Consider the following 57671-nt stretch of genomic DNA (forward strand, 5'->3'; position numbering starts at 1 on the left):
GTTCAACTGGTATGAGCACAGGTCCTCATTTGCATTTTGGAGTATACTTAAATAATAGAGCTATAAATCCTGCATCTGTTGTAAAAATCGCCAAATCAGAACTTAGTGGAAAAGCGAAAGAGAATTTTAAACATATCATAGCTGGATACGAGCAGGTTGTTAAAGAAGCCCTAGCTTCAAATCAACCTAATCCTCCAAAAGAAGAAGATTTTGAAAACTATATAGAATTTTAATTACTCAACAACGCTTTATCTTTTGCATTGATTAAAGAATTTAGAAGAGTTGCAAGCTCTTCTTTTTCTTTTTCATTAATTTCACAAAAATCTGCATTAATCAATTGTTTCACCAAAGCTTCATTTAACAAATCCCCATCGCCAAATTCTCTAGCTTTTTGAATGATTTTTAACACTCTTAAATCTTTTCTTTCGTACATTTTAATCCTTTAAATAAACCACACTCACAAAACGCTTAGTCGTTTTATCTCGACGATAAGAAAAAAAACTCTCATCATCAAAGCTACAAATTCCACAATCTTTAATATTTTCAATGCCTAAATTTTGCGCTTGAAATTTTACTAAAGCTTTTAAATCAAGTTTATCGTCTTGAACAAATTCTTTAAATTCTTTTTTAGCAAATTCTAAAATTTCTCCATCTATTTCATAATTTTTAGCACAAATTCCAGGCAGGATAAAAAGATGAAATTTATTTTTATCTAAATGTGAATTTTGCATAGCAATTTGATCAACGCATTCTTTTAGGATATTTTCAAAGCTTCCTTTTCTACCTGAATGCAAAGCTGCTATAATGCCACTTTCATGATATAAAATTAAAGGCAAACAATCCGCACTTAAAACACAAAGAGCAGTATTTTTTTCCTTGCTTATAAGCCCATCACAACTGAGATTTTTTAAATTTTTATCATAAATAATAACTTTATGAGAGTGAATTTGATCCATAAAAACACATTTTTCAATGTCTTTAAAACCTAAATGAGAAAATAAATTCTCATTATGAATTTTAGCCCTAAAAACATTATAATCCTTATCAAAAGCACAAAAAATACCGACTTTATCATTTTCTAATAAAGATAAGAAATTCTTTCCACTTCTTCCCATGATAATCCTTTGTTTCTACCTTGTAATTGTGCATAAATATAACGAGCAAGCAAATCACTTTCTATGTTGATTTTTCTACCTACTTGATAGTCTTTAAAAAGCGTTTCTTTAAAGGTAATAGGAATAATAGTAAGTCTAATACCATTTTTTAAAATTTCATTGATAGTAAGACTTACCCCATCAACGCCTATACTCCCTTTTGCTGCCATAAATTTCATAGCTTCTTTGGGTAAAGATATATGAAAATCTACTCCATTTTCATCTTTTTGAATCTTTTCAAGCGTGCCGATAAAATCAATATGTCCTTGCATAAGATGTCCATCGATTCTATCACCATACCTTAAAGCAGGTTCTATATGAACTTTATCTTTTAAATTTTCTATAGCTATGTGAGTGCGACTTTCACGAGAAAGTTCCACTTCAAAACTCCCTTCATAAAGTTTTGTCACACTCAAACAAGCTCCATTTATGGCTATACTATCGCCAAGATTTGGGCGATATTTTGCTTTTAAGCTTAAAGTATTGTTTTGATAAGATTGAACTTTAGCAATTTCTCTTATGAGTCCATTAAACATTTTTTACCTTAAAAAATCTTATTTAATAATTTATTCACCGCTTTATCTACTTTATCACCTGTACTTTTAGCACCATCACTCACACCGCCACCTACTACATTTTTAATAGAATTTAATACACTTCCTGCATTTAAATTTACTTTAGGATTTTCCGTAGTTCCTGTAATACTTCCTTTAAAATTGGCTCTATCGAGTTTAATATCAAAAGGCAAATTTAAAGCCCCGCTTTTAGAATTTAAAGCTCCTGATTGTACTAAAATATAAGAACGATCTGCTTGCATATTAAGATCAAGTTTGATATTTTCTTTTTTAATCAAAGCTTTAGCATTAACAGTGCGATAAACATCATTTGTAATGTCTTTTAGCGTTAAAATTTTTAAAGCATTGGTAATAAGATTTGGTTTTAATTTACCCTCTTTCATATCCAAATCAACCTCGCCTTCTTCGCTTAAAAGATTGTAATTTGCCTTCACATCTGCCTTGCCTTGATAAACATCCATAAAGTCCAAACCTTGAGCTAGACTACTTAAATCCACTCCATTTAAATCAGCAAGCAAAAGGTTATCTTTAAGTGTGCTTTGAAGCTTCCCTTCAAATAAATTTGGGCTATTTACAACAAAATTTAAACTCTTATCAAAACCTACTTTTCCATTAAATTCTGCCTTACCTTTAAGTTTTCTATCCAACAAAAAGCCTAGTTTTGAAAAATCATTTATCTTTAGATTAAAATCCGAATTTAAAAGCATTTTGCTTATATCAAAACTTCCTTGTAGTTTTGTAAGATCAGCTAAAGATGAATTTAAAACAGAATCAAATTGAGCAATATTGTTTTTAAAATTAATTTTGGTATTTAAATCATAACTTGTATTGTTTGGAAAATTTTTATTTAAAATTTTACTTAAAGTTGCAGCATTTAAAATACCTTTAGCTTCTAAATTTGCTTTACCATTAAGGTTGTTAAAATCGATATTATCTAAATTAACTTTTGCATTAACAATCCCACTGGCATAATTTGGCATACCCGCTATAACAAAAAGTTTAGATAAATCAAGTTTATCAATGTTTAAATCGAGTTTTTTACCATTTGAGTCAGCCTTGATTACACCATCTGCCAAATTTGCATTTGCATTTAAATTTTGTATTTGAGTGCCTATAATATGAGCTTTTGCAGTAAGATCTGCCTTACCTTGTAATTTTTGTCCTGCTATAGCACTAAACTGAGACAAGTCATCAATAAAAGCGTTTAAATCTGTATTTAATTCACTATTTTTTAAATTATAAGTTCCTTGAAGTTTTTTAATATTAAGCAAATTTGAAGCAAGTAAAGCATTATAAGAAATATTGCTATTTTTTGCATTTGCTTTAGCATCAAGACTAAAAATTGTATTTGGAAGTTCTATTTTGGCTATTTTTTTAAGCTCATTGGTGTTAATCTTTGCATTGTTTATTTTTGCTTCAAGATCGAAATTAGAAAAATCTAAATCCGCATTTAGAAGTTTAGCATTTAAATTTCCAGAAACCAAAGCTCCATATCCTGCAAGAGCTAATAATTTTTCCAAACTTGCTTCATTAATATCTGCAAAAATTTTATTATTTTTCAAGCTTGCCTTTACCTCTCCACCAAATCCGATAACTTGAGCATTTAAACTTGATAAGGCATTGTTTACAACACTTGTTTGACCTATCACATCCAAACTACCATTTAGTCTAGTTTTTGTAAGTTTTTCAAGCTTTGCAAGAGAAGGAATACTTAAATTAAAATCAGTACTTAAAGCATTCTTGCTAATATCATAAAGAGTTTTTTGGGTTTGTAAGTTAAGATAATCATTGTAAATTTTACTTACAGCATAAATCTTATCTTCTTTAACATTGGCCAAAATTTCTGCTTTAGGATTAGAATTTAAAGGTAAGTCTAAAGAAAAATCTTTTTTTATCGCCTCATAGTTTATATAACTTGTATCAAGTTTTATGATAATATTTCCATCAGGTTTTAAATTCTGTGCTGAAATTTTTGCTTGAGCATTTAAAAAACCTTTAGCGTAACTAGGGTAAGATAAAAGATGAAGTATTTCTTCTACCTTAAGATTTTGCGCATCTAAATTTAAAGCAATAGGATTGTAATTATACATTCTTGCGTTTAAAAGTACATTTGAACCTAATAAATAACCTTTTCCATCTAAAGTAAAATCACTTGCTTTACCTTGAATCTTACCGCCAAAAGAAAGGTTTTGATTTAAATTTAAACCTAAATTTTTAGCATAATTTTGATTTAAAGAAATAAGATAGTCAAAATCAAATCCAAACTTAAAAGGACTCAAAGCTCCCTTGAGATTGAAATCTGCCATATTTGCGATATTTGCTTGCAGTTCAAGACTTGAAAAACGCAAAGTAAAATGCGTGATATTTACATCTAATCCCGCACCTTCTTTGATCTTTTTTTGCGCTATATTTACCACTATATTATTACCAAAACTTGTGAAAAGTATGGTATAAATAGCAATTAAAAGCACAACAACAAAAGCTATAACTCCATAAAAAATCTTTTTCATTTTTATCCTTTTAGTTTATTTTATAAAATAACTTTAGTCAATTTAACTAAAGTTTTATAAATATTTTTACTTAAAGTATTGACAAAATTCATTTTTTATAGTATGATTTTATCACTCTAAATAAAAGAGTGCTAAAATCAATATTTTTAAGGATGGACAAAAATGAATTTTCAACCTTTAGGAAAGCGTGTTCTAGTTAAACGCGTTGAAGAAACCAAAACAACAGCTTCTGGCATAATTATACCAGATAATGCTAAAGAAAAGCCTTTAATGGGTGAAGTAGTGGCAGTAAGTAAAGAAATCACTGATATTGTAAATGGTGATAAAATCGTGTTTGCTAAATACGGTGGAACAGAAATTAAACTTGATAATAATGAATATTTGGTTTTAAATTTAGATGATATCTTAGGAATTTTAAAATAATTTATAAAAAAGGATAAAAAATGGCAAAAGAAATTATTTTTTCAGATGAAGCAAGAAATAAACTTTATGAGGGCGTTAAAAAACTTAATGACACGGTAAAAGTAACTATGGGACCAAGAGGACGTAATGTTTTAATCCAAAAAAGCTTTGGCGCTCCAAGCATTACTAAAGATGGCGTAAGTGTTGCTAAAGAAGTAGAACTTAAAGACAGTCTTGAAAATATGGGTGCTTCACTTGTAAGAGAAGTAGCAAGCAAAACAGCTGATCAAGCAGGGGATGGAACAACTACTGCAACGGTTTTAGCTCATGCAATTTTCAAAGAAGGTTTAAGAAATATCACAGCAGGTGCAAATCCTATTGAAGTAAAACGCGGTATGGATAAGGCTTGCGAAGCTATAGTAGGTGAACTTAAAAAACTTTCTCGCGAAGTAAAAGATAAAAAAGAAATTGCACAAGTTGCTACAATCTCAGCCAACTCTGATGAAAAAATCGGAAATTTAATCGCTGATGCTATGGAAAAAGTAGGCAAAGATGGTGTTATCACTGTTGAAGAGGCAAAATCAATCAATGATGAATTAAATGTAGTTGAAGGTATGCAATTTGACAGAGGTTATTTAAGCCCTTATTTTATCACTAATGCAGAAAAAATGACCGTAGAGCTTTCAAGCCCTTATATCCTGCTTTTTGATAAAAAAATTGCAAATTTAAAAGATTTATTACCGGTTTTAGAACAAATTCAAAAAACAGGCAAACCACTTTTAATTATCGCTGAAGATATTGAAGGTGAAGCGCTTGCAACTTTAGTTGTAAATAAACTTCGCGGTGTTCTTAATATTTCAGCCGTAAAAGCTCCAGGTTTTGGCGATAGAAGAAAAGCTATGCTTGAAGATATAGCAATTTTAACAGGCGGAGAAGTGATTTCTGAAGAACTTGGAAGAACTCTTGAAAGTGCGACCATACAAGATCTTGGACAAGCTTCTAGCGTAATCATCGATAAAGACAATACAACCATAGTAAATGGCGCAGGTGAAAAAGCAAATATCGATGCAAGAGTAAATCAAATCAAAGCACAAATTGCTGAAACAACTTCAGATTATGACAGAGAAAAATTGCAAGAAAGACTTGCAAAATTAAGTGGCGGTGTTGCAGTTATTAAAGTAGGTGCAGCAACTGAAACTGAAATGAAAGAGAAAAAAGATCGTGTTGATGATGCTTTAAGTGCTACTAAAGCAGCAGTGGAAGAAGGTATAGTAATCGGTGGTGGTGCAGCACTTATCAAAGCAAAAGCTAAAATCAAACTTGATCTACAAGGTGATGAAGCAATCGGCGCAGCTATCGTTGAAAGAGCTTTAAGAGCACCTTTAAGACAAATTGCTGAAAATGCAGGCTTTGATGCAGGTGTGGTTGTAAATAGCGTAGAAAATGCTAAAGATGAAAACACAGGATTTGATGCTGCAAAAGGTGAATATGTTAATATGCTTGAAAGTGGAATTATTGACCCTGTTAAAGTAGAAAGAGTAGCTTTACTCAATGCAGTTTCTGTAGCTAGTATGCTTTTAACTACTGAAGCAACAATTAGTGAAATTAAAGAAGATAAACCTGCTATGCCAGATATGAGCGGTATGGGAGGAATGGGTGGCATGGGCGGAATGATGTAATGTCCTACCCACCTCTTATCAGCAAGGAAAATCCTTGCTGATTACCAATTTAATTTAAAAACACTCCCTTGATTTTCTACAGATTCACAAATAATTTTAATATCATTATCATCACAAACTTTTTTTACTAAAGAAAGTCCTATACCAAATCCTCCTTGATCGGTATTAAATCTTGTATATCTATCAAAAATTTGATTTAAATTGGACTTTGAAATTCCACAACCTGTATCCGCAATACTTAAAAAATTGGCTTTCAAAATTATAGAAATTACTCCACCTTTTTTATTGTATTTAATAGCATTGCTTATAAGATTATCAATCAATTTAGAAATTTGATTTTTAGGGGCAAAAATATTTGCTTGATTTAAATCAAGCTTTAGTGTAATTTTTTTTTGCTCAAAAAATACTTTAAAATATTCCAATCTTTCTTCAAGTAGCATTCTTAAATCAAATTTTTGTTTTTCTGTTTCTAAGGTATTAGGAAAATTATAAAAAACAAGATCAGAATACACTTGAGACAAACTTTTTGCAGCAAGCTTAATCCTTGTAAATTTAGCATTATCTCCTAAATTTTGATGATCAAGTTGTTCTATACTCATCAAAATAATACTTAATGGGGTATTGAGTTCATGAGTTGAATCTTTAATAAAACGATTTAGTGTGCTGATTTTATCCTCTAAAGGCTTTAGAGCAATTTTTACTAGAATATAAGATATTAAGCCCAATATGAAAAAAGCCATAATAGCAAAACCAAAAACTTTCGTTCTAATCCAAAAAAGATCTTTACCAACATCTTCACCCTGTATTAAAATTTGCAAACCATCGTTAGTATTTACTTCTTCATTGCTAGCATGTCTTAAAAAATAATGATCTGCACTCATAGGAGCAAGAAAAAAAACCTTATTATCACAAATACCTCTACCTTTAAGCTCTATCTTTGCCTTTCTTAAATCAAAATCTATATTACTAAAAACAATCTTTTTAGCATCAAATATAGCAAATTTTAATGCTGTGCTTTGAGCAATATTTTTTGCACTTATATCTATAGGGGTAAAACGAGAATTTAAGATGCTTATAACAATATTTCTATGATTTTCTCTCAAAGTGGCACCCTTTAAAACAACCAATTCTTCATATAATTTTTGATACCATAATGCAAAAAAAATAGTTAAAAAAATACCTGTAGTTGTTAGATAGATTAATAAAATTTGCCTAATGACTTTTTTAGCCATAGCAATATCCCCTGCCTCTTTGATTTATAATTTTTTCTTTTCCTAAAATTTTACGTAAATTTTTCACATAAGCCCTTAAACTTAGCTCACTAGGCTCTTCATCATAATCCCAGAGTTCTTCAAAAATTCTCTCTGTGCTTAAAAAGTTGTTTTTATTTTTAAGCAATAAAGACAAAAGCTTAATTTCTTTACTCGGTAAAGTCAAGGCTTTATTATTATAGTAAAGAATTTGTGTAGTAAATTCAAATCTAAATCCATCCCCTAAATCTTCAAAATCTTCATTTTTATGTGAAAAAGCTCTTTTAAGCAAAGCTTTAACCCTAATAGATAGCTCAGCAAGTTCAAAAGGTTTTTTTATATAATCGTCACAACCTGCATCAAAACCTTGTTTTAAATCGTTTGTTGTGTTTAAAGAAGTCATGAAAATTGCTGGGGTTTGCTTTCCGCTTTTTCTTAATTCTTTAAGCAATGAAAATCCATCTCCTAAAGGAACTTTTACATCTAAAATCCAAAGATCAAAATATCTTTCATAAGCTATATCTAAAGCTTCTTGCGCATTATTGCATAAAAATACTTCATATCCTTCATCATTTAAAAACTCTTCAATGATCTCACTCAAACTCAAATCATCTTCTAAAAGTAAAATTTTAACAGCCATAATTTAAATCTTTCTAACTTCAAATCTCTTAAAATATATATCATTGTATCAAAATTCTTATCAATTATTTAATAAAATTTCATTTTTATTTAATTTATTTTTATCTATAATCCTTTTATATAAATAAATTTTTCCTTAAGGAGTTAAAATGCTTCCAAAATGGGATAATAGCTATAGTGTGCACAATGCTAAAATTGACGAGCAACATAAAAAGCTTTTTGAACTTGCTGCAAAAGTTGAAGTTGTATCAGATAGATCTGTAAGTAAAAATGAAGTCAAAGAACTTTTGGCTGAATTTTTTAATTATATGAAAGATCACTTTAATGATGAAGAAAAATACATGCAGCTAATAGGCTATCCAAATTTAGAAGAACATCGAAAAATACATAAAGAAATCATCCAAACCATGATTAATTTAATCAAAGATATCAAATCAACCAATGATCTTAAAGAAAAACTTTATATAGTGGCTAAAAAGTGGCTTTTAGAACACATACTATACGAAGACATGAAAGTTGAAAAATGGAGAAGTTCTTCTTTGTCTACAGATGATGGCAGTGATATTAGCTTTGAAGCAGCAGAAGATGAAGATAATGAGCATCCACAATTTTATCTTTATACCTGTAATTGTCCTGGTAAAATTCACGATGTTCCTTATAATATTCATCAAAAAATAGAACTACAAGGTCACAAATTTACCTGCAAAACTTGTAAGCAAATTATAAAATTTTACAAAAAACATTCTTAAGGAGGATAAAATGAAACACAATGTAAAAACTTATTCTTTTAGAATGCCTTTAGAGCTTAAGGAGCGTTTGGATAATTTAAGTAAAAATCTTTCTAAGCCAAAATCAGCTATAGTAAAAGAAGCTATAGAAGCTTATCTTAATGAAGTTGAAGATTTTTCTTTTGCTGTTAATGCCCTAGAAGAACTTAAAGATGGGGATTATCAAAAGGCAAGTAAAAAAATAGATAAAATTGTCAAAAATCTTCAAGAAGATTCTAATGATAACGAACTTGGTGATTTTGATTTTGCTATTGAAGCTTTAGAAGAACTTAAAGATGGGGATTATCAAAAGGCAAGTAAAAAAATAGATAAAATTGTCAAAAATCTTAAACAAACAAAATAAAAACTTTATCACAATTTTTTGTGATAAAGACTTATTAATTTTTTATGTTAAAATACATTTACGAATATTAAAAATGGAGTTAAAAAGTGGCTCCGGATGTAGGATTCGAACCTACGACCAATCGGTTAACAGCCGACTACTCTACCGCTGAGCTAATCCGGAATATTTAAAAGTAAAATGTAATTATAGTGAAATTAAAAAACTTTGTCAAGGGTTTTTACACAAAAATGCATTTTTTATACAAAAAATTAATTTACTCCTTAACAATAACACTTTTTAAATTTCTAAAATAAAACAAATTTACCCCATCTTCATATAAATAATCAAGCTTCATTCCATGTGTTTCTAAAATAGTATTTACAATATAAAGCCCTAATCCAAAACTTGATTTTTGTTTTGATCCTTGAGTAAAAGCTTGAGTATAATATTCTAAAGTATTGTTAAGCTCAGGACCACGATTTTTAAAACAAATATAATCGTCTATAATATCAATTTGCACAAACCCATCTTCAGAATGTTTAATACCATTATCTATCATATTTTTAATCGCTGTAGTAAAAAGTTTAAAATCCACATTTACAAAAAAACTTTCTTCCATAAAAATACGTATATTGCTATCATCTCGCATTGCAATTTCTTTGGCTTCATCTAAAACATCTAAAATATTGTATTTTTTTCTATTTATAAAAGCAGCCCCTGAAGTAATTTGCTCAATAGCAGCGAATTCATTAATTAAAATTTCAAGTCTAGTAAAAACCCCATTTAAGCGCTCTTTATATTTATTATCTTCTATCATTTCTAACGTTAAGAGCCCTTTAGTAATAGGAGTTTTGAGTTCATGCATAATATTTCTTAAAAAAAACTGACGAGATTGGTTTAGCTTTCGAATTTGAACAATGGCTTGATAAAAAGCTTCACTTACTTGTGAAATTTCATCCACCCCAGTGCTTACATCTTCTATATCACTAAGCTTTCCTTGGGCAAATTTATCAATTTGTTTTTTAAGTCTTTTGAGTGGTTTTAATTTTTTAAATATATAAATATAAAGCAATACAAGAATACAAATCATAGCTACAGCTATAGCTTTGATAATAAAATACCTATAGGTTTGATAATCTTGATCTTTATAAAGATAAACCTTTCCATCATAAATAATATTTAAATACACCTGTCTATTATAAGAAATAATCTCGATTAAGCCATTATTAACCTCAACCCTAGCTAAAACATCACCTCTAAAAAGAATTTTACGGATCTGCTTTGCTTCTGTTATCTCATCCATTTTATTATAATTTTTTGTCTGCTCTTCAAATTCTTTTTCGCTGATAACTCCTGCAAAATTTAAGAGTCTTGCATTAGCTATTAAAGAATATTTTGTATTTAATTCTCTAGTATAATTTTGCTGATCGTATTCTATAAGCCACAAAAAGCCTAGTATAACACTAACCCCAGCAAAAATAAAAATAAAAGTTATAGTATAAAAAATCGAAGATTTATTCATTGAGTAAGCTTATAACCTATTCCACGTATAGAGTGAATATATTTTGGAGTTTTTGGATCATCTCCCATCTTTTGACGAATTCTACTAATAATAACGTCTATACTTTTATTGCTAGAATCCTCACTAATAGAAGAACAATTATAAACAAGCTCTTCACGACTTACCACTCCACCCTCTTTTTTAATCAAATAGCTTAAAATATCAAATTCAGCATTAGTTAAAGTAAGCTCTTGTCCTTTCATGGTAATAATATGCTTATATTGATCATAAACAAGATCTTTTACACTTTTTGCTATGGCGCTTTTTGTATTTGAAATACGTCTTAAATGACTTTTAATACGTGCTTGTAATTCTTTTGGATTATAAGGTTTTGGTAGGTAATCATCTGCTCCAAGCTCTAAAGCATTAACCTTATCTGTAATATCATGTCTTGCACTTGAAATAATAATAGGCGTATCATACTTTTTACGAATTTCTTCACACACTTCAAGCCCATCAAGCCCTGGCAAAGAAAGGTCTAAAATGATAAGCTGATACTCTTTTAATGCGAGCTTAGAAAGACCTATATAAGGCTCATGAGCTATATCAACTTTCATATCAAATTTTTCCAAATATTCAGCTGTAATTTCTGCTAATTCTAAATCGTCTTCTATCATAAGAATATTTGTCATAGTTTTCCTTTATTTTAAACTTAATTTTAATTTTAAACTAAAATTTATAACGAAAGGAAAATCCTTCCTTTATTTTTATTTAAGCACAAGCAAAGTCGCAAAACCATTGCGGTATACCCAAACTTTAGTAAATTCTTTTTTACTAACTTGTTTTAAGGCTTGTTCTAAATCTTTTAAATTTTTAATTTCACTTTGTCCAACACCTATGATAATATCACCCTCTTGGAAACCAGAATTTTTTCCTTTGCTCTTTTCTTTAACACTATCAACCAAAACACCATTAACATCTTTTGGAATTTGCAAACGATCCTTAAGTCTTGGATCTAAATTTCTCAAACTCAAACCATCAATCAAATCGCTTTGTACGCCTTTAGGATTTTCTTTTTCACCTTTAAGAGTAAAACTTGCTTGCTTATTTTCTCCATCTCTTTCGTAACTTAATGAAATTTTTTGACCAATCTCTAAAGTTCCTATATAATTTTTAAGATCAATAGGACTTTTTATAACCTTATCATTAACTTTAGTAACTAAATCTCCACGCTTAAGCCCTGCTTCATCAGCACTTGAACCTTTTTGAACATCAGTAATTAAAGCTCCTTCTTGATTTTTGTAAGCTTTTTTAGTATCACCTTGCAAAGCTGAAATAGTCACACCTAAAAATCCTCTATCAATCTTGCCTTTTTCAATAAGTTTTTTAGCTATATCTTTAACCATATTTGAAGGTATAGCAAAACCTATGCCGTTGTTTCCACCTCCGCGAGAAAGAATAGCTGAATTAATACCTACTAAATATCCACGACTATCCACCAAAGCTCCACCTGAATTTCCTGGATTGATAGAAGCATCTGTTTGTATAAAATTTTCATATTGATTTAAACCTATATTGTCTTTATTTAAAGCAGATATTATCCCACTTGTAACACTAAAACCGACTCCAAAAGGATTTCCAAGTGCAAAAACAACATCTCCTTCCATTAAATCATCAGAATTTGTGAAAGTAATAGCTGAAAGATTATTAGCCTCTATTTTTATAACAGCCAAATCTGTTTTTGGATCTTTACCTATAAGTTTTGCTTTATATTCTGTATCACTTCCTGGTAAATTTACTGTAATCGTATCAGCATCATCTACAACGTGATTATTTGTTACTATATAGCCATCTTTTGAAATAATCACCCCTGATCCCAAAGAACTCACTACTTCTTTATCATTTTTTCCTTTTCTTTGAGGAAAATCAAAATCAAAAAATTGTTTAAAATAAGGATCATTAAAAAAATCATCCAAAGGACTTGGACGATTCGCTCTTGTAATAGTTTTTGAGGTAGAAATATTAACCACTGATTTTTTTGCATCTTTAATAGAATCATGATAAGAAAGCACTACATTTCCAGCAGCAGGATTTACACGATTAGCCGTTGTAGTTGATTCGTTAAAATTAATACTTGCGGCAAATAAAGCACTCGCTAAACTTAATGATAAAAAAATCTTTTTCATTTCATTTCCTTTTGTTCTTAAAGATAAATTATCTCGTAAAATATTTTACTGTCTTCATAGTATAAAACCGAAAATTTACAAAATTGTAAATAAAACCTTGAGTGATAAAAATTTATAAAACTTGATTGACTTAGGCTAAAGTTTATGTTATAATTTAATCCTTTATATAATCAAGTAAAAATTTTTAAGGAAATATAACATGAATAGTTTATACGAAACTCTTGGAGTTAGCAAAAACGCTAGTGCAGATGAAATAAAAAAAGCTTACCGTCGCCTAGCTAGAAAATACCATCCTGATATCAACAAAGAAAAAGGTGCGGAAGAAAAATTTAAAGAAATTAATGCTGCTTATGAAATTTTAAGTGACGAAAAAAAACGAGCTCAGTATGACCAATACGGCGATTCTATGTTTGGTGGACAAAGTTTTCATGATTTTTCAAGAAATACTGGTGGGGTAAATTTAGACGATATTTTAAAAGATCTCTTTGGAGGAGGCTTTGGTGGACGCTCAAGAGGGGGTTTTAACGGCTTTTCTTCAAAAGGCTTTAACAGTGGTTTTGGAGGATTTGGAGGTTTTGAAGAAGAAAATTTAGACAGCAATCTAGAGCTTCACATTCCTTTTGAAAAAGCTGTTAAAGGCGGGGAGCATAGTTTTAATTTTCAAGGCGAAACCATTAAATTTAAAATTCCACACGGTATAAAAGAAGGCGAGAAACTAAGAATTCGCTCTAAAGGAAAACAAAGCAGAAATGGAACTAGAGGCGATTTAATCATTATTGTAAAAATAGAAGAAAGTCCTATTTACACAAGAGAAGACGATGATTTATATCAAAAAGTTGATATTTCTTTAAAAACTGCACTTTTTGGTGGAAAAATAAATATAAAAACACTCAAAGAAGGCAAGGAAGAAGCGACAATTAACATAACGCCTAATTCAAAAAATAACCAAAAAATTCGTTTAAAAGGTTATGGAGTGCAAAATAGAAAAAGTGATATTTATGGGGATATGTATTTGATTTTAAATGTTGTTTTGCCAAATTTAGATACTCTTGATGAAAAATTTATAGAACTCTTAAAAGAAAAATTACCTTAAAGAAAGGAATAAAATATGGAACACCATTATGATGAACCTGTATATTTAATCAGTGTTGTGGCTAAAGTTTTAAGCATACATCCACAAACCTTAAGGCAATACGAAAGAGAAGGATTGATAGAACCAAGTAGAACCGATGGCAAAATAAGACTTTATTCTCAAAGAGATATTGACCGTATTAAACTTATATTGCGTTTAACAAGAGACATGGGAATCAATCTTGCTGGGGTAGATGTTATCTTAAAATTGAAAAACCAACTTCACGAATTTGAAAATTTAATTGATGAACTACGCTTAGAATTAAGTAAACAACAAGATAAAGAAGCGGCTAGCAAAGCCGTTGTCAAGCATAAAAATAGCTTTGATTTGATTTTTTATGAGAAAAAATAAAAAATAATGGATAATTTTTTAGAAATTTTTTTAATCACCGTTGCTATAGCTATAGTTTTAAATGTCATATTTAAAAAATTTGAAATTCCAACTATCATTGGATATATAGCTGCTGGAGAAATCATTTCTGAAATTTATCATTTAAGCGGCAAAGGCGAAATCACCCATATAGCCGAATTTGGTATAGTGTTTTTAATGTTTACCATAGGGCTTGAATTTTCTTTTAAGCATTTAATGGCAATGAAACAAGAAGTTTTTTTAAACGGCTCTTTGCAGATGCTTACTTGTGGCTTTGTTTTTATGCTACTTGCTATAGGAATTTTGGGACTTGGAGATAAAAGCGCTACCATAGCAGGCTTTGCACTAGCACTTTCTTCAACCGCAGTGGTGCTTAAAATTTTAAATGATAATGGTGATATAAATGAGCAATATGGCAGAAAAGCATTGGGAATTTTACTTTTTCAAGATATAGCCGTTATTCCTTTGCTTTTGCTCGTAGATATTTTTTCATCCAACAATCAAAACATAGAAAAACTCCTTTTTACCACTTTAATTTCAGCACTTATTTTAATCACTTTATTATTTTTCATAGGTAAATATCTAGTGGATAGAATTTTTAGACTCATTATCCACACTTCTTCTCAAGAAATTTTTATTAGTACTGTTTTATTTATGGTTATTGGAGCAAGTTTTTTAGCAAATTATTTCGGATTTTCTTATTCTTTGGGTGCTTTTATAGCAGGTGCTTTGATAGCAGAAACAAAATATAAGCACAAAATAGAAGCAGACTTGATCCCATTTAGAGATTTGCTTTTAGGACTTTTTTTCATAACTGTAGGTATGCAAATTCAACTTGATGTAGTGGCGCAAAATTGGTTTTTAATCATAGTTTTAACCCTTCTTGTAATGGCTTTAAAATTTGGCATAGTTTTTGGCTTTTTATTTCTTTACACCAAAAAAAGAGTAGCGCTTAAAACAGCTTTTGCCATAGCGCAAATTGGCGAATTCGCCCTAGCAATTTTTTCTCTTTTGCAAGCAAAAAATATGCTTGATATCAAAACTTCACAAATTTTAATTGTTGTTTCTATTTTAACCATGATTATCACGCCTTTTATTTTAAACAATATAAGAAAAATTACCAATGTTGTAGAAGATATAGCGCTTAATACCAACGCTGTGCAAAATATTGACAGCAATATCAAGCTTAAAAATCATCTTGTTGTTTTTGGCTACGGACGTTTAGGTCAAGAAGTCGTTCAAAAAATCAAAAACTCAGGTGTGCCTTACCTAGTTTTAGAAAGTGATTTAAATTTAGTAGAACTTGGAGTTAGTCGAGGCGAAAATGTCGTTTTTGCTAATGCTGCTCAAGAAGAAACCTTAAAAATTGCCAATATAGAAGAATGTGCCGTAGCTATTATCACAGTTACAAATGAAGCTAAACTTGAAATTTTATGTCAAGTACTAGCTAATTATCCAAAACCTATAGACACCATCATTCATGTAAATGGAACTTTGAAAAAGATGCTTTTTTCAAGCATAGATGAAAATATACGCATCATTCGCTCTGAAAAAGTAATCGCTAGAAATTTAGTTCAAGAAGCGCTAGAATGTCGTATTCATAAAAATACCTAAGGAAGAATTTTGACAAAAAATGAAGAAAAAGCCTTACGTGTAAAATACCTAAGAAATCTTGAAAAATTTTTCAATGGCGCCATATCTGCGCTTAAAAAAGAAGATTTTGATAAAACTAAATTTGAAGAAAGAATGTTAAAAAATGCTAAATTTTTTGAAAAAAATCCCGCAGTAAATCTTAACTCAACCTATGCAAAAAATCTTGAATTTTTTGTCAATGCTTGTTTAGATTTTTCCAAAGAAAAAAGCGAACTTTTAAATCTTGCCAATGCTTTAGATAAGCAAAAAAAACAAGGTGAGAAAAAAGAAAAACATAAAAATTATTTAAAGGATTATGAATGATTAATGTATTTTTTGATATGGATGGAACTTTAATCGATAGTGCAAATGCCATTTCTTGTGCAGTTAATGAAATAAGGCAGGATTTAAACCTAGCCCCACTTTCAAGAGAAATCATTATGCAAACCATCAATACTCCCAATATTGACTGGGCAAAAGAACTTTATAATATAGAAAATTTCCATCATTCTAGTTTTAAAGAAGGCTATGAAAAATATTTTGTCAAACACTATGAACAAAGCGTGGTGCTTTTTGAAGGAGTGAAAGAACTTTTAGAATTTTTAAAAAGCAAAAATTGTTTTTTAGCTATTGCTACTAACGCCCCTCAAAGCTCACTTTCAAGTATACTTAAAAAACACGATATCATTCCTTATTTTGATAAAATTTTAGGCATAAGTTTAGGCATAGAACCCAAACCTCATCCTATGATGCTAGAGCTTTTAAAAAGCGAGGCTCCACATAAAACAAGCGTTTTTATAGGAGATAGTCAAAAAGATAAAGAATGTGCTAAAAATGCCAATTTGCCTTATTTTCATGCCAAATGGTATCAAAAAGATTTAAAAGAAAATGAATTTAGCAACGCTAGTGAACTTAAAGGCTTTTTGCAAAAGTATTTATAAGTTTTTTAATGAAATTTTAGTTAAAATTAGAAACAAATTTTAAAAAGAGTAAATTATGAGTGAATTATTAATAGAAATTGGCACAGAAGAATTACCTGCTATTCCTTTGTTAAAAGAATTAGCTAATATAGAAAAAAAATGGAAAAATGTTTTAGAAGAATATCGCTTGGTAAGTGATTTTAAATTTTATTATACTCCGCGTCGTTTAGTTTTTTTTCATGAAAATTTTGCAGACAAACAAGAAGATAGCTTTGCTGAATTTATAGGAGCACCTAAAAATGTTGCTTATAAAGATGGAGTTTTAACTCCTGCGGGACAAAGCTTCCTGCAAAAAGCAGGGATCAGTGAAAATGAACTCGCTTTTAAAGAAATCAAAGGTAAGGAAGTTTTATATCATCAAAAAGCTATCAAAGGTTTACAAAATCAAGAAATTTTAGGAGAAATGGTAGAAAAATTTCTAAAAAGTCTTAGTTTTGGCAAAAGTATGCGTTGGGGTGCAAATTCTTTTGAATTCATTCGTGCGATCCGTTCTATAGCTTGCATTTTAAATGATGAACTTGTTGATTTTCAAAGTTATGGGGTAAAAAGTGCTAAAAAAACTTTCATTCACAGAAGTGTAAGTTATGATTTGAAAGATTTTAACAATGCAAAAGAATATTTTGAACTACTAGAAAAAAACTATATTATCCTTGATCCAATCAAAAGAAAAGAAAAAATACTTGAACAATTTAAACTCATAGAAAGTCAAAAAAATATACAAATTGGAGAAGATGAAGAGCTTTTAGCTGAAGTAGTTGCTATCACAGAATATCCTAATGCACTTTTAGGAAGCTTTGAAGAAGAATTTTTAGAAATTCCTAGCGAAGTCATCATCACTTCAATGAGAGAAAATCAACGCTATTTTGCGGTTTTTAACGACAAAGGCTTAAGTAATCATTTTATAGTAGTAAGCAATGCAGTATGTAAGGATTATTCAAAAATCATACATGGAAATGAAAGAGTTTTGCGTGCAAGACTTAGCGATGCAATGTTTTTTTATCAAAATGATTTACAAAATGGTTTACAACCTGAAAAGCTTGCCAAAATGACTTATCTTGAAGGTTTAGGCACAATGCAAGATAAAAGTTTAAGAGAGATTAAAATTGCTGAAATTTTATGTCAAATGCTTCATAATGATAAAATCGAAAATATCAGCACAGCACTAAAATATGCTAAAGCTGACTTAGCCACACAAATGGTTTATGAATTTACTGATTTGCAAGGCATTATGGGAAGTTATTATGCGCAAAAAATGGGATTAGATTATGAAATTTGCTTAGCCATCAAAGAACAATATCTTCCTAATTCTGAACAAGCTCCACTTCCAAGCACAGAATTTTCAAGCATAGTAGCCCTTGCAAACAAGCTTGATACCCTTATAGGACTTTTTAGTATAGGAAAAATTCCAAGCGGAACAAAGGATCCTTATGCCTTAAGAAGAGCAGCCAATGGGATCATTAAAATCGCTCTAAATTTAAATAAAGAATTTGATATCCAAATTTTATTAGAAAAACTTTCAAGTCATTATAAAAGCTTTGATATGCAAATTTTAAAAGATTTTATTTTTGAAAGACTTTATACTTTTTATACGATCAATGCTTCTTTTGTAAAAGCGGTTTTAAGCTCACAAAATACAGATCTTATTCATATCAATCAAAGCGTAAATGCTCTTATAAAACTTAGCAAAAAAGATAATTTTAATGAAAATTTTGCAACCTTTAAAAGACTAGCCAATATCGCCACTAAAAATCCTCATAAAGTTGATGAAAGTCTTTTTACTCAAGAAGCAGAAAGCAAACTTTACAAAGCTTTTCAAGAAAAAACTAAAGCCAACTCTTTACAAGAAAAACTTGAAAATCTTTTTGCACTCAAGCCTTTTATCGACGAGTTTTTTAATCAAGTAATGATTAATGCTGAAGATGAAAAACTTAAAAATAATCGCCAAGCTTTGGTTTATGAAATTTATGCGGAGTTTTTAAAAATCGCCGATCTTAAAGAGTTAAGCCTATGAAAGCCTTATGGCTTTTTTTAAGCCTTACTCTTTGGCTTTTTGGAGTTCAAAATTTAGAACTCATCAAAGGTCAAGCTTTATTTTTGGAGCTAGATAAGAAAGATTTTTTATCTTTAAAAAATAATGATAAAAATATTCTCACCTTTGCACATCCTAAAAATCAAGAAAAAATTCTAGCTATTTTTTCCTTACCTTACAAAAATCCCCCGAAAAATACAAAACTTATCGCATTTTATAAAAATAAAAAAGAAGAAATTTTCATAAAAACTTTAGAAGGTAATTATAAAAGTGAAAAATTGCAAGTTGAAAACAAAAAGATTTTTCCGCCAAAAACCGTACAAGAACGCATCGCTAAAGAATTAAAAGAAGCCAATGCGATTTATAGCTCTTATACTCCAAAAGCTTTATTTAACGGTGCTTTTAATATACCTTTAAAATCTTTTATCACAAGTGATTTTGGCAAAGCAAGAACTTTTAATGAAAAAGTAGCAAGTTATCACAGTGGAACAGACTTTAGAGCTGCCACAGGAACACCTATTTATGCAACCAATTCAGGCATAGTACAAATTGCAAAAGATCGTTATTTTGCAGGAAATTCAGTAGTCATTGATCATGGTTTTGGAATTTATTCACAATACTATCATCTTTCTAAAATCGATGTTAAAGTAGGACAAAAGATAAAAAAAGGTGAGCTTATAGGACTTAGCGGGGCTACAGGTAGGGTAAGTGGACCGCATTTGCATTTTGGAATTTTAGCTGGAGGCAAACAAGTCGATCCTTTGGATTTTGTCTCCAAATTTAATGCTATTTTTCAATGAAATTTAGTGACTTTTTCCATGCTTGGCTCCATAAGAGCTATTATAAAAATGCTGTAAGTATAGGAAAAAACGGAGATTTTTTTACTGCTGTGAGCGTAGGAAATCTTTTTGGCACACTTTTAGCCAAGCATTTTTTAAATTTAATAGATAAAAAAATTTTACAACCCCCTTTAGAACTTGTAGAAATAGGCGCTAATGAAGGCTATTTAAGTCGTGATTTTTTAGCCGCTTTGCTTGAATTAAGACCTGAAATTTTTTCTCAAATTTCTTTTTTCATCATAGAACCGCATGAAAAATTAAAAAATTTACAGAAAAAGACCTTAGAAGGAGTGGAATTTACTCACAAAAATAGCCTTAAAGAATGCCATTTTAAGAACGCTTTTTTCTTTTGCAATGAACTTTTTGATAGTTTTACTTGTGAACTTATAGATCATGATAAAATGGCATTTGTAGAAAATTTTAAACTTATTTTTAAAAATATGGATGAAAATTTGATCACAAAATGCAAAGCTTTAAATCTTACAAAAGGCGAACTCAGTTTAGAGCTTGAAAATTTTTTTAAAGATTTAGATCAAGCTTGCGAGAGATTTATATTTGCGGGATTTGACTATGGAACTTTGAATCCACAAAATTTTAGCTTAAGAATCTATCAAAAGCACGAAGTTTTTAACCCTTTTGAAGTATCGTTAAAAGATTTTTTCGGCAAAAGCGATCTAACTTATAATGTCAATTTTACCCATCTTCAAAAACTCATCAAAGAATATGATTTCAAACCTTTAGCTTTTAAAAAACAAAGTCTTGCTTTCATGGATTTTGGTTTTGAAGATTTATTAGAATACACAAAAAATAAAAACATTAAAACTTACGAAAGTTTTTTATCTCAAGCTAAAATTTTATTTTTTAATTTTGATGAAAAATTTCATTTTTTCGAATTTCAAAAAAACTAAAATTTTATATTTTTCATACTTGCTAAACAAACCCCCTCTCTTAAACCCTCATCAATGACTAGAAGTTTATGTTTATCAAACAAAGCATAAAACAGCAAACAACCTGCACTCAAATAATTTTTTCTCATCATACCTACTTCTTTTATAGCCTTTTTTTCTTCCATATGAAAAAGTTTAATAGCATAATTTAAAAAATCCTTATGGTAAAGTTTTTTACCATTTACTCTAGTTGCTTCATACTTTTCATAGCTTATATTTTGTTTTAATGCGCTAAGTGTAGTAGGAACTCCGGAATTTAAAACCACCGTTTTAGCCCCTAAAGAACGAAGTTCCTTTTTAATCATAGCCACCTCATCAAAAGCCATAAAAGCTAAATGCTTTAAATAGGGATTTGCAATTAAAAAATGAATTTTAAGTTTTTTATCTTTAATATTGATGATAAATTTAGGATATTTTTTTATCAATTTTTTGTAAGAAATACAAGATTTATAATAAGAATGGCAATTTTTTTCATAAAAACTAATAATACCAAAATCAAAACTTTTAAAACTTTTTCCAAAAGAAAGCTCACAAGAAGCCCCTCCTAAATCACAATACGCAAACTCTCCCCAAATTTTAAGCCTTCTTAAGCCCACTTGCATACCTAAAACACTGATCTTAGCTTCACTTTTGGCATCTATAAGCTTAAAATCAATCCCAAATTCTTCTTTTAAATGGGCAAAAATTTCATTTGTATTGCTTGCTTTTCTAAAAGCTGCAGTCGCTACAGCTCTTGCTTTGCTTAAATCTTGCTCTTTAGCCAAAATACTCAAAGCATTTTTTAATCTTTGTATGGCTTCTTTAGAAATTTCTCCACTTTGATTTAGATTTTTCGCTGCTCCAATAACAAATTCATATTCTTTTAATTTATTTAATTTTTCATCCATTTGTACTGCTCTTAAAGTATTTGAACCAAGATCTATACCTAACATGACTTTCCTTGTTTGATTTTATAGTATAATAGCAAAAAAGTTCTAAAGGAAAAATATGCTTTTAGGTGTAAATATCGATCATATCGCAGTGTTAAGACAAGCTAGAATGGTAAATGATCCTGATCTTTTAGAGGCTGCTTTTATAGCAGCTAAACACGGAGATCAAATCACTTTGCATGTAAGAGAAGATCGCCGTCATGCTCAGGATTTTGACTTGGAAAATATCATAAAATTTTGCAAAAGCCCTATCAATTTAGAATGTGCTTTAAATGATGAAATTTTAAATTTAGCTCTTAAACTCAAACCCCACCGTGTTACTTTAGTGCCTGAAAAAAGAGAAGAGCTTACTACAGAAGGGGGACTTTGTTTAAATCATGCTAAATTAAAACAAAGCATAGAAAAACTTCAAAATGCAAACATTGAAGTTTCACTTTTTATCAATCCTAGTTTAGAAGATATAGAAAAATCAAAAAATTTAAAAGCCCAATTCATAGAGCTTCATACAGGACATTATGCGAATTTACACAACGCACTTTTTAGTAATATCTCTCATACTGCTTTTGCCTTAAAAGAACTTGGTCAAGATAAAAAAAACCTACAAGCTCAATTTGAAAAAGAATTACAAAATTTAGAACTCTGTGCCAAAAAAGGCATAGAGCTTGGTTTAAAAGTAGCTGCAGGACATGGTTTAAATTACAAAAATGTAAAATCCATAGTAAAAATTAAAGAAATTTGTGAGCTAAATATAGGACAAAGCATTGTAGCAAGATCTGTATTTACAGGACTTCAAAACGCTATTTTAGAAATGAAAGAACTTATTAAAAGATGAAAAAACTAGCCATTAGTATAGGCGATATAAACAGCATAGGACTTGAAATTTTAGTGCGTTCTCATGAAGAACTAAGCAAAATCTGCACACCTTTTTATTTTATCCACGAAAGCTTGCTTAATAAAGCTTTAAAACTTTTAAATTTAAAACTTTTTAATGCAAAAATCGTAGCTTTTAAAGATGACAAAGACTATGAGTTTAATTTTATAAAAAAAGAAAATTCTCTTGAAATTTACTCTTTTTGCCTTCCTTTAGGCTTTAAAGTGGATGAAAATTTTGAAATCCAAGCCGGAGAAATAGATGCAAAAAGTGGACTTTATGGTTTTTTAAGCTTTAAGGCGGCAAGTTATTTTGTCTATGAAAAACACGCACATGCCTTACTTACTCTACCTATACACAAAAAAGCTTGGGAAGATGCAGGACTTAAATACAAAGGACACACCGATGCTTTAAGGGATTTTTTTAAAAAAAATGCCATTATGATGTTAGGTTGTAAAGAACTTTTTGTAGGGCTTTTTAGCGAACATATACCTTTAGCTAAGGTGAGTAAAAAAATCACTTTTAAAAATTTAAGTATCTTTTTAAAAGATTTTTACAAAGAAACGCATTTTAAAAAAATGGGGCTTTTAGGTTTTAACCCTCACGCTGGAGATTATGGAGTTATAGGCGGAAAAGAAGAAAAGATCATGGAAAAAGCTATAGCCTTTGTTAATGCCTTTTTACACTCTAAAAAAGATGAAAAATTTTTCAAAAAAGCCTTAAAAGATGAAAATTTGCAAAAAGAATTGCTTTTAAATTTTAAAGGCAAGGGTGTTTATCTACCCTATCCTTTAGTAGCTGATACTGCTTTTACTAAGGCTGGTTTAAAAAACTGCAATCGTTTAGTGGCTATGTATCACGATCTTGCCCTTGCTCCTTTAAAGGCCTTGTATTTTGATAAAAGCATCAATGTGAGTTTAAATTTACCCATCATACGCGTCAGTGTTGATCATGGCACGGCCTTTGACAAGGCCTATAAAAATGCTAAAATCAACACTAAAAGTTATTTTGAAGCGGCTAAATTTGCAATCAATTTAAGCCCTAAAACTTAAATTTAGCCCTAGAATCAATCAAATCTTCTTTAGCCAAGCTGTCTATAAAATCTTGCAAATCTTTATTGGTATTTAAACTTTGAGTGAGTAAATTTTCATATTTATCAACTTTATTTTTAAAAATTTGCTCTAAAACTTCTTTAGTCTTTATATCTTTTTTTGCTCTTTGCATAAGCTCTAATAAAGCCTTAATATAAGCTTCTTGCATGCAATCACTTGCATTGAGTAAAGGTAAAATAGGATTTTCCCCTGCTTTTGTATTTTGCATATTTTTTATACAAATTTTTCTTTCTTTAATCATCTTTTTTGAAATAGCTTTAAAATCTTTTTTCGTCTTTTTATCTGCTTTTTTTGAAATATTTTGATACAAACTGCTATAGATATTATCTACTAAAGCAAGTTTTTTATTCTCAAATTCATTACGCACACCAATTTCATTACATATCATAAGCTCATCATCACTTTTACCATCATCTTTGATTTTAGAACAATCAAAACTGGGTTTTACTTCATCTTTATAAATAAGCTCATCAAAACTCAAAGCCCCTAAACTCACCAAACTTAAACCAAGCAATAAAATAATTTTTTTCATTATTTACCTTTAAAATTTTTATTTTATTTTAACAAAAATATTTTGAATTTTTTAAGGAAATTAAGCCTTTATTTTATTATAATGCGTTTTTATTTTTATAAGGAAATTAAAATGCAAAATTACAAAAAAGCTCTTTTTGCACTAGCTCTTAGTGCTTTTTGTATGGGCGTAACCGAATTTGTTATGGCAGGAGTTTTGGTTGATGTTGAAGCGTATTTTAGCGTAGATGCAAAAACCGCGGGCTATCTTACAACCTTATATGCCATAGGTGTTGTTATAGGCGCTCCTCTTATTACTATACCTTTAAGTCGTTTTCACAGACATACACAACTTTTAATCAATCTTGGAATTTTTGCTTTAGCAAATTTCATTATCTTTTTTAGCCAAAATTTCTATCTTACAGCGTTTGCGCGTTTTGTAGCAGGAACACAACATGGAGTATTTTTTGTCATTGCTACCTTAGCTGTAAGTGCTATAACCCCAGATGATAAAAAATCAAGCGCTCTAGCTATAATGGTCACAGGACTTACTGTAGCCTTGGTTACTGGAGTGCCACTTGGAACTTTCATAGGGCATTATTTTGGCTTTAAATTTATCTTTTTACTTATTTTTATCATTACAAGCCTAGCATTTTTTGGAGTATGGCATATGATGCCCAAAAATTTACATCCTAGCCCAACAAGTCTTAAAAATTTAATCCCTGCTTTTTCACATCAAAATTTGTTAAAAACTTATACTATAACCATTTGTAGTTGTGGGGCTCAATTCGTTCTTTATACTTATTTACAAAAATTACTTGTAGAAATAAGCGGTTTTAAAGTCCAAGATACAGCTTATATCTTGCTCTTATATGGAATTTGCGCAATTTGTGGGAATTTATGGGGCGGAAAAATAGTAGATAAAAAAGGTGCTATTTTTTCTTTGCGTCTTATTTTAAGCATACAAGTTCTAGTATTTTTAAGCGTATTTCTCACCATGCATTCTAAAATTTTAATCATTTTTAGCATAGCCTTGATAGGATTTTTTGCCTTTTCAACTATACCTGCGCTAAAAATGCTTAGCATTGCTAAAGCTAAACGCCATACTTATAAAGTCATAGACAGCACAGTAAGTGTAAATGAAGCAGCTTTTAATGTAGGCATAGCTTTAGCAAGTTTTTTAGGTGGGATTGTTTTAGCAGGATTGGGCATAGAATTTAATGCTTTATTTTCGGCACTTTTTGTAAGCCCTGCTTTGATTTTTGCCTTACTTTTTGCCAAAGATAAATTAAATTATAAAAAATTTCAAAGAAAAAGTTTAAAAAAGATATAAATTGGAATAGAAATTGCTTGTTTGTTTAATGTAAAGTTAAATAAAGGAGGAGAAAATGGTAGTAGATAATACTCAAAAAACATCAAATGTTATTTTTAGCACCACAACAAAGGTTAAAGAGAAAAATACTTCAGCAGATGAATTTCAAGCCACATTAAATGAAGTAAAAAACAAAGAAGAAAAGGAAAAAGAAAAAACAAGCTCAAGCAAATTTACTAATGAAGACATTGATCTTGGTGCTGTTAGAGAAGATTTTAGATCTTATGCTTGGCAAAAAATGAGAGAAGATCAATACAAAAAAAATGAGGAGACTTTGCTAAATAAGCTTTTTGCTACAATTGACGCAGGAAATGCCACAAACAATACAAAGGCTTAATATACAAATCAAAACTCAAACTACACAAACGAGAATTCCAATAATTCTCGTAAAATTTCTCATAACTCTGGATAAAATGAAAAAATTATTATTTCCTCCATATGAAGCAAATATAGAAAAATTGACCAATTTAATTTATCAAATTCTGTTATAATTTTGCTAAAAACAAAGGAAAATAATGATTTTTATTGATGCTTGCTTTAAAAAACCTACACCCTACACCCCTATTTGGATGATGCGTCAAGCAGGAAGATATTTGCCAGAATATATGGAAGTAAGAAAACAAGCGAGTGATTTTCTCTCTTTATGCAAAGACTATAAAAAAGCTTCTGAAGTTTCTTTGCAGCCTATTAATATTTTAGATGTAGATGCAGCAATCATTTTTTCAGATATCTTAGTTGTTCCTCTTGAAATGAGTATGAATTTACGCTTTGAAAAAGGAGAAGGGCCTATTTTTGATAATCCTATTTCAACCCTAGAAGACTTAGAAAAACTTGACGATCAAAATGCGCATAAAAAATTAAATTATGTCTATGATGCCTTAAAGCTTACAAGAGAAAAATTATCTCAAAACAAGGCTTTAATAGGATTTTGCGGAAGCCCTTGGACTATAGCTACCTATATGATAGAAGGAAGTGGAAGTAAAAATTATGCAAAGTGTAAAAAAATGCTTTATCAAAACCCAGAACTTTTACATAAAATTCTAAACAAACTAACTCAAGTTTTAAAACTTTATTTAGAAGAGCAAATTAAAGCAGGTGCTAATGCTATACAAATTTTTGATAGCTGGGCAAGTGCTTTAGAATACGATAAGTTTTTTGAATTCTCTTTTAATTATATGCTTGAAATTTCAAATTTTATTAAAAGCAAATACTCAAATATACCTGTAATTTTATTCCCTAAAGGCATTAGCGGTTATTTAGATAGAATCGATGGTAATTTTGATGTTTTTGGGGTTGATTGGAGCACTCCGCTTGATTTAGCATGTGATAAACTATCACACAAATACACTCTTCAAGGCAACATGGAGCCTTGCAGACTTTATGATAAAAATGCCATCAAAGAAGGAGTGGAAAAAATACTAAAAACCATGCAAAATAAAGCTCATATTTTCAACTTAGGACATGGGATCTTGCCTGATATTCCTGTTGAAAATGCAAAATATTTTATCAAGCTTGTACAAGAAAGTTCAGCTAAATGAAAATACTCTTTGGTCCTGTTAGCTCAAGGCGTTTTGGAAGATCTTTGGGTATAGATTTAAGCCCTAGTGAAAAACAATGCAATTTTGATTGTGTTTATTGCGAGCTTGATCCAAAAAAAACCCAAGAAAAACAGGATGAAATTATCAGCATAGACAAAATTATCTCCGAAGTTAAAGCCATGCTTGAAAAAAATGTTGAATTTGATTTTCTTACCCTTACTGCCAACGGAGAGCCTAGTCTTTATCCTTATTTAAATGAGCTTATTTTGTCTTTACGCAGCATTGCTAAAGATAAAAAATTGCTTATTTTAAGCAATGGTACAGCTGTATTAGATGAAGACAAATTTAATGCTTTGCTAAAACTAGATGTGGTCAAATTTAGCCTAGATAGTGCAGTTGCTAAAACTTTTTATCGTATTGATAGAGCTTTAAAAAACATTGACTTAGAAAAAATGATAGAAAAAATGGCAGATTTTAGAGCTAGGTTTAATGGAGATTTGATTATGGAAATTCTAGTTGTTAAAGATCTTAATGACAACGAAGAAGAATTTAAAGCGCTCAATCAAGCTTTAAAAAAAATCATGCCTTTAAGAGTTGATCTAAGTACCATAGATAGACCTCCTGCTTATGCCGTTAAAAAAGTAAGCGAAGAAAAACTTTTAGAACTTTCCAAACTTATAGATTCTACTCCTGTACTCTTAGCCAAAAGGCATTATGAAGGTGAAAAACTAAGCTTCAATGAAGAAGAATTATTAAAAATGCTTCATTTACGCTCACAAAGCGAAATAGACATAGAAGCGAAATTTGATGAACAATCCAAAACTCTCTTAAATCAACTTATCAAAGAAAAAAAGGTAAAAATTCTCGATTTAGCTGGAGTTAAATTTTATAAAGTTTAGACCTTTGGTAAATACTTTCTAAGTAAAGTTATAAGATCATTTCTACTTACATCACTTAAAACTTCACTCACACAATCAAAATCCCTAACTTTTTCCTTTGAAAAAAAGATGATATGGCTTTGTGGATGCTGTTTTTTATAAGCACTTAGCAAATTTCTCATTTGCTCAAGATCAAATTTAATTAATTCATAATCAAGCAAAATCAAACGATAAGTCTCGTTGCTTAATTCTTGTTTTAATTGACTAAAAGAATTTATACATATATTTTTATCGCATTGTTTTTCTATTATATTGAAAAATAAGGTTGCATCAAAATCATTTTGTTTAAAAAGCAATACATTATTTTGATAAGGGGTTTTAAATTTTAAAGTGCAAACCTTATCAAGCTTGTTTTGCAAAATATTTTCAAGATCTTTTTTTTCAAAAGGTAAAGTTAAAAAATACTCATAATGTGTATTTTTATGCCGACCCATCACTATAAAATCATAGTTTTTCTTTACATTTTCATTTAAAATTTTATCCTTGATAAAAATCAAATGAAAGTCATTAACATCAAAACTTAAATTTTTAAAACAAGTACTTTCTATGCCAAAATACGAAAGTAAATTTGCAAGTAAAAAATTTTCAAGCTCATCATTATTAACTATAGCCACATTTGCTTCAAACTGCAAAACCTTTCCATGAGATGTCCCTATAATGCTTTTATGATGCTCTAAAGCCTCATTTAATTCTAATCTAATTTGATCTTTTTGAGAATTTAAGGCATTTAAAATCAAAGAATTAATTTCTTTATTATACCCTTCATTTAAGCAACGCATTGCATTAGATATATTTCCAAGCTGATATAAATTTTCTTCTAATAAATGCAAATATCTGTCTTTTTCATGGGATATTTTAGTTAAATTTTGACCCGTAGTTTCAAATTTTTCCTTTAACAAATCAAGCGCACTATCAACATCAATCTTTTTTTGAAAATTTAAAAAATCATTTTGCATGCAAAAAATTTTTTGATATATTTTGTTTATATTTCTATTTTGTCTAAAAGCAAAAATAAAAAGTGTTAAAGATAAAACAAAAATGCTAGAAAACATACCTATTTTCAGTTGTTCAGCAACACTATCAAGCTTTGAGATATCAATACTTAAATACGCTAAAATTAGATTAAAAATAAAAATTATCCCTGCTAATATCAAATCAATTTTCCTTTATCTTTTGTGCCGCTTTCTTGCCTACAAGCATTGCAAGATCTTTAAAATCAGCCTTATATATAGATTCAAAATTTCCATAATACGCTAAAAGTTTTTGTATAACCCCTGAACTAAGTCCTAAATTTACAAGCTTAGAACTATTCAAGTCCTGTTTTTTCTTAGTATTTTGATGAAAGCTGATAGCAAAACGGTGTGCTTCGTCTCTTAATTTCTGTAAGAATTGTAGTTTTTTATCGTTAATACTTAGGCTAAATTCTCCTTTTAAGGAATGAATTTTATCTCTAGCACCTCCTTTAGCCCTATGTGCTTTTGCATCGATTTTTTCTTTTGAAATAGCTAAAATATCGACATTTGCCCCACTACTTACAATAATTTCTTTAGCCAAATCAAGCAAAGCCTTTCCTCCATCTATAAGCCATAAATCAGGAGGGGGTATTTTATCAAAGTCCAAAGCCCTACGCGTTAAGACTTCACGCATTTGATCATAATCATTTTTATGTTTTAAATGAAATTTGCGATATTTTGACTTATCCCAAGAATTTGCACTATAATTTACCATAGCTCCAACATTTGCCACGCCTTGCAAATGAGAATTATCAAAAATTTCTATATCATTTGGTAAATTTTCAAGCTCAAAATAAGACTTTAATTCTTTTTGTATAGTAAAACCATGATTTTTTTGCTCTTTTTCTATATTTAAAAGTGCATTTTGAAAAGCCAAATCACAAATTCTTCTTTTTTCTCCTATTTTAGGGATTTTAATACTGATTTTTTTATCAAATCTTTGGCTTAAAATTTCTTCCAAAAGCACTCTATCTTCAAATTCTTCATAAACATAAATAACATTTGCAAGCAAAGGAATGTCCATACTAAAATTTTCTAAAATCAATTGCTTATAAATTTCATTTTTATCCCATTGTATATCATTTTTTATAGGAGTAATCTTAGAATTTGCACTGATAATTTTTCCATTTTGCACCACAAAACGTAAGGTTGAAAGCATGGAATTTTCAAAGGCTAAAGCAAATACTTCAAAATCTTCTAATTTTGCAATATCTATTTCAACCTTAACTTCCAAATCTTTAATCGTTGCAATCTGATCCCTTACTTTAGCTGCTTCTTCGTAATTTTCATTTTGTGCTAAATGTATCATTTGTTTTTCTAAATTTTTTATTAAAATACTAGGATTTAAAAGTGCGTGCATAGCCTCATCTAAAATTTCAAGGTATTTTTCTTTGCTGATGCGTTTATCACAAGGCGCAAGACAACGAGAAATTTGATAAAAAATACAAGGGGATTTGCAACTTGCTTTTTGCTTTAAAGGATAGTATAAATAAAGCGCATCTAAAAGCTCTCTAGCACCTTTAAAAAAAGGGCCAAAATATTTGATTTTGCTTTTTTTTACCAATTTTCTAGTAATCTCAAAACGTGGAAATTCTTCTTCAAAATCCACATAAATATAAGGATAAGTTTTATCATCTCTTAGTAAAATATTATATTTTGGATGCAGTTGTTTGATAAAAGAATTTTCTAAAATCAAAGCATCAGCTTCTGAATTAGTAGTGATAAATTCCAAATGCACTGTTTCTTCAATCATTTTTTGAATTCTTAAAGAATTTCTTGGATTTGCGTGTAAATTTGGAGTAAAAGCAAAATAAGATTTGATACGATTTTTAAGATTTTTAGCCTTACCTACATATAAAAGCTTTCCTTCTTGATTGAAGTATTGATAAACTCCAGTGCTATTGGGAAGAGTTTTTAACTCATTTTCTAAATTCTCTTTAGTCAAGATTAGAACCCTTTTTGATAAGTTCTCTTAAATCTTCAAATTTCTTAAATAATTTTTCATCTTTAAAGCAATTTTTAAATTCACCCTTAGAAAGCTCCAAATAAGAATTTTTAGAGAGTTTTTCATCATTTTTGTTTTTATTTGCTGCATAAGTGTATTTTTGGGAAAAGATTTTTATATCTTTTATATCAATAAATCCACTTAAAGGATATTTTTGTCCATATGCTTTTATGAGAAATTTAATATAAATTTTGCTATCATCATGATTTAATTCTTGATAAGCTGCTGGATGTAAGGTTATTATATTTAAAATATGATTTTTTACATAAATTTTAGCAATCAAACGTTGCTTAGCAAGCGGAAAAGAACTTAAAAAATCTTTGCAAAAAAATAAGGTTTTTAAAGGCTTATAATGAGGTTTATCCATCAATTCATTAATAACAGCACTAGCGTTTTTAGTCATCTTAATATTATTTCTTTTTCCCATAAGATGATTTTAGCATTTCTTTTCTTAATTTTCTTCTGTGCTTGCGGATATAAAGGCAACCCTCAATACACAAACTATGAACAAAATGGCTCGGTAAAAACCATTAAAAAATACGAACAATTACATAGGTGGTAAATAATGAAAAAAGCAGATATTTTAGTTTTAGACTTTGGCTCTCAATACACTCAGCTTATAGCAAGACGCTTAAGGGAACAAGGAGTTTATGCAGAAATTTTACCTTTTAATGTAAGCTTAGCTGATATCAAAGCAAAAGAACCAAAAGGTATTATTTTAAGTGGAGGTCCAGCAAGCGTATATGCAACTGATGCGTATTTTTGCGATAAAGGCATATTTGACTTGGGTTTACCTGTTCTTGGAATTTGTTATGGTATGCAGCTTATGGCACATCATTACAAAGCTACAGTTGCACCTGCAGGACATAAAGAATATGGTAAAGCAAATATAGAAGTTAAAAAAGATAGTGCTTTATTTAAAAATCTTCCAAAAAAACAAACTGTTTGGATGAGTCATTCTGATAAAGTAGAAAATTTACCTCAAGGTTTTGAAGTTTTAGCCACAAGTGAAAATAGTCCTTTTTGTGTTTTTGGCAACGAAGATAAGAAATTTTTTGCTCTGCAATTTCACCCAGAAGTGCAACACAGTGAATTTGGCAAAAATATCTTAAAAAATTTTGCTAAATACGCTTGTAATTGTGAAAGTGTTTGGAATATGGGTTCTTTTGCAAAAACTCAAGCAGAAAAAATCCGTGAAGAAGTAGGCAGTGATAAAGTGCTTTGTGCTGTAAGTGGCGGAGTAGATAGTAGTGTAGTTGCTGCACTTTTAGCCAGTGCTATAAAAGAGCAAGTTATAGTAGTTTTTGTAGACAATGGACTTTTAAGGAGCGGAGAAAAAGAACAAGTTGAATTTATGTTTAAAAATACCTTAGGTATCGATCTTATCAGCATTGATGCAAGTGAAATTTTCTTAAGTCGCTTGGCTAATGTTAGAGATCCTGAGCAAAAAAGAAAAATCATAGGAAATACCTTTATAGAAGTTTTTGAAGAAGAAGCAAAAAAACATAAAGATGTAAAATATCTCGCTCAAGGAACACTTTATACTGATATCATAGAAAGTTCTGTTGTAGGTGCAAGCAAAACCATTAAAAGCCATCATAATGTAGGGGGCTTGCCTGAAAAAATGAATCTTAAACTCATAGAGCCTTTAAAAGAAATTTTTAAAGATGAAGTGCGTGCCCTAGGACTTGAGCTTGGACTTAGCAAAGAAGTAGTTTATCGCCATCCTTTCCCTGGACCAGGGCTTGCTATACGCATTATGGGAGAAGTAAATCGCCCTAGTTTAGAACTATTGCGCAAGACTGATGTAATTTTACTTGAAGAACTTAAAAGCACCGGCTGGTATGATAAAACTTGGCAAGCATTTTGCGTACTTTTAAATGTTAAAAGCGTTGGGGTTATGGGGGATAACCGCACTTATGATAATGCAGTTTGTATACGCGTTGTAGATGCAAGTGATGGTATGACAGCTACTTTCTCGCATTTACCTTACGAAGTTTTAGAAAACATAAGTCGCCGTATCATCAATGAAGTAGAAGGTATAAACCGCGTTGTTTATGATATCTCAAGCAAACCACCTGCAACCATAGAATGGGAATGATCCATTTTTTCTAGCTCTTATTTTTATTATAAAATTTTTATAAAAATAAGGCTAGAATTTATTTAAGAAATTTCAAGGAAGAAATATGCATGGAAAAATAGCTATTTATATGGATTCTACAGGACGTGGAACCGTTACAAACTCAGCAAATACCTTTTTTGACTTCAATCGCCAAATTTGGAATGATAAAAAAAGTATGCCAAGTGTTGGTATGCTTGTGGAATTTAGAACTCTTTCTAGCGAAAAAAAAGCAGAAGACGGCAAGCCCGTTCAAACAAGCAAAACCATAACAGGTATAAAACCTTCAAAATTTCAAGAATTTAAAGAAGGGGATTTTATCACTGAGCATGATTTTTGGAAAACTGATAATGATGATGAATTAGAAGACTTGCAAAACTCAAGAAGAAGTGCTTATATAACAGAACTCTATAGAACAACAGACTTTGACAGTATAGAAAAAATTCCTCTTTCTTTTACTATACCTCAAGCTATACAAAAATATTTTGCCCATGAAATTTTATCCGTAGAAACGCTTCAAGCCAATCTACAAGATGAAAAGGAAATTCCTTGCATACTTGATTATCTTATACTTAAAAGATTTTTATTTAAAGCTTATGATACTTTAATTTTTATGGATAATAGCATAGACCAAACCCAATTTAGCGCATTAAAAAGCATCATGATGCATTTAGAGAATTCATATAAGCAAATGATAGCTGATCAAAAACCAAATATCACTAAAATTTTTAACGAAACTTTTTTATCTTTGCAGTGTCATTACCAAGCTTTAGTAGCCACCATAGATACAAGAAAAAATCGTCTAGCCTCACTTGAAGCACAAATGAAAACTTTACAATCTGAAATAAATCTTAAAAGTAATGCGGCCAATGCAGACCCTGAAAAACTTAAAGCACGGCAAGAAAGATTGGCTAAGCTACAAAAAGAAGCAGAATACTACAGAACAACACTAAAAAGACTTGATGCTATAAGGGAGGATTTTTATAAGAAAAATTACAATATTTTCGAAAATGCTTTTAAGCTTTCACGAGAAAAGCTCTTTAAAAAAATTGTCACAGGTTTAAATCTATGTGCAACCATAATGGATGTTAAAATTTGGCATTTATCTTTAAAATCATCAGGGGTTAAAAATTCTTATTTTACTATGAGCAATATAGAAAATTCTTTCTGTTCTCTTTCTTTTGCAGAACATTACTTAAGTCGCTTAAATAAATCCGCTCTAAATCCTTTTGATCAAAAACTTTTAGTGTATATTCAAAAAATTACAAAAGAACAAAGAAAAAAATTTTTAGTTGTCACATCGGATTTAGATTTATTATGCAAATTAAAAATTGAAAACTTTTCACAAAATCCATATTATTTAGTAAAATACGCACCTAAAAAAGTGAATTATCAGTCTTTAATGCGTGATAACACCTTTGATATAGTCTATATCGATGAAAAACATGTTTGGGAAAATGTTGCCGATATTATTTTACAAGGAAAGCATTTTGACAAATCAGGAAAAACCAAATTTAAACTGATTTAAGACATAGAAATTTAAGCTAAATTAAGTTATAATTTCCTTGCCTAAACAGTTTGTGGTATTTAAAGTGATCCAACACATTTTTATTAACTGCGATTGTGTGATTTACCGTGTTCTGTGGCATCGTTTGAGCTTTGAAAAAAGCGAGAAGTTGCAGCCTTTAAAAATTACCTAGCGGTTTTCTTTGACTTTTTGGGGTCAATCTTTGTTAAACGGCTGTTTGGGTTTAAAAGGAGATATAAATGAAAATAATGATTTTGGGTAGTGGTGCAAGAGAATATTCTATTGCTTTAGCCTTAAGAAGAGTAGACAAAAATTTAGAGTTTTATTTTGCTCCTGGAAATGGCGCTACCGAAAGTCTTGGAACAAATTTAAACCTAAAAGATCCAGTAGTTTTAGCAACCTATGCGAAAGAAAAAGGTTTTGATCTTTGTATAGTAGGAAGTGAAAGTTTTTTAGCTGAAGGTGTTGTAGATATTTTTAAACAACAAGGACTTGCTATTTTTGGGCCAAGTAAAGCTGCTGCAATGCTTGAAACCTCAAAATCTTTTATGAAAAGCTTTCTTAAAAAATACCGTATCAAAACAGCCAAATTTTTAAACACAAATGATATTGAAAAAGCAAAAAATTTTATACATAGTTTAACCCCTCCTATAGTAGTAAAAGCCGATGGACTTTGTGCAGGAAAAGGTGTTATCATAGCTAAGACTCATGAAGAAGCTATAGAAGAAACAGCTAAAATGCTGAGCGGAGAAAGCTTTGGAGATGCTGGAAAACTCGTTGTAATTGAAGAATTTTTAGATGGTTATGAATTAAGCATTTTTGCAGTATGTGATGGCAATGATTTTGTTTTACTTCCTGTAGCACAAGATCACAAAAAATTACTCGATAATGATCAAGGGCCAAATACTGGCGGAATGGGTGCTTACGCTCCTAGCTCTTTAGCGAATGAAAGCTTGCTTAGAAAAGTTCAAAAAGATATTATTTTACCGACTTTAGCAGGTATGAAAAAAGAAGGAGCGGAATTTTGTGGCGTTTTATTTATAGGCGCTATGATCGTTGGAAATAAACCTTATGTATTAGAATTTAATGTTCGCTTTGGCGATCCTGAATGTGAAGTTTTAATGCCTTTAATCGAAGATCCTTTAGAGCTTATTTTAGCTGCTACTCAAAGACGCTTAAGACACGCAAAAATCAAAATCAAAAAAGAATTTGCAGTAGGGGTTGTATGCGCGAGTGAAAACTATCCTTACAAAAGTTCACCAAAAAGTGAAATTACTGTAAATAACATTCCTGAAAACTCTCATATTTCTTATGCTGGAGTAAGCCTAGAAGATGGCAAATTAATGGCTGATGGTGGAAGAGTTTTGGTTTGCGTTGGCACAGGAAAAAGTATAGAAGAAGCGCAAAAAAATGCTTATAAACTTTGTGATAATGTAAATTTCAAAGGAAAGCAATACAGAAAAGACATCGCTCATCAGGTTCTTAAATGAAAGAAAATTTACAAGACCGCTTAGAGCGTGAAAATCTAAAAATAGCAAGTTTTGGAAAAAGAGTTCTAGCTTTTTTAATCGATGATATGATTATTTCTTTGATTGTGTTTATCATTTTTTATGATCGTCTAATCCAAGCAAAAGATTTATTTGAAACAACTCAAATTATAGGAAATTTTTATCTTGGCTTCATCTTACTTCATTTTAGTTATCAAGCAATTTTTACTTATCTTTATGGGGCGAGTTTGGGAAAAATATTATGCAAAATTATCATCTTGGATGAAAATCTTCTTGACAAACCCAATCTCATCCAAAGTTGCATCAGATCTGCCATAAGACAGGTTAGTGCTATGGCATTTATGCTTGGATTTGCTTGGGCTTTAAGTAATAATTTACGCAAAGCTTGGGAGGATTATCTAGCAAGGACAATAGTAGTCGATGTGGCGTAAATTTTCCCTATTGCTAGGATCTAGCATAGCTTTAAGTGCAGCACAAGTTGATATTTACGCTCTTGATGCAAAAAAAGAAGGTGATATTCTTACTGCAAACAATGATGTTATTATTTTTTCTGATTTTTATTTCATCACTGCCAATAAAGCAATTTACAATGAAAAAACCGGAGATGTTGAGCTTTTTGGTGATGTTAACATCCTAAGGGGACAAAACGAAAGATCACATTCTGATTATGCTAAAATCAACCTAAATTCCAATCAAGCCGATTTTAGTAATTTTTTCTTTTCCAATAATAATCTTGAAGTATGGTTTCAAAGCAAAACAAGCCATCTAAATGATAAAGTCTTTGAAAGTAAAATTTCAGCAGTTTCAAGCTGCAATGTTGAAGATCCTGATTGGGAAATTCGTTTTTCAAAAGGCTGGCTTAACCGGGAAACCAATTTTGTTCATCTTTACAATGCAAGATTATATGTTAAAAATACCCCGGTTTTTTATCTACCTTATTTTGGATTTAGTGCTGATACTCATAGACAAAGCGGACTTTTAATCCCAAAAATCGTTTTAAAAAGTAGCGAAGGCTTATACTATGAACAACCTATTTATATTGCCACTCAAGAAAATTGGGATTTAGAACTTGATCCACAAATTCGAACAAACCGTGGTTTTGGACTTTATTCTACTTTAAGATTTCTTGATTCTCCATATTCAACAGGAGAATTAAATTTTGGTGCTTTTAGAGAAAATAGCTCCTATTTTCACGATGAAAATTTGAAAAACCAAACCCACTATGGAATAGAACTAAAATACTCAAGAGATGATTTAATCAAATCTTTGCTCAGTGATAATTTTCAAGAAGGTCTATGGATAGATGCAACCTATCTCAACGATGTGGATTATTTAAATTTAGGAAGTAGAGATTATCGAGATCTTAACTCGCTTGTAACCTCCAAAATCAATTATTTTTTAGCTGATGAAAACAATTTTTATGGAGCTTATGCAAGATATTATATCGACACATCTAAACTTAGCAACAATACAACCTTGCAAGAATATCCAAGCTTTCAATATCATAGATTTTTAAATAACCTTTTTGATGAACGCTTACGTTATTCATTTGATGCTTCATTTCATAATTTTTACCGACCTGCTGGTTCTTATGCAAATGAGTTAAATTTAGACTTGCCTATCTCGTATCACAATGCTTTTTTTGGAAACTTTTTACACTTTACTTTTACAGAAAGATTTTATGCTTCTTTTGTAAATTATAGCAACGATCCCGAAAGAAACCATGAGCATTATTTTAGAAACACTCATGATTTTAATCTCTACACCGATCTTTCAAAAGCTTATGAAAATTTCTTTCATACTTTAAATTTAGGAGTGAATTACGTTTTACCAGGAGCAAAATCAGGTAAAATCACGCAAGATTATCTTGAAGAATACGACAAAGAAAACGAACATACAAGTCTTTATGCTGTGCAATATTTCTATAACAACGAAGGACAAAAAAAACTCAAACACAGATTTTCACTTGACTATCTCAATAAACAAAATAAATTCTATAAACTTGAAAATCTTTTAACTTATTATTTTAATGAAAACATCAATCTCAACAGCGAAGTGCTTTACTCTTATGAGCAAAGTCGCTTTACCAATGTCATCAGCCAAATAGAAGTCAATACAAATTCAAAATTTAATTGGATGTTTTCTCATGCTTATCAAAACGATGAGTATGGAAAATATAGCTTTATTGGCACAAGAGCAAATTATATTGCCACACCTAATTACAATTTATTTGGTGGAATTTGGTTTGATACTCAAAGAGCTCATGCAAACATGTGGGAACTTGGCTATACCTACCAAAGAAAATGTTGGAACTATTCTTTAATGTATAGAGAAAGAATCGATCCACAACTCACAAGTGGTGGTATCACAGCTAAAAATCAAAGCGGAGTTTATTTTATTTTCAACTTCTATCCTTTAGGAGGAGTAAAATACGATTTCTCTTTAGCAGAAAGTGAAAACAAAATTTAAAAAGGATGAAATTTGCTAAATATTTTAAAAAATTTTACGAATTTATTATCTGGTAAAAAAGGAAAAATAATGCAATACAGCATAGAAATTAACAAAAATACAGAAATATTTGATATAGATAAAGTCGCCAAACAAGCTGCTGGTGCTGTTTTAATGAGACAAGGCAAAAGCGTTGTTCTAGCTACAGTTGCAAGAGAAGAAAAACAAGTTGAAGAAGATTTTTTACCTCTAACCGTCCAATACATCGAAAAAGCTTATGCCGCGGGAAAAATCCCTGGTGGTTATGTCAAAAGAGAAACCAAGCCAAGCGATGCAGAAACCTTAACAGCGCGCATTATTGATAGAAGCTTACGCCCTCTTTTTCCAAAAGGCTATGCTTATCCAACTCAAATCGTTGTGATGGTCCTCTCAGCTGATCCTAAAGTAGATTTGCAAGTAATGAGCTTAAATGCCGCAAGTGTGGCACTTTATCTTAGTGATATACCTATGAAAGCTCCAGTATGTGGTGTTCGCATAGGAAAGATAGATGGAAATTTCATACTCAATCCAAACAATGAAGAGCTTCAAAATAGCACCCTAGATCTCTATGTAGCAGGTGTAAAAGATGAGCTTTTGATGATAGAAATGAGAGCCTTACCTGATCAAAAAGAAAATGAAATCTTTATCGAAGCTCCTTATGCTGATGTTTTAACTCAAACCACTTCACAAAATATGAATGAACTTAGCGAAGATGAAATTTTAGAAGCTCTAAATTTAGCTCAAAAAGCTATATTAAATGGCTCAAATGCTTATGAAGAAGCCTTTAGCAAACACAAAAAAAATTCTCAAACCGAACTAAAAAATGAGATTGAACATCCTGAAATTTTAGCTTTTATAGAAAATAATTTCCAAAAACAAATCAAAGAAGCCATCAATCAAATGGTAAAAAGCGAAAGAGCAAGCGAACTAAATAAAATCGCTAAAGAAATTTTAAATCTTGAAATCGCTAAAGACTGGAGCGAAGAAAGTATCTTAAATACCTTAGCTAAAGTCAAACGCAAACTTATTCGTGAGCAAATTTTAAATGAAGGCAAAAGAGCTGATGGTAGAAGTTTAAACGAGGTTCGTCCTATCAGTATAGAAACCAATCTCTTGCCAAACGCTCATGGCTCTTGTCTTTTCACTCGTGGACAAACTCAAGCTCTAGTGGTTGCAACCTTAGGCGGAGAAAACGATGCTCAAATGATAGACTTGCTTACAGAAAAAAATCCTATGAGCGAACGCTTTATGGTAAATTATAATTTTCCAGGTTTTTCAGTAGGCGAAGCAAGTCCTATCAAAGCTCCAGGAAGAAGAGAGCTAGGACATGGAAATTTAGCCAAAAGAGCACTTTATCCAAGCATAGATGAAAACTATCCTTATGTAATCCGCTTAGTCAGTGAAATTTTAGAAAGCAATGGCTCAAGTTCTATGGCAACGGTTTGTGGCGGATCTTTAGCCCTAAAAGCAGCAGGAGTGCCAAGCTTAAAACTTGTTGCAGGAGTAGCCATGGGGCTTATCTTTGAAGATAGCAAATTTGCTGTTTTAACAGATATCATGGGGCTTGAAGATCATGATGGGGATATGGACTTTAAAGTAGCAGGAAGCAAAGACGGCGTTACTGCTCTTCAAATGGATATAAAACTAGGCGGAATCGATCAAGAAACACTAAAACAAGCTTTATACCAAGCCAAAGAAGGAAGAATTCACATCCTAAATATCATGGAAGAAGCTGCCAAAGAAATCGTAGTCAATGAAGAAGTTTTACCTAAACTTGAGCTTTTTAGCGTTGATCCTTCAAAAATCGTTGATATCATAGGGCAAGCTGGAAAAACCATCAAAGAAATCATAGAAAAATTTGGCGTTTCTATAGACTTAGATCGCGAAAAAGGTGAAGTAAAAATAGCAGGTAATCAAAACGAGCAAATCAAAGCCGCAAAAGACTACATCATAAATATCACAAGCTCTCAAAAAGGAACTAAAAAAGGCTCTAAAGACAAAGATATATCAGACTTTGAACTTGGGCAAGAATTTCAAGGTATTGTTAAAAAAATCGCTCCTTTTGGAGCCTTTGTGGAACTTAAAAATGGTGTTGATGGTTTATTGCATAGTTCAAAAAGCAAGCATCTTAATTTAAGCGAAAACCAAAGCTTAAAAGTTAAAATCAGCGAAATTAAAAACGGAAAAATTTCTGTGGATTTGTGCGAGTGAGTGAATTTCTAACTCACCCTTTTGAGCCTTTTTTTGACAAGGATTCTAAAATCTTAATTTTGGGCTCTTTTCCTTCTATCAAATCAAGACAAGACGGCTTTTATTATCAACACCCAAGAAATCGTTTTTGGCCTATACTAGAAACACTTTTTGATGTAAAATTAGAAAATATCACAGAACAACAAGCCTTTTTAAGAAAAAAACATATCGCTCTTTGGGATGTACTTCAAAGTTGCAAGATAAAAAATTCAGATGATAAAACCATAAGCTATGCAAAAGCCAATGATTTAAACCTAATCCTTTCTCAAGCTAAAATCCAAGCCATTTTTACCACCGGACAAAGTGCTTATAAATTTTTTACTAAATTTCACTCTCATTTAAAAGCCGTAGCCCTACCCTCAACTTCTCCTGCAAATTTAAATTTTTCTTTTGAACAGCTTTTACAAAACTATGAAATAATCAAAAAATTTACAAAATAGCAAACTAAGCATCACCCAAGCAAGAAAAGAAAAAAGCTAGTTTACATCTAGCTTTTGCGTGTTATCCTTAAATTCAAATTCCACTCTCTTAGCTCCAAAACCTTTAGCAATAGCTTCTAAAGTATCTTTAGCGCTTTTATGAATTTTACTTTCTAAATTTTGGATAAGATTTAAAGACAAGTCTTTAACCTCATCTTTGGCTTCTTTTATGAGTTTGTTTTTATCACTTTCGCTAAAATTAATCCCCGTACTATTGATAGAATCAGGTAGTAAAAAAGGTAAAAATTTAGCATTTTTTTCATCATAAAATTTCATATCTATGATGCTGTGTTTGTATCTACACTCTGGCATGATGATCTTATAAGCATCGTCCCCTAAAGGCAAAATATCAAAGTTTTTATCCCTTAAATCATACAAGAAAGTGATCTCAAATTCAAAAATCAAAGCAATCTGTCTTTCACTCAAAGACCATCCTAAAAGATTTTTCCAAATTCCATTAAAAGCACTATCTTTTTTAGTGACAATCTCTTTGCTAAAAACTTGAAAAACACTTAATTCTCCTATGGATTTAAGCTGCATGATATCGCTAAAACTTTGCGTGCTTTTTTCTTCTATTTTAGGGCTTTTGTACTGCCTAAAAAGCACTATAAATAAAAGCACAAGCAAAATCATCACTAAAACAAATAAAATCATTTCCATTTTAAACCTTTCTAAATTTATAAACCTTGATTTGAAAAGATATATTTTTTCTCAAACGCTAAGAAAATAAAAGCATTAATGATAAAAATCAAACACACAAAAGTAAAAACAAATTCCACGCTAAAATGCGAAGCCATAAGCCCTCCACCAAAAGCACCACAAAAATTTCCCAAAAATTGACAAGTTTGATTAAAACCAAAAATCACACTTAAATTTTTAGCACTCACGCTTTTTTTAAGCAAGGCATTCACACAAGGCAAAAGCCCTCCAAGCCCTATACCTATAAGCAAACGTACGAAAATAAGCATATAAACATTACTTGCTACAGCCTGCAAATAAAAGCAAATTCCACAAAATATCAAAGCTCCAAAAATAATCTTACTAGGCCCTATCTTATCAGCGATTTTTCCAAGTTTTGGTGCAAAAAAAAGATTGCTAATCCCACTTGCAGCCACCACTATACCCGCCCAAAGAGCCAAATTTCCACCTTGATGAATTTGCTCAACATAGATACTTAAAATCGGCATCACTCCAAAAGTACCAAATTGTATCACAAAAGTAGTGATAAAAAGAACGATGATAAGGGTTTTGTTTTCTTTTACTTTTTGGGTATTTTTCTTCGCCTCTTTTTGAATTTTTCTTTCATGGATGAAAAAATAAATCGTCACAAAAGAACAAGCGATCAAAAAAGCCACCACATCAAAAACCGCACTAATGCTAAAAAATTCAGCCACAAAGCCACCAAACAAAGGCCCAAGCAAACTTCCACTTATAGAAGCCGTAGAAAGAGTTCCTAAAGCATAAGCCACTTTTTCTTTAGGTGCTATCACAGCGATAAACACAACAGCAGCAGAAGTAAAACCTGAAATTATCCCTGTTAAACCCCGCACAAAAACCACTTCTAAAGCACTATGAGCAAAACTGAGCCATAAGGTTAAAACCGACATCCCAAAACTTGCACGAAGAAGCATATTTTTATAACCATACTTTGCACCCAAAAAAGCCCATAAAGGCGAAAAAACAGCCATAAAAAGCGGAGTGATCCCAAAAGCAAGTCCTGAATAAAACGCTATTTCACTCGTATTAACATGTCCTAGTTCTTTGATATAAAAAGGCAAAATCGGAGCGATTTGACTAAGCCCCATGCTTGTGGTAAAAACACCAAACCAACACACAAGCAAAGTTCTATTGAAATTTTCCATGGATTTATTGTATGATATTTTTTATAATTTTTAATTAAAACTCAAGGATAAAAATGAAAAAAATACTCTTTATATGCTTAGGCAATATATGCCGTTCGCCTATGGCAGAATTTATCATGAAAGATCTTGTCAAAAAAGCAAATTTAGAAAAAGAATTTTTTATAAGCAGCGCTGGAACTTCAGGAGAACACGATGGAGAAGGTATGCACTATGGCACCAAAAACAAGCTTGCCCAACTTAACATAGAACACAAAAACTTCACAAGCAAAAAACTCACTCAAAAGCTTTGCGATGAAAGCGATTTTTTAATCACTATGGACAATTCCAACTTCAAAAATGTTTTAAAAAACTTCACCAACACCCAAAACAAAGTTTTAAAAATCACTGATTTTAGTCCTAGTCTAAACTATAATGAAGTCCCTGATCCTTGGTATAGTGGGAATTTTGATGAAACTTATAAAATTTTATCCCTAGCTTGTAAAAATTTACTTGTTTTTTTATCAAAATAATTTAAAACAACTATATATTACTTCTCGTTTACTTTTTAGACTTATACTTCTAAACGAACCGAAAAACATTCATAAGAAAAACTCCTTAAAATTACACGCCTAGCTTAAATCCCTTTAGCTAGGCTTTTCTTTAGATGTTTTTATCCTTCAGATTTAAAATTTTTACTATTTTAAGTGCTTCTTAAGAAAAAACTCCAAATTTATGTGCTACAATTACGATGTTTTATTAATTTTTGACAAGGAGAATTCTCATGAAACTAGTTAAACTTAGTTTAGTTGCAGCTCTTGCTGCAGGTGCTTTTTCAGCAGCTAACGCTACTCCACTTGAAGAAGCAATCAAAGATATCGATGTATCTGGAGTATTAAGATACAGATATGAAAGTAGCAATCCATGGAGCAATGATAATTATGGTTCTGGTATTTCTGGTAAACAAGATCATAAATACAGAGCACAAGTTAACTTTAATGCCGCTATAGCTGATAACTTCAAAGCTTTTGTTCAATTTGACTATAATTCGAAAGATGGTGGTTATGGTGAAAATAGCATCAGCAACACAAGTGATACCTTAAGTGTTCGCCAATTATATTTAACTTATACAAATGAAGATGTTGCAACAAGCGTAATCGCTGGTAAACAACAACTAAACACTATCTGGACTGATAATGGAGTTGATGGTTTAGTTGGAACAGGTATTAAAGTAGTAAACAACAGCATCGATGGTTTAACTCTAGCTGCTTTTGCAGTAGATAGTTTCAACGAAGCTTCAGACTCTACTGTAATAATCACTCAAGATATTGATAAGAAAATTACAGGAGTTCAATTTAATCGTGGAAATCCTCAAGGTGATAGCGATACAAGCGGTGCTTTAAACTGGGATAAAAATCTTTATGGTGCTGCTGCCATAGGTTCTTATGAATTCTTAGGTGGACAATTTAATCCTCAATTATGGTTAGCTTATATGAGTGATAATGCATTCTTATATGCTGTAGATGCAGCTTATAGCACAACTATCTTTGATGGAATCAACTGGACACTTGAAGGAGCTTACCTAGGAAATTCCTTGGATAGCAAACTTAAAAATGCACTTTCAAATCAAGCAGCTAACGGTAATTTCTTCGCTTTAAGAGGTAGTGTTGAATTAAATGGTTGGGATGCTAGCCTTGGTGGTTTATACTATGGTAAAAAAGATAAAGTTACTTTAACCACAATTGAAGATCAAGGTAATCTTGGCTCTTTGCTTGCAGGTGAAGAAATTTTCTATACTAATGGTTCTAATTTAAATGGCGATATTGGTAGAAATATCTTTGGTTATGTAACTGCTGGATATACTTTTAATGAAACAGTTCGCGTTGGTGCTGACTTTGTATACGGTGGAACAAAAACAGGGGAAATTGGCAATGGTGGTAAGAAACTTGAAGCTGTTGCAAGAGTAGATTACAAATACTCTCCAAAACTTAACTTCTCAGCATTCTACTCTTATGTAAATGTTAATACAGATCCTGAAAGCACTCATCACGATGCTGTAAGACTTCAAGCTCTTTACAAATTCTAAGGGGTTTTCAAGTTTAACTTTAAGGCGGGATTTTACCCCGCTTTTTTTTATGCCTGATTTTTAAAACTTAAATTTATATAAAATTTTCCCAAGCTAAAAGCTTTAGGAAAATTAGGACTTAAACCAATTAGCTATTTTTTCAAAAAGCCCTTTTTGCTCTTGATGCATACCATCTTTGATACCAAAACTTTCACTTAGTCTTTCTAAAAGTTCTTTTTGTTCATCGTTTAAAGAAGTTGGAAATTTGATAGAAATTTGAACGATTTGATTTCCTATGCGAGAACTATGAACATCTTTTACCCCTTCTTTTTCAAGAACAAATCTTTGCCCATCTTTAGCACCCTTTGGCAAATTTAAACTTGCTTCACCGCGTATGGTAGGTACTTTTATACTCTCTCCTAAGATAGCTTGAGTAAAAAACACTGGAAATTCTATATATATATCATCATCATCTCTGATAAAAGTATCATCTTCGGCAGCAATGATCTTAACATACATATCCCCTCTAGTGCCATTTTTTAAGATATTGCCTTTAGCATTGACACGAAGTTTCATACCTGTATCTACACCTTCTGGGATATTAAGTTCTACACTATCTTTGCTTTCATTATAACCTAAACCTTTACAATCGCTACATTTTTCACTAGCTTTTTCTCCACTTCCTTGACAATCAGGACAAGTTTGTGCAAAAGTGATAAAACCTTGAGAAATTCCAACTTGTCCTCTACCTTGACACTTTGGACAAGTTTGAAGTTTTCCATCTTTAGCCCCTGTTCCATTGCAAGTTTTGCAAGAACATTTATAAGTAAAGTCTATATTTTTCTTGCAACCAAAAACCGCTTCTTTAAAACTTAATTTTAAATTAACGATAAAATCGGAAGGGATTTTCTCATCATTTGAACTCTTTCTACGACGCGATGATGAGCCAAAGCCTTCTCCAAAAAAACTAGAAAATATATCTCCTAAATCCTCAAAACCACCAAAACCTGAGCTATTAGAACCAAATCCACCGCCTTTTAAAGCATCTTTTCCATATCTATCATAAATAGCTCGCTTTTCATCATTACTTAAAACCTCATAGGCTTCATTAACAAGCTTAAATTTCTCTTCTGCTTCTTTATCGCCTTGGTTTCTATCGGGATGGTATTTTAAAGCCATTTTTCTATAGGCTTTTTTTATGGTTTCTTTATCAGCACTTTGCGTGATTTCAAGAATTTCATAATAACTTATTTCCACATTATTCCTTTAAAAAATTTAAAATTTTGCTAGAATTTTAATCTTAAAAATTCAAAAATCTAATTTTAGCAAAAATAAAATCAATAATTTATCAAATTTTAAATAAAATTATGCAAATATTATAAATCTTAGATAAAATTTAAAGGATACTAAAATGATTAATGTGTTGATGATAGAAGATGATCCTGATTTTGCGCAATTATTATCTGAGTATTTAGCGCAATTTAATATTAAAATTACAAATTTTGAAAATCCTAAAAGCGCCTTAAATGTAGGCGTTCAAGGCTATGATTGCCTAATCTTGGATTTAACTTTACCAGGAATTGATGGTCTTGAAGTTTGTAGAGAAATCAGACAAAAAAGCAATATTCCCATTATCATCTCATCAGCTAGAGGCGACTTAAGCGATAAGGTTGTAGGGCTTCAAATTGGTGCTGATGATTACCTACCAAAGCCTTACGATCCAAAAGAAATGTATGCAAGGATTATGAGTCTTATTCGTCGCACAAAAAGAGTTGAACACGCAAATAATGAAAATATTAATTCTGCTTTCAAAATCGATGAGAGAAGGCATGAGATCACCTATGAAGATAAGGTTTTAACACTTACTCCTGCTGAGTTTGAAATTTTAGAATACCTTATCCAACAGCACGGATATAGCGTTTCAAGAGAACAGCTTGTAAGTCGCTGTAAAAATCTAAAAGATAAAGATTCTAAAAGTCTTGATGTTATCATTGGTCGATTAAGAGTAAAAATAGGAGATAGTTCAAAATCCCCAAAACATATTTTTTCTGTTAGAGGTATAGGATATAAACTAATAGGATGACAAAAAATTATTCTATTTATACCAAGCTAATTATTTTATTTGTTGTTACTTTTTTCTTAGTTTGTGTGCTTTTTATCGTTCTTTTGAAAATAGAAGGAAGTGCTTACAACGAAGAAGAAAGTTTAAAACAAGAAAATCTTATAAAAAATTTACTCATCTCCTATGAAAACACTTCAGGTGCTAAAATAGGATCCTATCTTGAAAATAGCGGTTTTAATACTATACAAAATCCCTATCTTGTAAAAAGCATAAGAAATAATGGACAATCGCTTTTTAAGGCAAATGGAGAATTTTGCACCCTTTCTTCTTTAAAATATCATAGCAATCTTTATTTTGATGTTCAATGTAAAGATTTTGATGGCTTATACGAAGAAAATACTAGCGATAGAGTTTATAATCTTTTATTAATAGGATTTTTTTCTTTTTCTTTGTTGGTTGTTTTTATGTATTTTTCGGTATTAAAATCTTTAGAACCTTTAAAAAAATTAAGAAGGCAAGTTGCTAAAGTTGCAAATGGGGAGCAACCTGATTTTTTAGATTATCAAGAAGATGAAGTAGGAAAAATCGCCTTTGAATTTCAAAAAGCTTTTAAAAAAAATCAAGAATTAATCCAATCAAGACAACTTTTCCTAAGAACAATCATGCATGAGTTAAAAACCCCTATAGGAAAAGGGAGAATTATTTCTGAAATGATCAAAGAAGACAGACAAAAAGAAAGACTTATCGCTATATTTTTACGTATGGATTCTTTGATCAATGAATTTGCCAAAATCGAAAATTTATTTTCAAAAAACTACAACTTACACTTTAAACCTAGTCGTTTTAGCACTATACTTGAGGAAGCTAAAGAACACCTTATGAGAGATGATTTTAATAAAGTTGTAAAAGTCGATATCAGAGATGATGCTTTAATCAATGTTGATATGGAAATTTTCTCTGTAATTTTAAAAAATCTTATCGATAATGCCTTAAAATACTCAAACAATGGCACTTGTGAGCTTTTTTGTTGTAAAGAATGTTTTACCATTAAAAATCCAGGCAAGCCTTTAGCAGAGCCTATAGAACATTATCTTGAAGCTTTCGCAAGAGAAAAACACAATCAGGTCAAAGGTATGGGACTAGGACTTTATATAGTTTCAGAGGTATGTAAACTGCATAATTTTGATTTGATTTATTTTTATGATGATGGAAAGCATTGCTTTAAAATTTTCTTTGGAGATAAAGAAAAATAATGGCAAAAGGCCTAGAAAAATTCAACGAACTTGTTGAAAGTTTTGCAAATTTACCTACCATAGGGAAAAAAACCGCCATAAGGCTTGCTTATCACCTTTGCATAAATAATCAAATCGATGGTATGAAACTCGCACACAATATAGAAAATGCTATCCGCTTTATAAAACCTTGTGAGCAATGCGGTGCTTTAAGCGAAAATGAGCTTTGCGAAATTTGCAGTGATAAAGAAAGAAATAAAAACATTTTATGTATAGTTGAAAGTCCAAAAGATATACTAACGCTCGAAGAGAGTCAAAGTTACAATGGGCTATATTTTGTTTTAGATGAGTTAAATGAAGAAAAACTTGAAAAACTAAAGCAAATCATACTTAAGCTAAATATCTCTGAGCTCATTTTTGCATTGACACATAGCATTAATTCTGATGCAACTATCTTTTTTATAGAAGATAAATTTAAAGATTTAAACCTAACTTTTAGTAAAATCGCTCAAGGAATTCCAAGTGGTGTAAATTTAGAAAATGTGGATTTAATCTCTTTAAATAAAGCTATGAATTTTAGAACAAAAATTTAGAAATTTTTATAAGAAATATCGGCTAATTCTTGCAAAGAAAAATCCGCAATCTTTTCATAAATAAAACCTTCCTTGCTTAAAAAATCAAGTAAAGTTTTTTCCATGATTTTAGCCCCTTGTATAAGCTCATCTGAGAGCTTAAAACTCATCGCTTCAATACGCTTTGGCACACAAGCTAAGATGTGTGTTTTAGGCAAATCTCCTGCAAGTTCCATGTATTGTAAGGTTTGAAGCATTTCTATTTCATGAGCACTTCCACTCCAGCTAATTTTATTAGGCATAGCATCATAAGGAAAGAAAAATACATCTCCTATACTCGCATCTTGCGCTTCTATGCAGTCTAAAACGATAAGTCTATCGTACCTAGCGATGATATAGCTAAGTTGCAAAGCCAAAGTTCCACCATCAATAAAATCTAAAGTAAATTTAGGATGAGTAAATTTGTAGTTTTTTTCAAGTTGTTTGCAAAGATGAACGCCTAAGCCTTCATCTGCAAACATGATATTGCCTATTCCAAGGACTAAGAATTTCAATGCTTTTCTTCTTTTACAAATTTATATCCGCTAATAATAGCATCCATAGCACCATCTTTACCTTTTACTGCGTTAAAAATCGCCATGTAAATATGTACTGGTACAAAAATCATAATCACCCACATCAAAATTCTATGATAAGTTCTTACATCAGCCAAACCGCCCATTGCAGCTTCAAGTGGTCTTAAAATATGATATAAAAGCCCACCTAAGCCCTCATGGTAAGTATGAGTATAAAGAATAAGCCCTGTAAGAATGATACCTAACATCACAAGATAAAAGAAAAAATAAGTTACAAATTGCAAAGGATTATAAACCCCTTTTAAATGCGGATGTTTTCCTAAGAAAATGTAAAATTTTACTTGTTCTATCCATAATTTGATATTAAAAATATCCCATACACTTCTGCGTTCTTTTGCACTTACCTTGTCACAAAAAAACAAATATACTTTAAAAATAATACAAGCGATTAAAACAAAACCCACCGCTTGATGTACTAAACGGTATTTTGCCTGCATAAAATTTACGGGTTCGCCGTTACTAATAGGACTTTGAAACACATAAGAAAGATAATATCCTGTGCCAATAAGAATCACTATAGCAATAGCTCTTACCCAGTGCGTTAAACGCAAACCTATGCTAAATTCATATTCAGCTTTTCTTTGCAATTTTTCTTCTTTGTTTTGCATGAAAGCCTCCTTATAAATTGACATTCACTTTATATTCGCTTAGATTATTGCCCTTAGTATCCATTACATGCACTGCACAAGCAATACAAGGATCATAAGAGTGAATTTTTCTAATGATTTCAAGCGGTTGTTTTACATCAGCGATTTTAAGTCCTATCAAACATTGCTCATAACTTCCACCTACGCCATTTGCGTCTTTTGGACTTGCATTCCAAGTAGAAGGCACCACAGCTTGCCAGTTTTCAATGACGCCATTTTTAATTCTACACCAATGACTTAATGTTCCGCGTGGCACATGCCCCATATAGCGTCCTTTGTATTCTTTAGAATTATCGATCACATAAGGCGCGCAAGTACTCTGATCTACTTTTAAATTTTCAACTAAATTATTAAACGCTTTTAAAGCATTATTTGCAACGATTTTTGCTTCAATACAACGAGCAGCTGTTCTTCCAAGTGTACTAAATACAGCATTTAAAGGAAGTCCTGTTTCTTTTAAGAACTCATCTACCACAGGAACAACATTTTGATTACCTTTGGCATAATTTACAACGATATTTGCTAAAGGTCCTACTTGCATAGGGTTTCCTTCATAGCGTGGAGCTTTAATCCAGCTATATTTACCCTTAGTATCAAACACTTTAGAATGAACATTATTTCCATGATGATCTACGCTTTCTCCATCTACAAGTCCTGTATAATTTGGATTTGTTTTGCCATCATAAGGATGTAAAGGTTCATTGTCTGCATACCAAGAATGAGTTGCCTCTTCAGTAATCTTATCTTCTTCTACTTCATAAACCTTGCTTAAATCTCCATTTTTGATAATACCACTTTCAAAAAGCCATTCATCTCTTCCGATTTGGAATTCTTTAAAGGTGTAAAGATTATTTACCCCTATATCGTTTAAAACACTTGCTTCATGCGCATAAGCTTTTCCTGCCATCACAAGATCAGGATAATACGCACGATTAACAAAGTCTTGTACTTCTTGGAATTTAACCATATATTCACCCATTCTTGCAGGATCAAGTAAATCCATAACGCAAGTTACACCACCAACAGTTAAGCTTTGTGGATGTGGATTTTTAGCTCCAAAAATCGCCATACATTGAGCAATGATTCTTTGGATTCTTAAACATTCTAAATAGTGAGAAAGAACGATTAAATTTTGCTCAGGACTTAAACGATAAGTTGGGTGACCATAGTACGCATTAGCAAAAGGTCCTAAATTTCCTTTATCTACGAAAGTTTTAAGTCTTTGTTGCACTTCAAGAAGTTTATCCGCACCTGTTGCATAAGGATTTGGAGTGTATTTAAAAGCTTCATCGCTTGCTTTTTTAACATCAGCACTTAAAGCACTTACCACATCAGCCCAATCAAGCCCATGAAGTTGATAAAAATGTACAATATGATCGTGTAAGAATAAAGCCGCATTCATTAAAGTTCTTGTTAAAAGGGCATTTAAAGGCGGAGTAATACCTAAAGCATTTTCAACAGCAACTATACCTGCTTTATAATGTGAAAAAGTACAAACTCCACAAATTCTTTGTGTCATAAAACCCGCATCTCTTGGATCACGCCCTTTTACTATGGTTTCAATACCACGCCACAAAGTAGAGCCAGCATAAGCTTCTTTTACCACATTGTTATCATCAACAACAACTTCAACTCTTAAATGCCCTTCAATTCTTGTAATAGGATCTACGATTATTTTTTGACTCATTTTTATTCCTTATCTTTTTGCATGGAAGATATAACTGCGTGCGCTGCTATAGCAACACCTGTGAGCGTAAGCACGCCTATGCCGATTTTATCTGAAACACTATCCGCGCCCAAACCAAAAACAGTATCAAATTTACGACTAGCCATAGGCTCTTCAAAAGGTCCCATAGTATCCCAAAAATCGGGCTCAGAACAACCTATACAACCATGCCCTGCTTGAATAGGCCAAGAAGTGTGCTGGTTAAATCTCTCTCTTGAACAGTTATTGAAAGTATAAGGCCCTTTACAGCCTACTTTATAAAGACAAAAACCTTGTTTTGCTCCTTCATCTCCAAAGGCATGCACAAATTCACCCGCATCAAAATGTCCGCGTCTTTCACAAAGATCATGAATTCTTAAGCCATAAGCCCATTTTGGTCTGTTATATACATCAAGTGCTGGTAACTCACCAAATAATAAATAATGAAGCACATTACCCACTATATTTTTTTCACTTGGAGGACAGCCGGGAACATTGATCACAGTTTTGCTTGTTACTTTGCTTAAAGGCTGCGCATTACTAGGATTTGGTCTTGCTGCTTGGATTCCTCCAAAGCTAGAACAGGTTCCTATAGCAAAAATAGCCAAAGCATTTTCACTTGCCATTTTTGAAAGTTCATAGCCTGTTTTTCCATGTGCACCTATGGTTAAAAAATGCTCTGTATCACCCATAGGGATACCACCTTCAACCATTAAAATGTATTTATTTTTATGTTTTTGAATGGCACTTTCTAAATTTTCTTCAGCTTGCCAACCTGCTGCAGCCATCACTGTTTCGTGATATTCTAAAGAAATATAATCAAAAATCAAACTATCAATCGTTGGAGTATCACTTCTTAACAAACTCTCACTACAGCCTGTACACTCAGCCATATGAAGCCACACAACAGGAAGTCTATCAGCAAGCTCAGCAGCTTTTGCTACCATAGGAGTAAAACTCGCTGGTAAAGCCAAAAATGCCGTCATAGCACCTGCCCATTTCATAAAATCCCTTCTAGAAAAACCTGACTTTTCTAATGCTTTTGCAATGCTATTATTGTCTTTTAAAGAAGGAAGCTTTTCAAGAGCCGATAAACGCGACTCTATTTGATGATAATCAATCATTATATTTCCTTTATAACATGAAATTTATTCTCTATAATAATAAAATAAAGGAAGTTAAAATAAAATTAAAAACTTACTCTCATAAGCAAATATTAGTATCAATCTTAATTAAAGTTTAATCATAAGCCTTTTTTGAGTTTGCGAATCAAAAATCTTGCAGGGTGAATAGCGTGGATGTATTTTTTTTCTAAACACAAGGGTTCATTATTTATCAATGCACACAAATACCTTGCCGCTAAAACACTTGTGCTAAAACCCCTTGATCCATGAGCAAAATTAAAATACAAATTACAAGACATTTTAGCTGGTTTTTGCTCCTTGTTTTTTGTCCATAATAAAGCTTTATATTCTTCTTTATAAAACACTTCATCATAAGCATTTCCAACTATCATAAAGCGATCACTCGAATAAGATCTAAAACCTACCTTAGAACCTATGATTTCTAATTTTGTATTTTTATCTATAAATTCGGCTATATTTTCTATATTTTGTTTATCATCTTCTTCTTTTGATTCTAAACTTGTATCAAGCCTATCATAACTTGCTCCAATCACTTGCAAATCATCTTTTATAGGGCAAATATAAGCCTTAGAAGATAAAGGAAATGGAGAGTCTAAAAAAGGTTTTAGATGTGTAACTTGACCTCTTACTTTGCTTAATTTCATCTCATCATAAAAAACAAAATCTTTTGTATCTGCACCCATAGCATAAATCAAAACCGCATAATCACTTTTAACAATATTATTTTTAAATTTTAAAGCAAAACACTCATTTTCAAATTTATAAGCTTGAAATTCATGATTAAAATATATACAAGCTTTACTTTTTTCAAAAAGATTTTTAACCAAATTTTTTGGAAAAATCACTCCACCATCTTCTAAAAAAGCTTGATTTTTTGAAATTTTAAGCAAAACATTTTCTCTTTGTGTGTCAAATCTTTCTTGCATCAAATCATTATGTGCAAACTCGACTACACCCTTAAATTCTAAATCTAAAATTTGTCTATAAAAACGACTTGCCTCTATAAAAGAAAGCTCTGAAAACTCCCCTAAATTTACCTTAGGCTTTAAGATTAAAGAGCTTAAAATTCCACTTTCATTTCCGCTTGCACCCTTGCCTAATTCTAAATGTTTTTCAAAAACATCTATTTCAAAACCCCTTAAACTAAGCTCATAAGCTAAAACAGCACTTGATATACCTGCACCAATAATAGCTACTTTTTTATTTTTTAAAGATGAAAATGTTCTTGAAAAATACGCTTCTTTATCTTTAAACTCAAGTTCATTTTCCAAATAAGCTTTAATCATTTCTCTTTTTCTAAAACCTTTGGTTTTTTCTACTCTAAAGCCATATTTTTTTAAATTTTTTTGTAAAAAACTTGCCGAAGAAAAGGTGCAAATTTGTGCATTTTTTTTAGAAAGTCTTGCCACTTCAAAAATTAAATTTTCATCAAACATTTGTGAGTTTTTATTTGGAGAAAATCCATCTAAATACCAAACATCAGCTTTAAAATCCAATTCTTTTAAAATAGCAATATCTTCAAAAACAAGATCTAAAAAACAATCTTCAAAATAAAAACGATAAATTCCTTCTTTAGCTTTAGGATAAAATTTTAAAAATTGCTCTAAAAACTCTTTAAACTCTTCATAAAATCCTAGTTTTTGATAAATTTCTTTTAATTGTTCTTTTTCGATATAAAAAGCTTCTATACTGATATAAAAAAGTTTTTTGGGACGCTTAGAAGGAGTGGTTTCTAAAAAGCGTTTCAAAGTAAGAAAAAAATTTAAACCTATACCAAAACCACTCTCTGCGATAATGAAATTTTCTTGATTTTTCCATTCAAAAGAATGAGTGTAAACAAATTTGCTTTCATTTAAGCCATCTTTGGAATTAAAATAAAAATCATCAAAATCCAAAGAAAAAGGAGTATTATCCTTAAAAATTAGTTTAGCTTTTTTCATCGGTTGTTATAAAAATAACTCTCAACTCCATCAGCAATACCCTTAACCAATAAATCTTGAAAAGCTTTATTGGCGATTCTTTTACCTTCATTTGGATGTGTAATATAGCCAATTTCAATCAAAATTGCAGGCATTTGCGCACCCACTAAAACCCAAAAAGGTGCTTCTCTTACACCGCCGTCTACAATTTTATACTTTTTGCGTGTTTGAATGAGTATATTTTTTTGTACATCAATGGCTAGTTTATTTGAAGCAACGATTTTTTCACGATTTAAGAAATTTAAAATACTTTGTTTTGAGAAATAATTAATCTCTTCAAAATCTCCTTGATTTTCTTTTTCTGCTGCTTTTTTACTTCTTTCGCTTCTTGCAGGACTTAAAAAGAAAGTTTCCACGCCTTCGCTACTTTTAGCCTTGGCAGCATTGGGTGCTGCATTAGCATGTATAGAGATAAACAAATCCGCTCTTTTATCATTAGCATATTTAGTTCTATCGCGAAGATTGATAAATTTATCCGAACTTCTAGTGTAAAGCACTTTATAACCACGTTTTTTAAGTTCATTTCCAAGTTTTAAAGCCGCGCTTAAAACTATATCTTTTTCTTTTAAACTTCCTTTTTTATCACTTAGAGCACCGCTATCTTTTCCACCATGCCCCGAATCGATAACTATAAGTTTTCCTGATTTGTATCTCGTACTTAAGGTTTTATTAAAACTTTGAGTTGCTTTTTTATCTACATTTTGACTTGAAGTTTGCGCATGAAAACCTAAAGTGAGATTTCTATTATCCAACTTTTTTAAAAGTTTAAATTCTTTAGGAGCACTCAAAACCACACGAACAATTTTTGGATTATATTGCGTAACGACAATTGTATTTTGTCCAAAGGTAAAGCTTTTTCTATTACCTTCTAACACACCTTTAAAACTTACAACATATCGGAATTTTTGATCTTTGGTTTCAAATATTGCTATTTCTTTTTCATCCAAATCATCGCTCAAATTTAACACCACAGCGTTAGAAATTTTATCCACATCTAAAACATATAAAGGTCCTTGATCTTCTTTTTCGTTATTGGTTTTTTTATCTTGTTTTTTTGTTTCTAAAACTTTGGCTTTAATTTCTATTTTTTGATCTTGCTTTTTCTCTGAAATTTTACTAACTTGCTCGGTCTTTTTTTGGCTAGTAATTTCTTTTGAAAAAATTATTTTTTCTTCTTTAAAAGATATATCAATAGGAATTTTTTCTTTAGCATAAACCACTATGCGTATGGTTTTGGGATTAAATTGTGAAATCACTAAACGATAGTCATCAAATTTAAACTCTTTTTTACCTCCTTCTAAAACCCCATCAAAATCACTAATAAAACGATAGTTTCCTTTTTCATCTAAAGCAAAACTTTTTAATTGATTCTTATCTAAATTTGTATTTAATTCAAGCTCTACACCTTGGCTTGTTTTACTTGACCTTAAAACATAAATTTTATCATCACTTTTTGTTTTAGAAACGATACTACTCTTTGGCTCTTGTGAAGTTTTAGAATCTATTTTTTCTATATTTTTTATTTGTTCATTAGGTGATTTTTTTTCACTTTTTTGAACTGTTTTTACAGGTTTAAAAGTTGATTTTTCAGTATCTTGAGAAATATTTTGAACCTTAATATCTTTAATAACAGCCTTTCTTAAAGCATTGATACTTGCTTCACTTATACCACTTTCTTTTAACTCATTAGCATATGACTTGTCGTCTAAATTTAAAGTATTTGAACTGATGATCAATCTTTTTAAGATTTCAATTTTAGTTTTTTCATCTTCATTGATAACACTTTGTATATAAAGGCTTTTGAGCTGATGATGAAATTTTACTTGCACTTCGCTTTTAGAACCGATAAAATTTTTATCGAAATTTGCAAGTTCATTTTCATAAGCTCCAAAAAGAGTTGTAAAAACAAATACTAAAAATACAAAAATTTTAGCCATTATTCACCATTAACCAATTTTTCCATAAGTTCTTTAACGCTGATAAGTTTATCTAAACGATATCCATTTGCACCTGTAAAGAAAAGTCCTGTTTCTTTTTTACCTGACCATGCATCAAAAAGCCTATCTGCTATACAATACCCTACTTTAGTCGCCTCTTTTCCGCGTCCACAAGGTGCTACACAATTGCTTATACAATTGATCTTTGGGCCCATTCTTTTATCTACCAAATTTAAAAGATTGGTTCTAACTCCACGAGCA

The 57671-nt window shown here is 30.9% G+C and carries 54 protein-coding genes, 1 tRNA gene and 1 pseudogene (2 of these 56 cut by a window edge); 31 read left to right on the top strand and 25 right to left on the bottom strand.

Translation table 11 applies throughout. The features are described from left to right. Nucleotides 1-233, top strand: the end of a protein-coding gene (locus AJ939_RS09575; RefSeq protein WP_070248819.1) for a M23 family metallopeptidase. 928 nt of this gene lie to the left of the window's left edge; the window shows 233 of its 1161 coding nt (coding positions 929-1161); its start codon lies off the left edge, out of view; the stop codon is at nucleotides 231-233. Here the strand turns inward: AJ939_RS09575 and AJ939_RS09580 are convergent. The 4 genes from AJ939_RS09580 to AJ939_RS09595 are packed head-to-tail and all read right to left on the bottom strand — an operon-like array spanning nucleotide 230 to nucleotide 4239. Continuing rightward, a complete protein-coding gene (locus tag AJ939_RS09580; protein ID WP_070276671.1) occupies nucleotides 230-433 on the bottom strand; it encodes a hypothetical protein in 204 nt (67 codons plus the stop codon). The genes AJ939_RS09575 and AJ939_RS09580 overlap by 4 nt on opposite strands. A 1-nt stretch (nucleotide 434) precedes the next feature. Beyond that, the gene (locus AJ939_RS09585; protein ID WP_002880585.1) at nucleotides 435-1115 is read right to left on the bottom strand and encodes a polyphenol oxidase family protein; all 681 of its coding nucleotides are present in this window, start codon (nucleotides 1113-1115) and stop codon (nucleotides 435-437) included. After that, nucleotides 1079-1690 carry a riboflavin synthase gene (locus AJ939_RS09590; RefSeq protein ID WP_070233554.1) on the bottom strand — a complete coding sequence of 204 codons (612 nt, stop codon included), beginning with the start codon at nucleotides 1688-1690 and terminating at the stop codon, nucleotides 1079-1081. Before AJ939_RS09590 ends, AJ939_RS09585 begins: the two co-directional genes overlap by 37 nt. Nucleotides 1691-1698: 8 nt before the next feature. Then, nucleotides 1699-4239, bottom strand: coding sequence for a hypothetical protein (locus tag AJ939_RS09595; protein ID WP_070276673.1), 2541 nt, complete (start codon nucleotides 4237-4239; stop codon nucleotides 1699-1701). Nucleotides 4240-4401: 162 nt separating this feature from the next. On the opposite strand from AJ939_RS09595, the gene groES reads away from it, so the two are divergent. Beyond that, a complete protein-coding gene (gene groES / locus AJ939_RS09600) occupies nucleotides 4402-4662 on the top strand; it encodes a co-chaperone GroES (RefSeq protein WP_070276675.1) in 261 nt (86 codons plus the stop codon). A gap of 20 nt (nucleotides 4663-4682) precedes the next feature. Continuing rightward, complete coding sequence (gene groL, locus AJ939_RS09605) at nucleotides 4683-6320, top strand: chaperonin GroEL (RefSeq protein ID WP_070276677.1); 1638 nt, start codon at nucleotides 4683-4685, stop codon at nucleotides 6318-6320. A 41-nt stretch (nucleotides 6321-6361) separates the two neighbouring features. Here groL and dccS read toward each other — a convergent pair whose 3' ends face one another. Together dccS and dccR are read right to left on the bottom strand one after the other, a co-directional pair. After that, the gene (gene dccS, locus AJ939_RS09610; protein WP_044779060.1) at nucleotides 6362-7552 is read right to left on the bottom strand and encodes a two-component system sensor histidine kinase DccS; all 1191 of its coding nucleotides are present in this window, start codon (nucleotides 7550-7552) and stop codon (nucleotides 6362-6364) included. Continuing rightward, the gene (gene dccR / locus AJ939_RS09615; RefSeq protein ID WP_070276679.1) at nucleotides 7545-8210 is read right to left on the bottom strand and encodes a two-component system response regulator DccR; all 666 of its coding nucleotides are present in this window, start codon (nucleotides 8208-8210) and stop codon (nucleotides 7545-7547) included. Before dccR ends, dccS begins: the two co-directional genes overlap by 8 nt. 148 nt (nucleotides 8211-8358) lie before the next feature. Between dccR and AJ939_RS09620 the strand changes: the two genes are divergently transcribed. Together AJ939_RS09620 and AJ939_RS11275 are read left to right on the top strand one after the other, a co-directional pair. Continuing rightward, nucleotides 8359-8958 carry a bacteriohemerythrin gene (locus AJ939_RS09620; RefSeq protein WP_002870843.1) on the top strand — a complete coding sequence of 200 codons (600 nt, stop codon included), beginning with the start codon at nucleotides 8359-8361 and terminating at the stop codon, nucleotides 8956-8958. Between the two features lie 10 nt (nucleotides 8959-8968). Continuing rightward, nucleotides 8969-9208 (top strand): annotated as a pseudogene (locus AJ939_RS11275) (ribbon-helix-helix domain-containing protein); the annotation flags it as partial. A 219-nt stretch (nucleotides 9209-9427) separates the two neighbouring features. Here AJ939_RS11275 and AJ939_RS09630 read toward each other — a convergent pair. The 4 genes from AJ939_RS09630 to htrA form a co-directional block, all read right to left on the bottom strand. Next, nucleotides 9428-9502, bottom strand: a tRNA-Asn gene (locus AJ939_RS09630). 91 nt (nucleotides 9503-9593) lie between these two features. Beyond that, complete coding sequence (locus AJ939_RS09635) at nucleotides 9594-10841, bottom strand: ArsS family sensor histidine kinase (RefSeq protein ID WP_044779058.1); 1248 nt, start codon at nucleotides 10839-10841, stop codon at nucleotides 9594-9596. After that, entirely contained in the window at nucleotides 10838-11512 is a 675-nt protein-coding gene (locus tag AJ939_RS09640) for a response regulator transcription factor (protein WP_002777451.1), read from the bottom strand. Before AJ939_RS09640 ends, AJ939_RS09635 begins: the two co-directional genes overlap by 4 nt. A 75-nt stretch (nucleotides 11513-11587) precedes the next feature. Next, nucleotides 11588-13006: a serine protease HtrA gene (htrA, locus tag AJ939_RS09645; RefSeq protein WP_044779057.1), complete on the bottom strand. Its 1419-nt coding sequence runs from the start codon at nucleotides 13004-13006 to the stop codon at nucleotides 11588-11590. A 199-nt stretch (nucleotides 13007-13205) separates the two neighbouring features. On the opposite strand from htrA, the gene AJ939_RS09650 reads away from it, so the two are divergent. From AJ939_RS09650 to AJ939_RS09685, 8 genes are read left to right on the top strand one after another with little or no spacing between them, the layout of a single operon-like run. Further along, on the top strand, nucleotides 13206-14099 hold the full coding sequence (locus AJ939_RS09650) for a DnaJ family protein (protein WP_044779056.1): 894 nt from the start codon (nucleotides 13206-13208) through the stop codon (nucleotides 14097-14099). Between the two features lie 15 nt (nucleotides 14100-14114). Next, entirely contained in the window at nucleotides 14115-14489 is a 375-nt protein-coding gene (gene hspR, locus AJ939_RS09655) for a heat shock transcriptional regulator HspR (RefSeq protein ID WP_002861924.1), read from the top strand. 6 nt (nucleotides 14490-14495) lie between these two features. After that, a complete protein-coding gene (locus AJ939_RS09660; protein ID WP_002870991.1) occupies nucleotides 14496-16121 on the top strand; it encodes a cation:proton antiporter in 1626 nt (541 codons plus the stop codon). Between the two features lie 9 nt (nucleotides 16122-16130). After that, the gene (locus tag AJ939_RS09665) at nucleotides 16131-16463 is read left to right on the top strand and encodes a hypothetical protein (RefSeq protein ID WP_002853180.1); all 333 of its coding nucleotides are present in this window, start codon (nucleotides 16131-16133) and stop codon (nucleotides 16461-16463) included. Beyond that, nucleotides 16460-17080, top strand: coding sequence for an HAD family hydrolase (locus AJ939_RS09670; protein WP_044779052.1), 621 nt, complete (start codon nucleotides 16460-16462; stop codon nucleotides 17078-17080). The genes AJ939_RS09665 and AJ939_RS09670 overlap by 4 nt, the downstream gene beginning before the upstream one ends. Nucleotides 17081-17135: 55 nt before the next feature. Beyond that, nucleotides 17136-19130 carry a glycine--tRNA ligase subunit beta gene (glyS, locus tag AJ939_RS09675; RefSeq protein WP_070276681.1) on the top strand — a complete coding sequence of 665 codons (1995 nt, stop codon included), beginning with the start codon at nucleotides 17136-17138 and terminating at the stop codon, nucleotides 19128-19130. Continuing rightward, complete coding sequence (locus AJ939_RS09680; RefSeq protein WP_070276683.1) at nucleotides 19127-19948, top strand: M23 family metallopeptidase; 822 nt, start codon at nucleotides 19127-19129, stop codon at nucleotides 19946-19948. The genes glyS and AJ939_RS09680 overlap by 4 nt, the downstream gene beginning before the upstream one ends. Further along, the gene (locus AJ939_RS09685) at nucleotides 19945-20895 is read left to right on the top strand and encodes an SAM-dependent methyltransferase (protein ID WP_044779049.1); all 951 of its coding nucleotides are present in this window, start codon (nucleotides 19945-19947) and stop codon (nucleotides 20893-20895) included. The genes AJ939_RS09680 and AJ939_RS09685 overlap by 4 nt, the downstream gene beginning before the upstream one ends. Here AJ939_RS09685 and AJ939_RS09690 read toward each other — a convergent pair. Continuing rightward, complete coding sequence (locus tag AJ939_RS09690; protein WP_070276685.1) at nucleotides 20892-21866, bottom strand: exopolyphosphatase; 975 nt, start codon at nucleotides 21864-21866, stop codon at nucleotides 20892-20894. The genes AJ939_RS09685 and AJ939_RS09690 overlap by 4 nt on opposite strands. 55 nt (nucleotides 21867-21921) lie before the next feature. On the opposite strand from AJ939_RS09690, the gene AJ939_RS09695 reads away from it, so the two are divergent. Together AJ939_RS09695 and pdxA are read left to right on the top strand one after the other, a co-directional pair. Then, nucleotides 21922-22695, top strand: coding sequence for a pyridoxine 5'-phosphate synthase (locus AJ939_RS09695; protein ID WP_004305608.1), 774 nt, complete (start codon nucleotides 21922-21924; stop codon nucleotides 22693-22695). Continuing rightward, complete coding sequence (pdxA, locus tag AJ939_RS09700) at nucleotides 22692-23786, top strand: 4-hydroxythreonine-4-phosphate dehydrogenase (protein WP_053872293.1); 1095 nt, start codon at nucleotides 22692-22694, stop codon at nucleotides 23784-23786. Before AJ939_RS09695 ends, pdxA begins: the two co-directional genes overlap by 4 nt. Here the strand turns inward: pdxA and AJ939_RS09705 are convergent. Then, nucleotides 23776-24378, bottom strand: coding sequence for a hypothetical protein (locus AJ939_RS09705; RefSeq protein WP_044779048.1), 603 nt, complete (start codon nucleotides 24376-24378; stop codon nucleotides 23776-23778). The genes pdxA and AJ939_RS09705 overlap by 11 nt on opposite strands. A gap of 111 nt (nucleotides 24379-24489) precedes the next feature. Between AJ939_RS09705 and AJ939_RS09710 the strand changes: the two genes are divergently transcribed. From AJ939_RS09710 to AJ939_RS09725, 4 genes are all read left to right on the top strand, one after another. Continuing rightward, nucleotides 24490-25689, top strand: a complete 1200-nt coding sequence (locus AJ939_RS09710) for an MFS transporter (protein WP_070276687.1) — start codon at nucleotides 24490-24492, stop codon at nucleotides 25687-25689. Between the two features lie 55 nt (nucleotides 25690-25744). Next, nucleotides 25745-26065: an invasion antigen CiaC gene (ciaC, locus tag AJ939_RS09715; RefSeq protein WP_004305615.1), complete on the top strand. Its 321-nt coding sequence runs from the start codon at nucleotides 25745-25747 to the stop codon at nucleotides 26063-26065. Nucleotides 26066-26243: 178 nt separating this feature from the next. Next, nucleotides 26244-27266, top strand: coding sequence for a uroporphyrinogen decarboxylase (gene hemE, locus AJ939_RS09720; protein WP_070276689.1), 1023 nt, complete (start codon nucleotides 26244-26246; stop codon nucleotides 27264-27266). Then, nucleotides 27263-28165: a radical SAM protein gene (locus AJ939_RS09725; RefSeq protein ID WP_070276691.1), complete on the top strand. Its 903-nt coding sequence runs from the start codon at nucleotides 27263-27265 to the stop codon at nucleotides 28163-28165. Before hemE ends, AJ939_RS09725 begins: the two co-directional genes overlap by 4 nt. Here AJ939_RS09725 and AJ939_RS09730 read toward each other — a convergent pair. From AJ939_RS09730 to AJ939_RS09740, 3 genes are read right to left on the bottom strand one after another with little or no spacing between them, the layout of a single operon-like run. Continuing rightward, nucleotides 28162-29358: a hypothetical protein gene (locus AJ939_RS09730; RefSeq protein WP_070276693.1), complete on the bottom strand. Its 1197-nt coding sequence runs from the start codon at nucleotides 29356-29358 to the stop codon at nucleotides 28162-28164. The genes AJ939_RS09725 and AJ939_RS09730 overlap by 4 nt on opposite strands. 1 nt (nucleotide 29359) lies before the next feature. After that, entirely contained in the window at nucleotides 29360-31162 is a 1803-nt protein-coding gene (gene uvrC / locus AJ939_RS09735; RefSeq protein WP_070276695.1) for an excinuclease ABC subunit UvrC, read from the bottom strand. After that, on the bottom strand, nucleotides 31155-31649 hold the full coding sequence (locus AJ939_RS09740; protein WP_070276697.1) for a hypothetical protein: 495 nt from the start codon (nucleotides 31647-31649) through the stop codon (nucleotides 31155-31157). Before AJ939_RS09740 ends, uvrC begins: the two co-directional genes overlap by 8 nt. A 138-nt stretch (nucleotides 31650-31787) precedes the next feature. On the opposite strand from AJ939_RS09740, the gene guaA reads away from it, so the two are divergent. The 7 genes from guaA (at nucleotide 31788) to AJ939_RS09775 (ending at nucleotide 41554) form a co-directional block, all read left to right on the top strand. After that, nucleotides 31788-33323: a glutamine-hydrolyzing GMP synthase gene (gene guaA, locus AJ939_RS09745; RefSeq protein ID WP_070252823.1), complete on the top strand. Its 1536-nt coding sequence runs from the start codon at nucleotides 31788-31790 to the stop codon at nucleotides 33321-33323. An 85-nt stretch (nucleotides 33324-33408) separates the two neighbouring features. Beyond that, entirely contained in the window at nucleotides 33409-34869 is a 1461-nt protein-coding gene (locus AJ939_RS09750; RefSeq protein WP_002871009.1) for a hypothetical protein, read from the top strand. A 239-nt stretch (nucleotides 34870-35108) separates the two neighbouring features. Further along, on the top strand, nucleotides 35109-36359 hold the full coding sequence (gene purD, locus AJ939_RS09755) for a phosphoribosylamine--glycine ligase (protein WP_070276699.1): 1251 nt from the start codon (nucleotides 35109-35111) through the stop codon (nucleotides 36357-36359). Further along, nucleotides 36356-36808, top strand: a complete 453-nt coding sequence (locus tag AJ939_RS09760; RefSeq protein WP_070276701.1) for an RDD family protein — start codon at nucleotides 36356-36358, stop codon at nucleotides 36806-36808. The genes purD and AJ939_RS09760 overlap by 4 nt, the downstream gene beginning before the upstream one ends. After that, a complete protein-coding gene (locus tag AJ939_RS09765; RefSeq protein WP_070276703.1) occupies nucleotides 36798-38846 on the top strand; it encodes an LPS-assembly protein LptD in 2049 nt (682 codons plus the stop codon). The genes AJ939_RS09760 and AJ939_RS09765 overlap by 11 nt, the downstream gene beginning before the upstream one ends. A gap of 69 nt (nucleotides 38847-38915) precedes the next feature. Beyond that, nucleotides 38916-41075 carry a polyribonucleotide nucleotidyltransferase gene (locus AJ939_RS09770; RefSeq protein WP_070276725.1) on the top strand — a complete coding sequence of 720 codons (2160 nt, stop codon included), beginning with the start codon at nucleotides 38916-38918 and terminating at the stop codon, nucleotides 41073-41075. Then, nucleotides 41072-41554, top strand: coding sequence for a DNA-deoxyinosine glycosylase (locus tag AJ939_RS09775; RefSeq protein ID WP_044780115.1), 483 nt, complete (start codon nucleotides 41072-41074; stop codon nucleotides 41552-41554). Before AJ939_RS09770 ends, AJ939_RS09775 begins: the two co-directional genes overlap by 4 nt. Before the next feature lie 36 nt (nucleotides 41555-41590). Here the strand turns inward: AJ939_RS09775 and AJ939_RS09780 are convergent, their stop codons facing one another. After that, a complete protein-coding gene (locus tag AJ939_RS09780; protein ID WP_070210324.1) occupies nucleotides 41591-42253 on the bottom strand; it encodes a DUF4230 domain-containing protein in 663 nt (220 codons plus the stop codon). A gap of 17 nt (nucleotides 42254-42270) precedes the next feature. Further along, nucleotides 42271-43455, bottom strand: a complete 1185-nt coding sequence (locus tag AJ939_RS09785) for an MFS transporter (RefSeq protein WP_070276705.1) — start codon at nucleotides 43453-43455, stop codon at nucleotides 42271-42273. Between the two features lie 53 nt (nucleotides 43456-43508). Here AJ939_RS09785 and AJ939_RS09790 point away from each other — a divergent pair, with 53 nt between their 5' ends. Together AJ939_RS09790 and AJ939_RS09795 are read left to right on the top strand one after the other, a co-directional pair. Further along, complete coding sequence (locus AJ939_RS09790) at nucleotides 43509-43964, top strand: low molecular weight protein-tyrosine-phosphatase (RefSeq protein WP_070276707.1); 456 nt, start codon at nucleotides 43509-43511, stop codon at nucleotides 43962-43964. Nucleotides 43965-44215: 251 nt separating this feature from the next. Beyond that, a complete protein-coding gene (locus AJ939_RS09795; RefSeq protein ID WP_070276709.1) occupies nucleotides 44216-45517 on the top strand; it encodes a major outer membrane protein in 1302 nt (433 codons plus the stop codon). Nucleotides 45518-45628: 111 nt separating this feature from the next. Here the strand turns inward: AJ939_RS09795 and dnaJ are convergent, their stop codons facing one another. Next, nucleotides 45629-46753 carry a molecular chaperone DnaJ gene (dnaJ, locus tag AJ939_RS09800; RefSeq protein ID WP_070276710.1) on the bottom strand — a complete coding sequence of 375 codons (1125 nt, stop codon included), beginning with the start codon at nucleotides 46751-46753 and terminating at the stop codon, nucleotides 45629-45631. 154 nt (nucleotides 46754-46907) lie between these two features. Between dnaJ and AJ939_RS09805 the strand changes: the two genes are divergently transcribed. The 3 genes from AJ939_RS09805 to recR are packed head-to-tail and all read left to right on the top strand — an operon-like array spanning nucleotide 46908 to nucleotide 49383. Next, nucleotides 46908-47579, top strand: a complete 672-nt coding sequence (locus AJ939_RS09805) for a response regulator transcription factor (RefSeq protein ID WP_002861955.1) — start codon at nucleotides 46908-46910, stop codon at nucleotides 47577-47579. Beyond that, on the top strand, nucleotides 47576-48811 hold the full coding sequence (locus AJ939_RS09810) for an ArsS family sensor histidine kinase (RefSeq protein ID WP_002861956.1): 1236 nt from the start codon (nucleotides 47576-47578) through the stop codon (nucleotides 48809-48811). Before AJ939_RS09805 ends, AJ939_RS09810 begins: the two co-directional genes overlap by 4 nt. Then, a complete protein-coding gene (recR, locus tag AJ939_RS09815) occupies nucleotides 48811-49383 on the top strand; it encodes a recombination mediator RecR (RefSeq protein ID WP_070276713.1) in 573 nt (190 codons plus the stop codon). The genes AJ939_RS09810 and recR overlap by 1 nt, the downstream gene beginning before the upstream one ends. Here the strand turns inward: recR and AJ939_RS09820 are convergent. The 7 genes from AJ939_RS09820 to AJ939_RS09850 form a co-directional block, all read right to left on the bottom strand. Beyond that, complete coding sequence (locus AJ939_RS09820) at nucleotides 49380-49916, bottom strand: HyaD/HybD family hydrogenase maturation endopeptidase (protein ID WP_032603353.1); 537 nt, start codon at nucleotides 49914-49916, stop codon at nucleotides 49380-49382. The two genes, recR and AJ939_RS09820, sit on opposite strands and share 4 nt — an antisense overlap. After that, complete coding sequence (gene cybH / locus AJ939_RS09825; RefSeq protein WP_002855770.1) at nucleotides 49913-50605, bottom strand: Ni/Fe-hydrogenase, b-type cytochrome subunit; 693 nt, start codon at nucleotides 50603-50605, stop codon at nucleotides 49913-49915. Before cybH ends, AJ939_RS09820 begins: the two co-directional genes overlap by 4 nt. Before the next feature lie 10 nt (nucleotides 50606-50615). Beyond that, nucleotides 50616-52331, bottom strand: coding sequence for a nickel-dependent hydrogenase large subunit (locus AJ939_RS09830; RefSeq protein ID WP_004305674.1), 1716 nt, complete (start codon nucleotides 52329-52331; stop codon nucleotides 50616-50618). A 2-nt stretch (nucleotides 52332-52333) separates the two neighbouring features. After that, nucleotides 52334-53473, bottom strand: a complete 1140-nt coding sequence (locus tag AJ939_RS09835; RefSeq protein ID WP_070252803.1) for a hydrogenase small subunit — start codon at nucleotides 53471-53473, stop codon at nucleotides 52334-52336. A 119-nt stretch (nucleotides 53474-53592) separates the two neighbouring features. After that, the gene (gene mnmC / locus AJ939_RS09840; protein WP_070276715.1) at nucleotides 53593-55434 is read right to left on the bottom strand and encodes a bifunctional tRNA (5-methylaminomethyl-2-thiouridine)(34)-methyltransferase MnmD/FAD-dependent 5-carboxymethylaminomethyl-2-thiouridine(34) oxidoreductase MnmC; all 1842 of its coding nucleotides are present in this window, start codon (nucleotides 55432-55434) and stop codon (nucleotides 53593-53595) included. Then, the gene (locus AJ939_RS09845; protein WP_070276717.1) at nucleotides 55431-57410 is read right to left on the bottom strand and encodes an N-acetylmuramoyl-L-alanine amidase; all 1980 of its coding nucleotides are present in this window, start codon (nucleotides 57408-57410) and stop codon (nucleotides 55431-55433) included. Before AJ939_RS09845 ends, mnmC begins: the two co-directional genes overlap by 4 nt. Next, a protein-coding gene (locus AJ939_RS09850) for a nitronate monooxygenase (protein WP_044780125.1) crosses the window boundary here: on the bottom strand, nucleotides 57410-57671 show its final stretch. The gene runs 830 nt beyond the window's last position; only the last 262 of its 1092 coding nucleotides appear in the window; the start codon falls outside the window, past its right edge — the gene reads right to left on this strand; it ends in the stop codon at nucleotides 57410-57412. Before AJ939_RS09850 ends, AJ939_RS09845 begins: the two co-directional genes overlap by 1 nt.

It is taken from the genome of Campylobacter sp. BCW_6889, from assembly GCF_001762535.1.
In the GTDB taxonomy this organism is placed as follows: domain Bacteria; phylum Campylobacterota; class Campylobacteria; order Campylobacterales; family Campylobacteraceae; genus Campylobacter_D; species Campylobacter_D jejuni.

What these genes read in the sequence shown, in the direction of transcription:
- AJ939_RS09590 (WP_070233554.1), bottom strand. Translation starts at nt 1,690, where the DNA reads ATGTTTAATGGACTCATAAGAGAAATTGCTAAAGTTCAATCTTATCAA.
- AJ939_RS09750 (WP_002871009.1), top strand. Translation starts at nt 33,409, where the DNA reads ATGCATGGAAAAATAGCTATTTATATGGATTCTACAGGACGTGGAACC.
- cybH (WP_002855770.1), bottom strand. Translation starts at nt 50,605, where the DNA reads ATGCAAAACAAAGAAGAAAAATTGCAAAGAAAAGCTGAATATGAATTT.
- AJ939_RS09595 (WP_070276673.1), bottom strand. Translation starts at nt 4,239, where the DNA reads ATGAAAAAGATTTTTTATGGAGTTATAGCTTTTGTTGTTGTGCTTTTA.
- AJ939_RS09795 (WP_070276709.1), top strand. Translation starts at nt 44,216, where the DNA reads ATGAAACTAGTTAAACTTAGTTTAGTTGCAGCTCTTGCTGCAGGTGCT.
- AJ939_RS09740 (WP_070276697.1), bottom strand. Translation starts at nt 31,649, where the DNA reads ATGGGAAAAAGAAATAATATTAAGATGACTAAAAACGCTAGTGCTGTT.
- glyS (WP_070276681.1), top strand. Translation starts at nt 17,136, where the DNA reads ATGAGTGAATTATTAATAGAAATTGGCACAGAAGAATTACCTGCTATT.
- pdxA (WP_053872293.1), top strand. Translation starts at nt 22,692, where the DNA reads ATGAAAAAACTAGCCATTAGTATAGGCGATATAAACAGCATAGGACTT.
- AJ939_RS09635 (WP_044779058.1), bottom strand. Translation starts at nt 10,841, where the DNA reads ATGAATAAATCTTCGATTTTTTATACTATAACTTTTATTTTTATTTTT.
- AJ939_RS09580 (WP_070276671.1), bottom strand. Translation starts at nt 433, where the DNA reads ATGTACGAAAGAAAAGATTTAAGAGTGTTAAAAATCATTCAAAAAGCT.
- recR (WP_070276713.1), top strand. Translation starts at nt 48,811, where the DNA reads ATGGCAAAAGGCCTAGAAAAATTCAACGAACTTGTTGAAAGTTTTGCA.
- AJ939_RS09690 (WP_070276685.1), bottom strand. Translation starts at nt 21,866, where the DNA reads ATGTTAGGTATAGATCTTGGTTCAAATACTTTAAGAGCAGTACAAATG.
- hemE (WP_070276689.1), top strand. Translation starts at nt 26,244, where the DNA reads ATGATTTTTATTGATGCTTGCTTTAAAAAACCTACACCCTACACCCCT.
- AJ939_RS09620 (WP_002870843.1), top strand. Translation starts at nt 8,359, where the DNA reads ATGCTTCCAAAATGGGATAATAGCTATAGTGTGCACAATGCTAAAATT.
- hspR (WP_002861924.1), top strand. Translation starts at nt 14,115, where the DNA reads ATGGAACACCATTATGATGAACCTGTATATTTAATCAGTGTTGTGGCT.
- AJ939_RS09830 (WP_004305674.1), bottom strand. Translation starts at nt 52,331, where the DNA reads ATGAGTCAAAAAATAATCGTAGATCCTATTACAAGAATTGAAGGGCAT.
- AJ939_RS09770 (WP_070276725.1), top strand. Translation starts at nt 38,916, where the DNA reads ATGCAATACAGCATAGAAATTAACAAAAATACAGAAATATTTGATATA.
- AJ939_RS09790 (WP_070276707.1), top strand. Translation starts at nt 43,509, where the DNA reads ATGAAAAAAATACTCTTTATATGCTTAGGCAATATATGCCGTTCGCCT.
- AJ939_RS09685 (WP_044779049.1), top strand. Translation starts at nt 19,945, where the DNA reads ATGAAATTTAGTGACTTTTTCCATGCTTGGCTCCATAAGAGCTATTAT.
- groL (WP_070276677.1), top strand. Translation starts at nt 4,683, where the DNA reads ATGGCAAAAGAAATTATTTTTTCAGATGAAGCAAGAAATAAACTTTAT.
- AJ939_RS09765 (WP_070276703.1), top strand. Translation starts at nt 36,798, where the DNA reads ATGTGGCGTAAATTTTCCCTATTGCTAGGATCTAGCATAGCTTTAAGT.
- htrA (WP_044779057.1), bottom strand. Translation starts at nt 13,006, where the DNA reads ATGAAAAAGATTTTTTTATCATTAAGTTTAGCGAGTGCTTTATTTGCC.
- AJ939_RS09670 (WP_044779052.1), top strand. Translation starts at nt 16,460, where the DNA reads ATGATTAATGTATTTTTTGATATGGATGGAACTTTAATCGATAGTGCA.
- AJ939_RS09650 (WP_044779056.1), top strand. Translation starts at nt 13,206, where the DNA reads ATGAATAGTTTATACGAAACTCTTGGAGTTAGCAAAAACGCTAGTGCA.
- dccS (WP_044779060.1), bottom strand. Translation starts at nt 7,552, where the DNA reads ATGGCTAAAAAAGTCATTAGGCAAATTTTATTAATCTATCTAACAACT.
- AJ939_RS09845 (WP_070276717.1), bottom strand. Translation starts at nt 57,410, where the DNA reads ATGGCTAAAATTTTTGTATTTTTAGTATTTGTTTTTACAACTCTTTTT.
- AJ939_RS09695 (WP_004305608.1), top strand. Translation starts at nt 21,922, where the DNA reads ATGCTTTTAGGTGTAAATATCGATCATATCGCAGTGTTAAGACAAGCT.
- guaA (WP_070252823.1), top strand. Translation starts at nt 31,788, where the DNA reads ATGAAAAAAGCAGATATTTTAGTTTTAGACTTTGGCTCTCAATACACT.
- AJ939_RS09835 (WP_070252803.1), bottom strand. Translation starts at nt 53,473, where the DNA reads ATGATTGATTATCATCAAATAGAGTCGCGTTTATCGGCTCTTGAAAAG.
- ciaC (WP_004305615.1), top strand. Translation starts at nt 25,745, where the DNA reads ATGGTAGTAGATAATACTCAAAAAACATCAAATGTTATTTTTAGCACC.
- AJ939_RS09810 (WP_002861956.1), top strand. Translation starts at nt 47,576, where the DNA reads ATGACAAAAAATTATTCTATTTATACCAAGCTAATTATTTTATTTGTT.
- AJ939_RS09705 (WP_044779048.1), bottom strand. Translation starts at nt 24,378, where the DNA reads ATGAAAAAAATTATTTTATTGCTTGGTTTAAGTTTGGTGAGTTTAGGG.
- AJ939_RS09640 (WP_002777451.1), bottom strand. Translation starts at nt 11,512, where the DNA reads ATGACAAATATTCTTATGATAGAAGACGATTTAGAATTAGCAGAAATT.
- AJ939_RS09710 (WP_070276687.1), top strand. Translation starts at nt 24,490, where the DNA reads ATGCAAAATTACAAAAAAGCTCTTTTTGCACTAGCTCTTAGTGCTTTT.
- AJ939_RS09680 (WP_070276683.1), top strand. Translation starts at nt 19,127, where the DNA reads ATGAAAGCCTTATGGCTTTTTTTAAGCCTTACTCTTTGGCTTTTTGGA.
- AJ939_RS09760 (WP_070276701.1), top strand. Translation starts at nt 36,356, where the DNA reads ATGAAAGAAAATTTACAAGACCGCTTAGAGCGTGAAAATCTAAAAATA.
- AJ939_RS09585 (WP_002880585.1), bottom strand. Translation starts at nt 1,115, where the DNA reads ATGGGAAGAAGTGGAAAGAATTTCTTATCTTTATTAGAAAATGATAAA.
- mnmC (WP_070276715.1), bottom strand. Translation starts at nt 55,434, where the DNA reads ATGAAAAAAGCTAAACTAATTTTTAAGGATAATACTCCTTTTTCTTTG.
- AJ939_RS09785 (WP_070276705.1), bottom strand. Translation starts at nt 43,455, where the DNA reads ATGGAAAATTTCAATAGAACTTTGCTTGTGTGTTGGTTTGGTGTTTTT.
- purD (WP_070276699.1), top strand. Translation starts at nt 35,109, where the DNA reads ATGAAAATAATGATTTTGGGTAGTGGTGCAAGAGAATATTCTATTGCT.
- AJ939_RS09660 (WP_002870991.1), top strand. Translation starts at nt 14,496, where the DNA reads ATGGATAATTTTTTAGAAATTTTTTTAATCACCGTTGCTATAGCTATA.
- groES (WP_070276675.1), top strand. Translation starts at nt 4,402, where the DNA reads ATGAATTTTCAACCTTTAGGAAAGCGTGTTCTAGTTAAACGCGTTGAA.
- AJ939_RS09780 (WP_070210324.1), bottom strand. Translation starts at nt 42,253, where the DNA reads ATGGAAATGATTTTATTTGTTTTAGTGATGATTTTGCTTGTGCTTTTA.
- dccR (WP_070276679.1), bottom strand. Translation starts at nt 8,210, where the DNA reads ATGGCTGTTAAAATTTTACTTTTAGAAGATGATTTGAGTTTGAGTGAG.
- AJ939_RS09725 (WP_070276691.1), top strand. Translation starts at nt 27,263, where the DNA reads ATGAAAATACTCTTTGGTCCTGTTAGCTCAAGGCGTTTTGGAAGATCT.
- AJ939_RS09805 (WP_002861955.1), top strand. Translation starts at nt 46,908, where the DNA reads ATGATTAATGTGTTGATGATAGAAGATGATCCTGATTTTGCGCAATTA.